The 56,658-nt window shown below is 68.1% G+C and carries 50 protein-coding genes, 1 tRNA gene and 2 pseudogenes (1 of these 53 cut by a window edge); 27 read left to right on the top strand and 26 right to left on the bottom strand.

Annotated features, from left to right (window positions below; translation table 11 throughout):
* The first annotated feature begins 81 nt into the window (after positions 1-81).
* Positions 82-1,287 carry a benzoate/H(+) symporter BenE family transporter gene (locus tag ACT86A_RS05895; RefSeq protein ID WP_445090967.1) on the top strand — a complete coding sequence of 402 codons (1,206 nt, stop codon included), beginning with the start codon at positions 82-84 and terminating at the stop codon, positions 1,285-1,287.
* 33 nt (positions 1,288-1,320) lie between these two features.
* On the opposite strand, the gene ACT86A_RS05890 is transcribed toward ACT86A_RS05895, so the two are convergent.
* On the bottom strand, positions 1,321-1,812 hold the full coding sequence (locus ACT86A_RS05890) for an Lrp/AsnC family transcriptional regulator (RefSeq protein WP_445090966.1): 492 nt from the start codon (positions 1,810-1,812) through the stop codon (positions 1,321-1,323).
* Between the two features lie 145 nt (positions 1,813-1,957).
* Here ACT86A_RS05890 and pdhA point away from each other — a divergent pair, with 145 nt between their 5' ends.
* From pdhA to ACT86A_RS05875, 3 genes are read left to right on the top strand one after another with little or no spacing between them, the layout of a single operon-like run.
* Positions 1,958-3,085 (top strand): pyruvate dehydrogenase (acetyl-transferring) E1 component subunit alpha, encoded by a 1,128-nt coding sequence (gene pdhA / locus ACT86A_RS05885; RefSeq protein ID WP_445090965.1) that lies wholly within the window; start codon positions 1,958-1,960, stop codon positions 3,083-3,085.
* Positions 3,082-4,065, top strand: a complete 984-nt coding sequence (locus ACT86A_RS05880; RefSeq protein WP_445090964.1) for an alpha-ketoacid dehydrogenase subunit beta — start codon at positions 3,082-3,084, stop codon at positions 4,063-4,065. The genes pdhA and ACT86A_RS05880 overlap by 4 nt, the downstream gene beginning before the upstream one ends.
* Positions 4,066-4,095: 30 nt before the next feature.
* A complete protein-coding gene (locus ACT86A_RS05875) occupies positions 4,096-5,613 on the top strand; it encodes a dihydrolipoamide acetyltransferase family protein (protein ID WP_445090963.1) in 1,518 nt (505 codons plus the stop codon).
* 206 nt (positions 5,614-5,819) lie between these two features.
* Here the strand turns inward: ACT86A_RS05875 and ACT86A_RS05870 are convergent, their stop codons facing one another.
* Positions 5,820-6,254, bottom strand: coding sequence for an acyl-CoA thioesterase (locus ACT86A_RS05870; RefSeq protein WP_445090962.1), 435 nt, complete (start codon positions 6,252-6,254; stop codon positions 5,820-5,822).
* Between the two features lie 287 nt (positions 6,255-6,541).
* Here ACT86A_RS05870 and ACT86A_RS05865 point away from each other — a divergent pair, with 287 nt between their 5' ends.
* Positions 6,542-7,942, top strand: a complete 1,401-nt coding sequence (locus ACT86A_RS05865; protein WP_445090961.1) for an MFS transporter — start codon at positions 6,542-6,544, stop codon at positions 7,940-7,942.
* Positions 7,943-8,068: 126 nt separating this feature from the next.
* On the opposite strand, the gene ACT86A_RS05860 is transcribed toward ACT86A_RS05865, so the two are convergent.
* From ACT86A_RS05860 to ACT86A_RS05850, 3 genes are read right to left on the bottom strand one after another with little or no spacing between them, the layout of a single operon-like run.
* A complete protein-coding gene (locus ACT86A_RS05860; RefSeq protein WP_445090985.1) occupies positions 8,069-9,502 on the bottom strand; it encodes an NAD(P)(+) transhydrogenase (Re/Si-specific) subunit beta in 1,434 nt (477 codons plus the stop codon).
* The gene (locus tag ACT86A_RS05855) at positions 9,502-9,819 is read right to left on the bottom strand and encodes an NAD(P) transhydrogenase subunit alpha part 2 (RefSeq protein WP_445090960.1); all 318 of its coding nucleotides are present in this window, start codon (positions 9,817-9,819) and stop codon (positions 9,502-9,504) included. The genes ACT86A_RS05860 and ACT86A_RS05855 overlap by 1 nt, the downstream gene beginning before the upstream one ends.
* Complete coding sequence (locus ACT86A_RS05850; protein WP_445090959.1) at positions 9,819-11,042, bottom strand: Re/Si-specific NAD(P)(+) transhydrogenase subunit alpha; 1,224 nt, start codon at positions 11,040-11,042, stop codon at positions 9,819-9,821. The genes ACT86A_RS05855 and ACT86A_RS05850 overlap by 1 nt, the downstream gene beginning before the upstream one ends.
* A 398-nt stretch (positions 11,043-11,440) precedes the next feature.
* Here ACT86A_RS05850 and ACT86A_RS05845 point away from each other — a divergent pair, with 398 nt between their 5' ends.
* Genes ACT86A_RS05845 through ACT86A_RS05835 form a run of 3 tightly spaced genes read left to right on the top strand, consistent with a single transcriptional unit; the run spans position 11,441 to position 13,395 of the window.
* Positions 11,441-11,902 carry an HIT family protein gene (locus ACT86A_RS05845; protein WP_445090958.1) on the top strand — a complete coding sequence of 154 codons (462 nt, stop codon included), beginning with the start codon at positions 11,441-11,443 and terminating at the stop codon, positions 11,900-11,902.
* Entirely contained in the window at positions 11,899-12,735 is an 837-nt protein-coding gene (locus ACT86A_RS05840; protein ID WP_445090957.1) for a maleylpyruvate isomerase family mycothiol-dependent enzyme, read from the top strand. The genes ACT86A_RS05845 and ACT86A_RS05840 overlap by 4 nt, the downstream gene beginning before the upstream one ends.
* A 6-nt stretch (positions 12,736-12,741) precedes the next feature.
* A complete protein-coding gene (locus ACT86A_RS05835) occupies positions 12,742-13,395 on the top strand; it encodes a Type 1 glutamine amidotransferase-like domain-containing protein (RefSeq protein WP_445090956.1) in 654 nt (217 codons plus the stop codon).
* A 57-nt stretch (positions 13,396-13,452) separates the two neighbouring features.
* Here ACT86A_RS05835 and ACT86A_RS05830 read toward each other — a convergent pair whose 3' ends face one another.
* A complete protein-coding gene (locus tag ACT86A_RS05830) occupies positions 13,453-13,962 on the bottom strand; it encodes a GtrA family protein (protein WP_445090955.1) in 510 nt (169 codons plus the stop codon).
* Between the two features lie 135 nt (positions 13,963-14,097).
* Here ACT86A_RS05830 and ACT86A_RS05825 point away from each other — a divergent pair, with 135 nt between their 5' ends.
* Entirely contained in the window at positions 14,098-15,456 is a 1,359-nt protein-coding gene (locus ACT86A_RS05825; protein ID WP_445090954.1) for an FAD-binding oxidoreductase, read from the top strand.
* Positions 15,457-15,502: 46 nt separating this feature from the next.
* Complete coding sequence (locus ACT86A_RS05820; RefSeq protein WP_445090953.1) at positions 15,503-15,787, top strand: GNAT family N-acetyltransferase; 285 nt, start codon at positions 15,503-15,505, stop codon at positions 15,785-15,787.
* A 144-nt stretch (positions 15,788-15,931) separates the two neighbouring features.
* Here the strand turns inward: ACT86A_RS05820 and ACT86A_RS05815 are convergent, their stop codons facing one another.
* The 4 genes from ACT86A_RS05815 to ACT86A_RS05800 all read right to left on the bottom strand — a co-directional run bounded on the left by ACT86A_RS05815 (position 15,932) and on the right by ACT86A_RS05800 (position 19,716).
* Positions 15,932-17,092, bottom strand: a complete 1,161-nt coding sequence (locus ACT86A_RS05815) for an acyl-CoA dehydrogenase (RefSeq protein ID WP_445090952.1) — start codon at positions 17,090-17,092, stop codon at positions 15,932-15,934.
* Between the two features lie 155 nt (positions 17,093-17,247).
* Entirely contained in the window at positions 17,248-17,934 is a 687-nt protein-coding gene (locus tag ACT86A_RS05810) for a TetR family transcriptional regulator (protein ID WP_445090951.1), read from the bottom strand.
* Positions 17,935-17,987: 53 nt separating this feature from the next.
* The gene (purE, locus tag ACT86A_RS05805; RefSeq protein WP_445090950.1) at positions 17,988-18,503 is read right to left on the bottom strand and encodes a 5-(carboxyamino)imidazole ribonucleotide mutase; all 516 of its coding nucleotides are present in this window, start codon (positions 18,501-18,503) and stop codon (positions 17,988-17,990) included.
* Positions 18,496-19,716, bottom strand: a complete 1,221-nt coding sequence (locus ACT86A_RS05800; RefSeq protein WP_445090949.1) for a 5-(carboxyamino)imidazole ribonucleotide synthase — start codon at positions 19,714-19,716, stop codon at positions 18,496-18,498. Before ACT86A_RS05800 ends, purE begins: the two co-directional genes overlap by 8 nt.
* 39 nt (positions 19,717-19,755) lie before the next feature.
* On the opposite strand from ACT86A_RS05800, the gene ACT86A_RS05795 reads away from it, so the two are divergent.
* The gene (locus ACT86A_RS05795; RefSeq protein ID WP_445090948.1) at positions 19,756-20,295 is read left to right on the top strand and encodes a GtrA family protein; all 540 of its coding nucleotides are present in this window, start codon (positions 19,756-19,758) and stop codon (positions 20,293-20,295) included.
* A 1-nt stretch (position 20,296) separates the two neighbouring features.
* On the opposite strand, the gene ACT86A_RS05790 is transcribed toward ACT86A_RS05795, so the two are convergent.
* Genes ACT86A_RS05790 through ACT86A_RS05780 form a run of 3 tightly spaced genes read right to left on the bottom strand, consistent with a single transcriptional unit; the run spans position 20,297 to position 22,846 of the window.
* Positions 20,297-21,604 (bottom strand): sensor histidine kinase, encoded by a 1,308-nt coding sequence (locus ACT86A_RS05790; RefSeq protein WP_445090947.1) that lies wholly within the window; start codon positions 21,602-21,604, stop codon positions 20,297-20,299.
* Position 21,605: 1 nt separating this feature from the next.
* Entirely contained in the window at positions 21,606-22,283 is a 678-nt protein-coding gene (locus ACT86A_RS05785; protein ID WP_445090946.1) for a response regulator transcription factor, read from the bottom strand.
* A gap of 17 nt (positions 22,284-22,300) precedes the next feature.
* Positions 22,301-22,846, bottom strand: a complete 546-nt coding sequence (locus ACT86A_RS05780; protein WP_445090945.1) for a PH domain-containing protein — start codon at positions 22,844-22,846, stop codon at positions 22,301-22,303.
* Positions 22,847-23,035: 189 nt separating this feature from the next.
* Between ACT86A_RS05780 and ACT86A_RS05775 the strand changes: the two genes are divergently transcribed.
* Positions 23,036-23,989, top strand: coding sequence for an acyl-ACP desaturase (locus tag ACT86A_RS05775; RefSeq protein WP_445090944.1), 954 nt, complete (start codon positions 23,036-23,038; stop codon positions 23,987-23,989).
* A 93-nt stretch (positions 23,990-24,082) separates the two neighbouring features.
* Here the strand turns inward: ACT86A_RS05775 and ACT86A_RS05770 are convergent, their stop codons facing one another.
* Positions 24,083-24,883 (bottom strand): biotin--[acetyl-CoA-carboxylase] ligase, encoded by an 801-nt coding sequence (locus ACT86A_RS05770; RefSeq protein WP_445090943.1) that lies wholly within the window; start codon positions 24,881-24,883, stop codon positions 24,083-24,085.
* 28 nt (positions 24,884-24,911) lie between these two features.
* On the bottom strand, positions 24,912-25,115 hold the full coding sequence (locus tag ACT86A_RS05765; protein ID WP_445090942.1) for a hypothetical protein: 204 nt from the start codon (positions 25,113-25,115) through the stop codon (positions 24,912-24,914).
* Positions 25,116-25,318: 203 nt separating this feature from the next.
* On the opposite strand from ACT86A_RS05765, the gene ACT86A_RS05760 reads away from it, so the two are divergent.
* The 3 genes from ACT86A_RS05760 to ACT86A_RS05750 all read left to right on the top strand — a co-directional run bounded on the left by ACT86A_RS05760 (position 25,319) and on the right by ACT86A_RS05750 (position 28,107).
* A complete protein-coding gene (locus ACT86A_RS05760) occupies positions 25,319-26,959 on the top strand; it encodes an acyl-CoA carboxylase subunit beta (protein WP_445090941.1) in 1,641 nt (546 codons plus the stop codon).
* Positions 26,960-27,142: 183 nt separating this feature from the next.
* Positions 27,143-27,478: an acyl-CoA carboxylase subunit epsilon gene (locus ACT86A_RS05755; RefSeq protein WP_445090940.1), complete on the top strand. Its 336-nt coding sequence runs from the start codon at positions 27,143-27,145 to the stop codon at positions 27,476-27,478.
* Positions 27,475-28,107 (top strand): nucleoside triphosphate pyrophosphatase, encoded by a 633-nt coding sequence (locus ACT86A_RS05750; RefSeq protein WP_445090939.1) that lies wholly within the window; start codon positions 27,475-27,477, stop codon positions 28,105-28,107. The genes ACT86A_RS05755 and ACT86A_RS05750 overlap by 4 nt, the downstream gene beginning before the upstream one ends.
* Here ACT86A_RS05750 and ACT86A_RS05745 read toward each other — a convergent pair.
* Positions 28,036-28,812, bottom strand: a complete 777-nt coding sequence (locus tag ACT86A_RS05745; protein WP_445090938.1) for a helix-turn-helix transcriptional regulator — start codon at positions 28,810-28,812, stop codon at positions 28,036-28,038. The two genes, ACT86A_RS05750 and ACT86A_RS05745, sit on opposite strands and share 72 nt — an antisense overlap.
* Before the next feature lie 171 nt (positions 28,813-28,983).
* Between ACT86A_RS05745 and ACT86A_RS05740 the strand changes: the two genes are divergently transcribed.
* The 5 genes from ACT86A_RS05740 to ACT86A_RS05720 all read left to right on the top strand — a co-directional run bounded on the left by ACT86A_RS05740 (position 28,984) and on the right by ACT86A_RS05720 (position 33,802).
* Entirely contained in the window at positions 28,984-29,934 is a 951-nt protein-coding gene (locus ACT86A_RS05740) for a sulfurtransferase (RefSeq protein WP_445090937.1), read from the top strand.
* Positions 29,935-30,090: 156 nt separating this feature from the next.
* On the top strand, positions 30,091-31,896 hold the full coding sequence (locus tag ACT86A_RS05735) for an acetyl/propionyl/methylcrotonyl-CoA carboxylase subunit alpha (RefSeq protein ID WP_445090936.1): 1,806 nt from the start codon (positions 30,091-30,093) through the stop codon (positions 31,894-31,896).
* 371 nt (positions 31,897-32,267) lie between these two features.
* A complete protein-coding gene (locus tag ACT86A_RS05730) occupies positions 32,268-33,206 on the top strand; it encodes a patatin-like phospholipase family protein (RefSeq protein ID WP_445090935.1) in 939 nt (312 codons plus the stop codon).
* 84 nt (positions 33,207-33,290) lie between these two features.
* The gene (locus ACT86A_RS05725) at positions 33,291-33,458 is read left to right on the top strand and encodes a hypothetical protein (RefSeq protein ID WP_445090934.1); all 168 of its coding nucleotides are present in this window, start codon (positions 33,291-33,293) and stop codon (positions 33,456-33,458) included.
* Entirely contained in the window at positions 33,458-33,802 is a 345-nt protein-coding gene (locus ACT86A_RS05720) for a hypothetical protein (RefSeq protein WP_445090933.1), read from the top strand. Before ACT86A_RS05725 ends, ACT86A_RS05720 begins: the two co-directional genes overlap by 1 nt.
* Before the next feature lie 112 nt (positions 33,803-33,914).
* Here ACT86A_RS05720 and ACT86A_RS05715 read toward each other — a convergent pair whose 3' ends face one another.
* From ACT86A_RS05715 to ACT86A_RS05705, 3 genes are all read right to left on the bottom strand, one after another.
* On the bottom strand, positions 33,915-35,138 hold the full coding sequence (locus ACT86A_RS05715; RefSeq protein WP_445090932.1) for a YVTN family beta-propeller repeat protein: 1,224 nt from the start codon (positions 35,136-35,138) through the stop codon (positions 33,915-33,917).
* A 126-nt stretch (positions 35,139-35,264) separates the two neighbouring features.
* Positions 35,265-36,599 (bottom strand): L-lysine 6-transaminase, encoded by a 1,335-nt coding sequence (lat, locus tag ACT86A_RS05710; protein WP_445090931.1) that lies wholly within the window; start codon positions 36,597-36,599, stop codon positions 35,265-35,267.
* A gap of 64 nt (positions 36,600-36,663) precedes the next feature.
* Entirely contained in the window at positions 36,664-37,116 is a 453-nt protein-coding gene (locus ACT86A_RS05705) for an Lrp/AsnC family transcriptional regulator (protein WP_445090930.1), read from the bottom strand.
* Positions 37,117-37,249: 133 nt separating this feature from the next.
* Between ACT86A_RS05705 and amaB the strand changes: the two genes are divergently transcribed.
* Both amaB and ACT86A_RS05695 read left to right on the top strand, forming a co-directional pair.
* Positions 37,250-38,782 (top strand): L-piperidine-6-carboxylate dehydrogenase, encoded by a 1,533-nt coding sequence (amaB, locus tag ACT86A_RS05700; RefSeq protein ID WP_445090929.1) that lies wholly within the window; start codon positions 37,250-37,252, stop codon positions 38,780-38,782.
* Between the two features lie 63 nt (positions 38,783-38,845).
* Positions 38,846-38,919: transfer RNA gene (locus ACT86A_RS05695), tRNA-Met, on the top strand.
* A 247-nt stretch (positions 38,920-39,166) separates the two neighbouring features.
* Here ACT86A_RS05695 and ACT86A_RS05690 read toward each other — a convergent pair.
* Positions 39,167-39,655, bottom strand: coding sequence for an Rv1443c family protein (locus tag ACT86A_RS05690; RefSeq protein WP_445090928.1), 489 nt, complete (start codon positions 39,653-39,655; stop codon positions 39,167-39,169).
* A 117-nt stretch (positions 39,656-39,772) separates the two neighbouring features.
* A complete protein-coding gene (locus ACT86A_RS05685; RefSeq protein WP_445090927.1) occupies positions 39,773-43,246 on the bottom strand; it encodes an indolepyruvate ferredoxin oxidoreductase family protein in 3,474 nt (1,157 codons plus the stop codon).
* Between the two features lie 260 nt (positions 43,247-43,506).
* Here ACT86A_RS05685 and ACT86A_RS05680 point away from each other — a divergent pair, with 260 nt between their 5' ends.
* Positions 43,507-43,989 (top strand): hypothetical protein, encoded by a 483-nt coding sequence (locus ACT86A_RS05680; RefSeq protein ID WP_445090926.1) that lies wholly within the window; start codon positions 43,507-43,509, stop codon positions 43,987-43,989.
* Positions 43,990-44,038: 49 nt separating this feature from the next.
* Here ACT86A_RS05680 and ACT86A_RS05675 read toward each other — a convergent pair whose 3' ends face one another.
* On the bottom strand, positions 44,039-44,584 hold the full coding sequence (locus tag ACT86A_RS05675; protein WP_445090925.1) for a histidine phosphatase family protein: 546 nt from the start codon (positions 44,582-44,584) through the stop codon (positions 44,039-44,041).
* Positions 44,585-44,685: 101 nt separating this feature from the next.
* On the opposite strand from ACT86A_RS05675, the pseudogene ACT86A_RS05670 reads away from it, so the two are divergent.
* The 3 genes and pseudogenes from ACT86A_RS05670 to ACT86A_RS05660 form a co-directional block, all read left to right on the top strand.
* Positions 44,686-48,312 (top strand): annotated as a pseudogene (locus tag ACT86A_RS05670) (ATP-dependent helicase); the annotation flags it as partial.
* A gap of 414 nt (positions 48,313-48,726) precedes the next feature.
* Positions 48,727-49,659: pseudogene (locus tag ACT86A_RS05665) on the top strand (Lhr family helicase); the annotation flags it as partial.
* A gap of 42 nt (positions 49,660-49,701) precedes the next feature.
* Complete coding sequence (locus ACT86A_RS05660; RefSeq protein ID WP_445090924.1) at positions 49,702-50,484, top strand: Fpg/Nei family DNA glycosylase; 783 nt, start codon at positions 49,702-49,704, stop codon at positions 50,482-50,484.
* 9 nt (positions 50,485-50,493) lie between these two features.
* On the opposite strand, the gene ACT86A_RS05655 is transcribed toward ACT86A_RS05660, so the two are convergent.
* A complete protein-coding gene (locus ACT86A_RS05655; RefSeq protein ID WP_445090923.1) occupies positions 50,494-52,227 on the bottom strand; it encodes a glycerol-3-phosphate dehydrogenase/oxidase in 1,734 nt (577 codons plus the stop codon).
* A gap of 284 nt (positions 52,228-52,511) precedes the next feature.
* Between ACT86A_RS05655 and glpK the strand changes: the two genes are divergently transcribed.
* On the top strand, positions 52,512-54,011 hold the full coding sequence (glpK, locus tag ACT86A_RS05650; RefSeq protein WP_445090922.1) for a glycerol kinase GlpK: 1,500 nt from the start codon (positions 52,512-52,514) through the stop codon (positions 54,009-54,011).
* Positions 54,012-54,035: 24 nt separating this feature from the next.
* Here the strand turns inward: glpK and ACT86A_RS05645 are convergent, their stop codons facing one another.
* The 3 genes from ACT86A_RS05645 to ACT86A_RS05635 all read right to left on the bottom strand — a co-directional run.
* The gene (locus tag ACT86A_RS05645) at positions 54,036-55,250 is read right to left on the bottom strand and encodes an aminotransferase-like domain-containing protein (protein ID WP_445090921.1); all 1,215 of its coding nucleotides are present in this window, start codon (positions 55,248-55,250) and stop codon (positions 54,036-54,038) included.
* A 98-nt stretch (positions 55,251-55,348) separates the two neighbouring features.
* Positions 55,349-56,368: a DUF8176 domain-containing protein gene (locus ACT86A_RS05640; protein ID WP_445090920.1), complete on the bottom strand. Its 1,020-nt coding sequence runs from the start codon at positions 56,366-56,368 to the stop codon at positions 55,349-55,351.
* 73 nt (positions 56,369-56,441) lie between these two features.
* On the bottom strand, positions 56,442-56,658 hold the final stretch of the coding sequence (locus ACT86A_RS05635) for a hypothetical protein (protein ID WP_445090919.1). 833 nt of this gene lie beyond the right edge of the window; 217 of the gene's 1,050 nt are visible here — the last part of the coding sequence; its start codon lies beyond the right edge, outside the window; the stop codon is at positions 56,442-56,444.

The following is a 56,658-nucleotide window of genomic DNA, read 5'->3' as shown; positions in this document are numbered from 1 at the left end:
GGAGGCCGGGTGGCGCGAGTCAGGCCAGTTTCCGGGCACTGGCCGGTGACACGACCCGATGACCAGGGCAGTATCCGGCCAATGTCCAACGTTTCCGCGGCCCCGGCCGGCACCGCGCGCGAACCCGGGCGTCCGAAGCCGGGGCTGGTGGCACCGCTCGGCGCGGGCGTGGTGACCGCGCTGGTGGGTTTCACCAGTTCGTTCGCCGTGGTGCTGAGCGGGCTGACCGCGGTCGGGGCGAGTGCCGCGCAAGCTGCGTCGGGCCTGCTCGCGCTCTGTGTCACGCAGGCGATCGGGATGATGCTGCTCAGTTACCGGTTTCGGATGCCCATCACGCTGGCGTGGTCGACGCCGGGCGCGGCGGTGCTGGCCGGCACCGGTGCCGTTGCGGGCGGGTGGCCCGCCGCGATCGGCGCTTTCGTGGTCGTGGGGGTGCTGATCGTGATCACCGGACTGTGGCAGCGGCTCGGCGCGTTGGTCGCCGCGATCCCGGTGGAGATCGCGCAGGCCATGCTGGCCGGAGTGCTGCTGCCGCTGTGCCTCGCTCCGGTGCGGGCGGTGCAGACCAGTCCGGCGGTGGTGGTTCCGGTGCTCGTCGTCTGGCTCGTGCTGCGACGATACGCCCAGCGCTGGGCCGTGCTCGCGGCCTTCGCCACAGCCGTGGCCGGCGCCGCGCTCAGCATCGTCGTCCAGCACAAGCCGCTCGACCTGACGGCCATGGTTCCCGCGCTGGAGCTGACCCTGCCGCACTGGAGTTGGCAGGCGCTGATCGGCGTCGCGATCCCGCTCTACATCGTGACCATGGCGTCGCAGAACATTCCCGGCATCGCGGTGCTGGCGTCGTTCGACTACCGAGTGCCGTGGCGCGCGGCGATGACCCTCACCGGCCTCGGCACCATCATCGGGGCGCCTGCGGGTGGCCACGCGATCAATCTCGCCGCGATCAGCGCCGCGCTCACGGCGGCGCCCGCCGCGCATCCGGACCCGAAGCGACGCTGGATCGCGGCGTTCACCGCCGGCGTGATGTACCTACTGCTGGCCCTGGGCTCGGCCGCTGTCGTCACGCTGGTCGCGGCCGCGCCGGCGGGCACGCTGGAAACCGTCGCGGGCCTGGCCCTGATCGCGACGCTGGCGGCGGCGCTCAGCGCGGCCCTGAGCTCCAGCGATCACCGCGAGGCCGGCGTCGTCACTTTCGTGATCGCGGCCTCCGGCGTCGGCTTCGCCGGAATCGGCGCGGCGTTCTGGGCACTGCTCGCCGGTCTGGTGGTGCGCAAAGTACTGCGTTGACCGACAGCGGCTGCCGCGACGGCACCCGCATGTTCAGGTCGAGTTGGCCAAGCGATCCAGCAGCGGCGCGGTGCGCGGTCCGACGAGCTCGCGCATCACCAGCGCCATATTGGTCCGCTCGACTCCGGGGATCTTGAGGATCTGTCCCGCGATGCGGTACAGGTCATCGGCGTCCTGCGCGACCACTCGCACGGTGAGGTCGGTGAGCCCGGTCATGCCGCACACTTCGGTCACCTCGGGCACCTCCGCGAGTTCGTCCACCACCGAATCCAGCCGGTGCTGGTCGACGACGACCGCGACGAACGCCGCGAGCGGATAGCCGAGCGCGCGTGGCTCGACGCGGCGCTCGAAGCTGCCGAGTACGCCGCCCGCCTCCCAGCGAGACAGCCGGGCCTGCACGGTGTTGCGGGACAGGCCGAGCCGGGTGGCCAGCTCGACACCCGTCGCCCTGGGATTGGCGACCAGCTCCAGCAACAACCTGGCGTCGGTGGCGTCCAACGTCACGCCGATGTTTTCTCTGGTCATACAACGCAGTATGACACCACCCGCGGGGTCGAAATTGAGCATTCTGCCCAATGGGCTGTCGAGCACTTGCGCAGTTCGTGTTCGAGTGGATGCTGTGAAATAGAGCACACAATTTCCGACATCGCGGTGGAGGAGGCGAGCACCGATGACGGGCAAGTCCGAGTATCCGGTCCACGAGTATCCGGTCCAATTGGTCCAGCCCGACGGTCGCCGTGTGCTCGATCCCGAGCATGCCGCGCTGGTCGCCGACGTCGGACCCGAGCAATTGCGCGGACTGTACGAGGACATGGCCGTCACACGCCGGATCGACACCGAGGCCACCGCCCTGCAACGCCAGGGCCAGCTCGGACTATGGGCGCCACTGCTCGGGCAGGAAGCCGCCCAAGTGGGTTCGGCGCACGCGCTGCATCCCGACGACTACGTGTTCTGCAGCTATCGGGAGACCGCTGTCGCCTATTGCCGCGCAGTGCCGCCCACCGATCTCACCCGGCTGTGGCGCGGCGCGGCCCACCACTGCTGGGACCCGCACGCGGTGAACATGACCAACCCGAACATCGTCGTCGGCTCCCAAGGCTTGCACGCCACCGGCTACGCCTTCGCCGCACACCTGGACGGCGCCGACATCGCCACCATCGCCTATTTCGGCGACGGTGCGAGCAGTCAGGGAGATATCGCCGAGGCATTGGGGTTCGCCGCGAGCTGGAGCGCGCCCGTGGTGTTCTTCTGCCAGAACAACCACTGGGCGATCAGCGAACCGGTGCGCGTACAGAGCACCACCCCGATCGCGCACCGCGCCTACGGCTACGGCATGCCGGGCACCCAGGTCGACGGCAACGATGTGCTGGCCGTGCTGGCCGTGACCAGGCGGGCGGTCACGCGGGCGCGCTCGGGCTGCGGCCCGTCGTTCATCGAAGCGCTCACCTATCGGATGGGTCCGCACACCACGGCGGACGACCCGACCCGCTATCGCTCGGCCGCGGAGACCGAGCAGTGGGCGCGGCGCGATCCGATCGACCGGATGCGCAGGCTGCTCGAGCGCGAAGACCTCTGGAGCGAAGCGTTCGCCCGGCGCGTCGCCGAGCGCTGCGCCGAGGTCGCCGAGGCGGTACGCAGCGCCACCATCGACATGCCCGACCCCGCGCCGACGGAGCTGTTCGACCACGTCTACACCGCCCCGCACCCGCTGATCACCGAAGAGAGCAGGGCGTACGCGGAGTATCTGACCGGCGATCCCGGCGCGTCCCCCGCACGAGGAGAAGGAGTCCCGCCATGATCACCACCTTCGCCGCCGCACTCAACACCGGCTTGCGCCGCGCGCTGGAGGACGACCCGAAGGTTCTGCTGATGGGCGAGGACATCGGCCGCCTCGGTGGGGTGTTCCGGGTGACCGACACATTGCAGAAAGACTTCGGCGACAATCGCGTCATCGATACGCCACTGGCCGAATCCGGCATCATCGGCACGGCTTTCGGCATGGCGCTGCGCGGCTATCGCCCGGTGTGCGAGATCCAGTTCGACGGCTTCGTCTACCCGGCGTTCGATCAGATCGTCTCGCACGTCGCGAAGATCAACTTCCGGACGCAGGGAAAGGTCAACGCGCCGCTCACGATTCGTATCCCATTCGGCGGCGGCATCGGTTCGGTGGAGCACCATTCGGAGTCCCCCGAAGTCTATTTCGCGCACACCGCCGGTCTGCGCGTAGTGACGCCGAGCAACCCCTCGGACGCGTATTCGATGATTCGCCAGGCAATCGCGCTGAACGACCCGGTGATCTTCTTCGAACCCAAGCGCAGGTACTGGGACAAGGCCGATATCGACTTCACCGCGCTCGATCGGGACAGCGGTCTGCCGCTGGATCGCGCCAGGATATGCACAACAGGTGCGGACGCGACCGTCGTCGCCTACGGCGGCACCGTGGCGACCGCGCTCGCGTCCGCGAAAATAGCCGCAACGGAGGGACACGGGCTCGAGGTGATCGACCTGCGCAGTCTGTCACCGATCGACTTCGACACCATCGAAGAGTCGGTCGCGAAGACCGGTAGGCTGGTTGTCACCCATGAGGCGCCGGTTTTCGCCGGGCTCGGCGCGGAGATCGCGGCGCGGATCACCGAGCGCTGTTTCTATCACCTCGAGGCGCCGGTGCTGCGTGTCGGCGGATTCGACATCCCCTATCCCCCGGCTAAGCTCGAAAAGCACCACCTGCCCAACCCCGACCGAATTCTCGCGGCGGTCGACCGCTCCCTCGCCGCCTGATCCCGGTTCGCCGTAGTGAGAGGTGCCCACATGGAAGACCATGCCCGCCAACCTCTTCCGGCGTCTGTGCTGGAATTCCGGCTCCCGGACCTCGGGGAAGGGCTGACCGACGCCGAGCTGGTGTCGTGGGCGGTGCAGGTCGGCGACACGGTGGAATTGAACCAGACCATCGCGGAGGTGGAGACCGCGAAAGCGGTGGTGTCGCTGCCGTCTCCGTTCGCCGGCCGGGTGGTCGCCTTGCTGGCGCGGCCAGGCGAAACGGTCGCGGTCGGGGCACCACTCATTCGCGTTGAGCACGAACAGGAAGCCGAGCCCCGAGACACCGCCGCACGGGCACCGGGACGCTCGGTTCTGGTGGGCTACGGCCCTGACGAGGAACCGACGTCCCGGCGGCGCAGGCCCGCTTGGCGGCAGGCACCGCAGATTCCGCATCCCGTCGCTACGGACGGCGCGGCCACCACCGCCGGGCACGAGACACCCGTCCAGGAAACCGAACGATCCGGTTCACCAGTCGGCGCGGCGACTACTACCGGCCCGGACATCCCCCGCCAGGAAACCGAACGACCCGGTCCAGCGGCAGACCGCGCCGAGCCGAATGCCGTGGTCCGGGAGCCCGGACTTTCCGATTCGGCGCTCGGCGCGCCGCGCGCCGCGGCGACCCCCGCCGCGCGAAAGCTCGCCCGCGAACTCGGCATCGACTTGTGGTTCGTCGCGGGATCCGGGCCGGGCGGCGCGGTCATTGTCGACGATGTGCGCGGCGCGGTGCCGGTCACCCAGCCACGTCCGGTCGAGCTCGCCGAGGCGCCAATGCCCGCAGTCGCCGATACCGCGGTGGTCCGCCCTGCCGTACGTGAGGTCCGCACCCCGATCAGCGGCGTCCGCAAGCGCACCGCCGCGGCGATGCTGCACAGCGCCCGCGCGATCCCGCAGGCCAGCACCTTCGTCACCGTCGACTGCACCGCCACGATGGAGCTGCTGGATCATCTGCGCAGCACGAAATCCTTTGCGGACCTGGCCCTGACACCGCTGGCGCTGGTCGCCAAGTCGGCGCTGGCCGCGCTGGCCGACTTCCCCGGCATGAACGCTTTCTGGGATGAGGCCGAGCAGGAGATCGTCACCAAACACTATGTGAACTTGGGCATCGCGGTGGCCACCGACCGCGGCCTGCTCGTGCCGAACATCAAGGAGGCGCAGACCCTGAGCCTGCGCGATCTCACCCGCGAGCTCAGCTGGCTGGTCGACACCGCCCGCGCCGGCAGCGCCACCCCCGCCGACCTGCGCGGCGGCACCTTCACCATCACCAACGTGGGCGTCTTCGGCGTTGACGCCGGGGTACCGCTGGTCAATCCCGGCGAGGCTGCGATCCTGTGTGTCGGCTCGATCCGCAAGCGGCCGTGGGTATTCCGCGACGAACTCGCGGTCCGCTGGGTGACCACGCTCGGCGTGAGCTTCGATCACCGGATGATCGATGGAGAACTGGCGGCTCGCTTCCTCGCCACCACCGCCGACCTGCTGGAAGATCCGCTGACGCTGCTGGGCCGCGTGTGATTGTCGTACGCGACGACGGTCGGCCTGGTGCGCGCCGATCACCGCATCGCCTCGACCACACCAGCGTCGCGGCGGCACCGTACCGATCCGGGCCGTCAGTCCGTGACCAGTGCCGTCGCGGCAGCGCGAGTGACGTCCGGGCTCTCCACCGGCTTTCGCATCCGCGCGTCCACATCGTCGCGGCGGCATCCTGCCGATCCGGGCCGTCAGTCCGTGGTCAGTGCCGTCGCGGCAGCGCGAATGACGTCCGGGATCTCCACCGCCTTTCGCGTCTGCGCGTCCACGTAGACGTGCACGAAGGTGCCGGTCGCGGCCAGATCCAGACCGTCGGCGGCCTCGCGGAAGATGGCCAGATCGTAGGTGATGCTGCGGCGGCCGAGCCGCGAGATGCGCAAGCCGACCTGCAATTGGTCGGGGAAGCTGAGCGAACCGAGATACTGGCAGGAGGTCTGCGCGACCACGCCGAGCGCGGGCAGCGTACGGATGTCGGTCCCAGTGGCGTGCATCAACCAGGCGTTGACCGCGGTGTCGAAGTACGAGTAGTACGTCACGTTGTTGACATGCCCGTAGTGGTCGTTGTCCGCCCACCGGGTGGGGACCGGCCAGAGCACCGGATACTGCTGCGTCACCTGGCCGACCATAGCTCAGTGACCGTTGCGCCTCGGCGGTGATCGCGCGGGGAGACACCGAAGTGACGCTCGAACGCGCCGCTCAGCCGGCCGGCGCCCCCTCGATGGCGGCCGGGTAAGCGGCGATCACGGCTGGAATGTGCCGCCGTGACGCGGCGTTGACTTTATGAGCAAGCTCGCCCGCGGACGCGGCGCGCAACGTCGAGCGCCACGCACGGAAGCACCGCCAGGTCAACGGCGCCCTGGATCCGGTCCGCGGGCGAGCTGGGCAGATCGAAGCATTTCTCGGTACCGTCGGCATGGTGTCGAGCCCGATGGTCGAGCGTCCGATCCGCATCGCACGCGCCGCGGTGTTCACGGTCTTCGCGTTGAACGGGTTCCTGTTCGCCATGTGGGTGGTGCACATCCCGGTCGTCATCGAGCGGACGGGGGTCGAGAAACCGACGCTGGGGATGTTCATCCTGCTGATGGCCGGCGCGGGCATCGCCGGTATGCGCCTGGCTGGTCCGCTGGCCGACCGTTTCGGCAGCAGAGCGCTGGTCGGCACGGCCGCGTGCGTCGCCTCGGTGGCGGTACTCGGGCCCGGCCTCGCCACCGGACCTGTCAGCCTGGCCCTCGCGCTGACCTGTTTCGGGTTCGGCAACGGCGCGCTGGACGTGTCGATGAATACCCAAGCGGTGCATGTGGAGCGGGCCTATCGGCGTCCGATCATGGCGGCGTTCCACGCCTTGTTCTCGGGCGGCGGCCTGCTCGGCTCGCTGGTGGGCGCCGCGACGTTGCGAGCGGGTTGGGATGTGCGCGTGACTCTGGCGTTGGCCGCGCTGGGCTGCGTCGCCCTGACCGTCACTGTGGTCCCACGGCTGCTGGGCGAGACGGCGCTCGACACCCGGACAGCAGAGCAGCCACCCCTTCCCGGCCCGGCCGCGCACCCGACCGAGGGCGGCGCCGCACTCCCGAACCAAGCCCTCGGCCGGCACGACACGACCACACTCGAGCTGGAGCGGGCCGTACTCGATGTCCGTCCCGAACACAACCCGCCACCGGTCGGGTCCCACACCGCGTCGGCCGTGCCACCGCTGGACGAGCCCGGCCGGCAAACGGCGGAAACCGCCCTCCGCACCGCCGGTGCCGACGGCCGCGATCACGGCCGAAAAGTTGTGGCGCTGGCCATGATCGCGTTCGCACTGCTGCTCGCCGAAGGCGTGGCCGCAGACTGGAGCACGTTGCAGATGCGCGAGCATCTCGGTGCCGACGAGGCGACAGCGGCGCTCGCATTCGGCGCCTTCTCCACCACGATGACGGTCGGACGCTTCGGCACCGACCGGGTCAGCCAGATGTTCGGCCGGGTGGCGGTGGTTCGCTACGGCGCGTTGATCGCGGCTATCGGATCGGCCGTGATCATCGTGTCGCCATGGATTCCGCTCTCGCTGCTGGGCTGGGCTATGGCCGGGCTCGGGCTTTCCGGCGGCATCCCGCAAATCTTCACCGCGGCAGGCAATCTGGGATCGGACACCGCTGCCACCGACATGTCCCGCGTATTCAGCGTCGGTTATCTGGGACTGCTCGCCGGACCCACGGTGATCGGCTGGCTCACCGCCGTCATCCCGCTGACGGCGGCCATGGTGGTGCCCCTGGTGGCCATGCTGCTGTGCTGCCGATACGCGAGCGTCGTGGCACCGACGCGAAACCCCCTGCGCTGAGCGTATTTCGATACCGAAAGAGCCCGACCGGCATCGCGCGAGACACCGTGTGGTCACCTTGAATGAGCGAGGAACGCCCCTGCGCCGATCGGTCGGCGCAGGGGCGTTCGGGGCGAGACCTCCGGCCTAGAGCGCCTTCAGTTCTTCGGTGACTGCTCCGACGGACTTCTTCGCGTCGCCGAACAGCATCGAGGTGTGGTCGGCGTAGAACAGCGGGTTGTCGATGCCGGCGAAGCCGGAGTTCATCGAGCGCTTGAGCACGATCACCGACCTGGCCTGGTCGACGTTGAGCACCGGCATGCCGTAGATCGGGCTGGCGGCGTCCTCGCGGGCGGCGGGGTTGGTGACGTCGTTGGCGCCGATCACCAACGCGACGTCGGTGCGGTTGAACTCGCCGTTGATCTCGTCCATTTCCTTGAGCGCGTCATAGGAGACCTCGGCCTCGGCCAGCAACACGTTCATATGGCCGGGCATCCGACCGGCGACCGGGTGGATGGCGTATTTGACCTCCACACCCTTCTTCTCCAGCAACTCGGCCATTTCCTTGACCGCATGCTGGGCCTGGGCGACGGCCATGCCGTATCCGGGGACCACGATCACCTGGTTGGCATAGGCCATCTGGATCGCGGCGTCGGCCGCGGAGGTGGCTTTGGCCTGCTTGTTCTCCCCAGCATCACCGCCGCCGACAGCCGCGCCGCCACCACCGAAACCGCCCGCGACGATGGCCGGAATGGACCGGTTCATCGCCTTGGCCATCAGGTTGGTCAGGATGGTGCCGGACGCGCCGACGATCATGCCCGCCACGATCATCGCGGTATTGTTCAACGCCAAACCCGCTGCCGCGGCCGACAATCCGGTCAGCGCATTGAGCAGCGAGATGACCACGGGCATGTCCGCGCCGCCGATCGGCAGCACGACCATCAAGCCGAGCACACCGGCCAGAACCAGCACCGCGATCATCCACAGCTGCGAGACCCCGGCACCGGTGGCGCCGATACCGATCACCACCGCCGAGGCGATCGCACCGAGCAGCAGCAGCAGGTTCAGCGGTTGCTGCAGTTTGCCGATCCCGATCGGACGCCCGGGCAGGATCTCCTGCAGCTTGCCGAACGCGATCAACGAACCCCAGAACGACACCGAACCGATGATCGCCGCGAACAGCGAACCGATCACGATGTGCACGGTGGGCTCCTCGTCGAAATGCGAGAAACCCTGGGAATTGATGAATTCCGACCACGCGATCAGCGCGACCGTGCCACCACCGACGCCGTTGAACGCCGCCACCAGCTGCGGCATCGCGGTCATCTTCGTGTATTTCGCCGGCGGCACGCCGAGCACGACACCGACCACCAGAGCGGCGATGATCAGAATCCAGTTACCGGTGTGCCGGATCGAGATGAGCGTCGCCCCGACCGCGATCGCCATGCCGACCGCGGCGATCAGATTGCCGCGCACCGCGGTCTTCGGGCCGGTCAAACCCATCAGGCCGTAGATGAAGAGCGCGAACGACAGGATGTAGAGGCCGTTGACCAGATAGGTCACATTGTCGAAGGTATGCATCACGCACCCGTCTTCTCGGCGGCAGCGGGCTTCTTGCTCTTGAACATGCCCAGCATGCGGTCGGTGACCACGAAGCCACCGATGACGTTCAAAGTTCCGAATACCACCGCCACGAACAGGATCATCTGCGTCAGGATCGACGGATCCGACACGTTGCCCAGCGTGACGAGCGCGCCGAGCACGACAATGCCGTGGATCGCGTTGGTGCCCGACATCAACGGCGTATGCAGTGTGTTCGGGACTTTGGAGATCACGGCGAAACCCACGAACCCGGACAGCACCAGGATCGCGATATTCGCCAACAGTTCGGTGTACATCAGCTCTCCACCTTCGCTTCGCCCTGCTCTGCCCCGGACTTCTCTGCCTCGTTCTGCTCTGCCTCGGCCGCGGCCGCCGTCTCGACCGATTCAGCTGATTCGGTCGTGGCGGTCGCCCCCCGGGTGACGCAGGAATCGGCGAGCACCTGATCACTGAAGTCCGGTGCGAGCTTGCCGTCGACCAGCATCAACTCCAGCAGCGCCGCGATGTTCTTGGCATACAGCTCGCTGGCGTGCTCGGGCATCGTGGCGGGCAGGTTCAACGGCGAGGCGATGGTCACCTCGTGCTTGACCACGGTCTGACCCGGCTCGGTCAGCTCACAGTTGCCGCCGGTCTCGCCGGCCAGGTCCACGATCACGCTGCCCGGCTTCATCCCCTGCACCGCCCCGGCGGTCACCAACCGCGGTGCGGGACGGCCGGGTACCAACGCGGTGGTGATCACCACGTCGAAGCCCTTGATCGCATCCTCGAGCCGTTGCTGCTGGATGGCCTTCTCCTCCTCGGTCAGCTCGCGCGCGTATCCGCCTTCACCCGCGGCATCGATACCCAGATCCAGCCACTGCGCACCCACCGAACGCACCTGATCGGCCACCTCCGGCCGCACGTCGTACCCGGTGGTGCGCCCACCGAGCCGCTTGGCGGTAGCCAGCGCCTGCAACCCGGCCACGCCGACGCCGAGCACCAGCACGGTCGCCGGTTTCACGGTGCCGGCCGCGGTGGTGAGCATCGGGAAGAAGCGCGTCGACTCCGAGGCGGCCAGCAGCACGGCCTTGTACCCGGACACGTTCGCTTGCGAGGACAGCGCGTCCATTACCTGTGCTCGGGAAATCCGCGGAATCGCCTCTACCGCGAAGGCCTGCACACCCGCGGCCCGCAACGCGCCGATCTGATTCTCGGCGTTGCGCGGCGCGAGGAACCCGATCAACGTCTGCCCCGACGACAGCTTCGCGACCTCGTCGTCACCGGGCGGGGCCACCTTCACGACCACATCCGCCGACCACGGATCTCCGATCGACGCACCCGCCTCCTCGTAGGCGCTGTCGGGAATCAGCGCGCCGAGTCCGGCACCGGACTCGACGACAACCTCCACACCCTGCTTGGTCAGGCTCGGAATGATCTTCGGCACCAATGCGACACGGCGCTCGCCGGCGGCGGATTCGCGGACGACTCCGACCCGCGCGCCGCGTGGCGATGGATCGCCTACGCTCTGCGTTGTCTCCACTTGTCAGACTTCCTTCTCGTACCGAGCTTCAGGCAACTGGTAGACGACCGAGCGATGTTACTCTTGAGTAAGTTCGCCCAGATCCTCGCAACTGTATCCGGCTCGCGCCGAGCGTAGCTGAGATGCCCGTCACACCTGCCGGTCGGATCGTGCCACTACGCCCGGAACAGCCGGCCGTCGCGGAGCGAGCCCCGACTGCCGAACCGTCTGCCCGTTTTCCCTATCGCAGTGTGATCGTGGTCGCACCAGGTGCATGCGGCAACCCGTACGGAGAAGTTCCCTCCATGCCCAGGGTTCGCGCACAGGTCAGAGCATCGGCTATCGGCGGAAAGTGACGTGCATCATGCTCGATCGGCGAGGGGTGTCCCACTCGGCCGGTACGCCGTAGGGTCCAGCGTGTGAACGACTGCGTATTCTGTCGCATCGCGGCAGGCGAGGCACCGGCGGCCAAGGTATACGAGGACGACACGCTGTGCGCGTTCCTCGACATCCGTCCGATCGCCCGCGGGCACACGCTCGTGATCCCCAAGCGGCACGCCGCCGAGCTGGCGGAACTCGATGCCGAACTCGGCGCGCAACTCTTCCGGGCCGGGCATCGGCTCGCGCTGGCCATCCGCCGCAGCAGTCTCGCCGCGGACGGCGCCAACCTGGTACTCAATGACGGCGCCGCCGCAAATCAGACGGTCCCGCACGTTCACCTGCACGTGGTCCCCCGTCAGCACCGTGACATGCTCCGGCTCGCCAAGGGTTTTCTGCTGCGGCGGCCCCACGATCCGGTCTCGACCGCCGCCGCCATACGCGAGGGCATCGCGGCAGTGGACGAGGCGGGCAAAAGCCCGGGAAAGCACGTCGACGGATGATCGAGACGCTGGACCGCTCCACGCAGATCGACCTGTTGTCGCAGCAATGGGACGCGATCGAAGCCCTGGTCGCCGCACTGGACGAGAATGGCTGGCGCACTTCCTCGGCGCTGCCGGGCTGGACCGTGTTCGACATCGTCGCCCACGTCATCGGTACCGAATCCATGCTGCTCGGCGACCAACCACCCCCGCATGACCCGACCAGAATCGAGACCGACGTACGCACGCTTGCCTATGTGCGCAACGAGACCGCGGTGTTCAACGAGATCTGGGTGGACCGGCTGCGTCCGCTGTCCGGCGCCCGGCTGCTCGAACTCTACCGCGACGTCATCTACCGCAGGCGCGTCGCGCTCGCGGCCATGGGCGAGGCCGAGTGGGCGGCGGAGACCGCGTCGCCGATCGGTCGGATCAGCTATGGCCGGTTCATGCGAGTGCGGTTATTCGACTGCTGGATGCACGAACTCGACATCGCCGACGCACTCGGCGTCCGGGTCGAGGAGGGCGGGCCGCGCGGCGAACTGGCGTTCATCGAGTTCGCGCGTAGTATCCCGCGCGTGGTTGCCAAGCGGGGCGAGGCGCCCGACGGCGCGTGCATCGCGTTCACCCTGACCGGTCCGCTGGCCAGGACACTGCGTATCCAGGTGGCGGACCGGGCGAGCTATGTGGACGCATTCGACCGATCCGCCTCGGTCGAGATCGGCATGGGCTCAGGGCTGTTCGTCCGTCTCGGCGGCGGCCGGACGAAAGCCGACGAACACCTCGATGAAATCACCATCGACGGCGATGCCGACCTCGGGCGACGCCTGGTTCGCCGGCTGGCCTTCACCATCTGACCCGCCGTGCGACTGTTCCTGTCCAGCTACCGTTTCGGGGCGCACCATGACCGGCTCGTCGCGCTGGCCGGCGCACCCGGCCCGGTCGCGGTCATCGGAAACGCTTGCGACGCTTGGCCCGACATCCGATCGGCCGCGGTCACTAGCGACCTGGCGCCGCTGCGCAAGCTCGGCTATGCGCCCGAGGAGATCGATCTGCGCGATTTCGTCGGCCGCAGCGCGGAACTCGAACGCCGCCTCGCCGAGTTTCCCCTCGTGTGGGTTCGCGGCGGAAACACCTTCGTGCTGCGAACCCAATTCGCTCGCAGTGGAGCGGATCTGGCCCTGACCCGGCTGCTTGCCGAAGACGCACTGGTCTACGCCGGCTACAGCGCGGGCGCCTGTGTACTCACACCGGACCTGCACGGCCTCGAGTCACTCGACGACCCCGCCGAGGTCGAGCCCGCCTGCGGCATCGAACCACGCTGGGACGGGCTGGGTTTGGTCGATCGCCCGATCGTGCCGCACATCGACTCCGCGACCGACCCTTCGGGCGAGTGCAACCGGCTCTCCGCTCGCTACCGGGCCGAAGGCGTCGACCACTGGGCGCTCACCGACGACGACGTGATCGTCGTCGACGGCGTGCGCGTCGAGGAGCTGATCAGCTCGGAAACGACCTGATCGGACCGAATCGCCGCGCTGCCGAGCAACCTTGCCCAGCGGCGCTACCGTGCGCGCTCAGGTCGGATCGGACGTCAGTTGCGGTTGCGGCTCGCTCACGCGGCGGAAGACCACCCAGCGCATCGCGCTGTACATGTAGACGGCCTCGCAGCCGCCGGCCAGCAGCCGGGACAGATGGTATTCCAGACCGAGCGCGGTCAGCCCGCTGCCGACGCCGAGGATGAACGCCAGATAGTTGATGACGACCACCACGACGTACACCGCGGCCTGCCTGCCGACCGGCGCGTGCGAATGGAAATTGAAAGTGCGGTTGAGCACGAAGCTGAGCCCGAACGCGCACACATACGCCACCGTCACCGACAGCCAGACCGGCAGACCCCACCAACCGTGGAAGAAAGTGAGCAGCGCCAGGTCGACGCCGAAGGTGAAGCTATTGATCAGCGCGAAGCCCAGGAAGGTCGCGGGGATCAGGCGATCGAGGCCGAACGGCAATCGGTGCACCACAGCCTCGCACCAGTGGGTGAACCGATCGGCGATGGTGTCGGCGGTCTCGGATAGCTCGTGCACGCGACCAGCGTGCCAGCGATAGGTGTCCGTCAGATGAGCGGCCGGAGACCAGCCGGTAGCTCGGCGGCTGCACCGGTTCCCGCGCACCAGCCGCCCGATCAGCCGAAATCGGGCACCAGAAGCTAGCGTGAAGGTGTGGACCTGGAAGACCTGATCAGCTGCCTGCCCAATGGGGCGGTGCTCACCGACGCCGACCTGCTCGCGAGCTACCAACAGGACTGGGCGCGTGACCCGGACGCGGGCACGGCGTTGGCCGTGGTTCGCGCCGTCAGCACCGAAGACGTCGCCGCAACGCTGCGGTGGGCCACCTCCCGCCGGGTCCCGGTGATTCCGCGCGGTGCGGGGTCCGGCCTGTCCGGTGGCGCGACAGCCGTCGACGGGGCCATCGTGCTGAGCACCGAGCGGATGCGCGCGATCACGGTCGATCCGGTGACGCGGACCGCGGTGGTGCAGCCCGGTCTGCTCAACGCCGAACTCAAGCGCGCGGTCGCCGAACACGGCCTGTGGTACCCACCTGATCCGTCGTCGTTCGAGATCTGCTCGATCGGCGGCAACGCCGCGACCAACGCCGGCGGGCTGTGCTGCGTGAAGTACGGTGTCACCAGCGATTACGTCCTCGGTATGGAAGTGGTGCTCGCCGACGGCACGATAGTGCGGCTCGGCGGTCCGCGGTTGAAGGACACCGCGGGATTGTCGCTGACCAAGCTGTTCGTCGGCAGCGAGGGCACGCTCGGGGTGATCACCGAGCTGACCTTGCGGCTGCTGCCCGCGCAACCGCCGCAGAGCACGATCGTCGCGAGCTTCGGCACGCTCACCGCGGCCACCGAGGCGATCTTGACGATCACCGGTGAACTGCGGCCGTCGATGCTCGAGTTCATGGACTCGGTGTCGATCAACGCCGTGGAGGACGAGTTGCGGATGGGCCTGGACCGTTCCGCGGCCGCGCTGTTGATAGCGCGATCGGACGCCCCCGGCGAATACGCCCGGCGCGAAGCCGAAATCATGTCGGCGGTCTGCGAGAAGGCAGGCGCGACAGAGGTTTTCCATACCGATGACCCCGAGGAAGGCGAAGCCTTCACCGCCGCACGACGTTTCGCGATTCACGCCATGGAGAAACTCGGTTCCTTGCTGCTCGAAGACGTCGGCGTACCGCTACCACGGCTCGGCGACCTGGTCACCGGCGTCGCCGCGATCGCCGAACGCCATGCGGTCACGGTGTCGGTGGTCGCGCACGCAGGCGATGGCAACACCCATCCGCTGATCGTGCACGATCCGTCCGACGCCGACCAGAGCGCCCGAGCGCACCGCGCCTTCGGCGAGATCATGGACCTGGCGATCGCGCTCGGCGGCACCATCACCGGTGAGCACGGCGTCGGCCGGTTGAAGAAGGCCTGGCTGCCCGACCAACTCGGCCCCGACGTCATGGCCCTGACCCGGCGCATCAAGGACGCACTCGACCCGAACGGCATCCTCAACCCCGGCACGATGCTGTAAACCCCGACGGAAACATTTCGCCACCGCCAAGGAGTTCTACCCGATCATGACGACCAGGCTCGAACACAACGTCACCGACACCCGTTTCGAGATCTACCTCGACGACACCCTCGCCGGCTACCTCGACTACGCCGAAAACACCGACACCAAGGTCCGCGACTTCCAGCACACCCTGACCTTCCCCGAATTCCGCGGCCACGGCATCGCCGCCCAGATCGTCGCCTACGCCCTGGACGACTCCCGCAAAGCCGGCTACTCCATCATCCCCACCTGCTGGTACGTCGAGAAGTACCTCGCCGAACACCGCGAATACGCCGACCTCCTCGCCTGACCGAACGGCCTGGCGACGGCCTGAGACGCCGGTTACCGATCGGGGTAGGGACAGGCCATCGATGACGGGTTCGGACGCCTGGACGGTCTGACGGCGGTCTGAGCGTAAATCCAGGCCGCCATCCGAACGCCGTGATCCTGAGAATTACCCCTTGAGCAGCGCGCGGGACATGACCAGGCGCTGGATCTGGTTGGTGCCCTCGTAGATCTGGGTGATCTTGGCGTCGCGCATCATGCGCTCCACCGGGAAGTCGGTGGTGTAGCCGGCGCCGCCGAAGAGCTGGACGGCGTTGGTGGTGACTTCCATGGCGACGTCGGAGGCGAAGCACTTGGCGGCGGCGGAGATGAAGCCGAGGTTCCGCTCGCCGCGCTCGGCGCGGGCGGCGGAGGTGTAGACCATGAGGCGGGCGGCCTCGATCTTCATCGCCATGTCGGCGAGCATGAACTGGGTGTTCTGGAAGTCGGCGATCGACTTGCCGAACTGCTTGCGGTCCTTGGTGTAGGCGATGGCCGCGTCCAGGGCGCCCTGGGCGAGGCCGACGGCCTGCGCGCCGATGGTCGGGCGGGTGTGGTCGAGGGTCTGCAGCGCGGTCTTGAAACCGGTACCCGGCTCGCCGACGATGCGGTCGCCCGGCACGCGGCAGTTCTCGAAGTACAGCTCCGCGGTGGGCGAGCCCTTGATGCCGAGCTTGTGCTCCAGCGGGCCGACCACGAAGCCTTCGTCGTCGGAGTGCACCAGGAAGGCCGAGATGCCGTTGGCGCCTTTGTCCGCGTCGGTGACCGCCATGACGGTGTACCAGGAGGACTTGCCGCCGTTGGTGATCCAGCACTTGGAGCCGTTGATGATCCAGTCGTCGCCGTCCCGCTTGGCCCGGGTGCGCATGCCGGCGGCGTCGGAGCCGGCCTCGCGCTCGGACAGCGCGTAGGAGGCCATCGCGCCGTTGACGATGTCGGGGAGCACCTTCTTCTTCAGCTCTTCGGAGCCGTTCAGGATCAGGCCCATGGTGCCGAGCTTGTTGACCGCGGGGATCAGCGACGACGAGCCGCAAACCCGGGCGACCTCTTCGATCACGATGCACGTGGCCACCGAGTCGGCGCCTTGACCGCCGTACACCTCGGGCACGTGGACGGCATTGAAGCCGGAGGCGTTGAGCGCGGTCAGCGCCTCTTGCGGGAACCGGGAGTCGCCGTCGACGCCCTTGGCGTGCGGAGCGATCTCCTTCTCCGCGAGCGCACGGATCGCCGCGCGCAGCTCGTCGTGGAAATCCTCGAGCTTGAACAGGCCGAAATCGGGGTTTCCCGCCATCGCGCGCACTCCTGGTCGTCTGATGATTGCTGGTGTCCGTCTGGCCAGCATTCGGCACTCAGTGCCACATAGTTGAGAGTATAGCCAAATCGCGGGGGATAAAAAGCGGTTTTATCGTGGCACTCAGTGTCAGATTGGTCGCATCCCGGGATGCGTCACAGGGTACCGAGCTTTCGCAGGAGCAGATCGGCGACCTGCCGGGGCGACGCGTCGCGGGGAAACACCGCGAGGACCAGTTCATCGGCGTTCGCCGTGCGCTCGGCACCGCGTGCGATCGCGGCCAATTCCGCCCGCAGATCCGCGGCGCCCGCCTCCGACTCACCGCGCACCATCCGGCGCAGCAGGTAATTGTGCGTCGCCGTCACAGCAGCGGCGAATTGCACCCGGGCCAGATCCGGGACCTCGGGCAGCCGCTCGCGCAGATACTCGGTGAACAATCGCTCGTAGCGGAACACCGTGACGATCTCCCGCTCACGCAGCGCGGACACTCTCCGCACCACCTGATACCGCCGCGCCGCGATCTCGCGCCACTGCGTGAATCGCTCGAACACCTGAACCGCCGCCGCGCACACCGCCTCCCACGGGTCCTCCCGCGACGCGGACAGGTACTCGGCCGCCTGCGCCAACTGCGACTCGTGATCGGCGAAGATCACATCCTCTTTCGACCGGAACTGCCGGAAGAACGTGCGCCGCGAGATCCCGGCCGCCTCCGCGATCTCGTCCACCGTCGTCGCCTCGTACCCCTTCTCGGCGAACAACCGCAACGCCTGATCCACCACGGTGAGCCGAAAGTTCGCGGTGTCGTCGCCGCCCCGTGGACGAGCGATATCGCCAGTAGTCACGGACTCACCGTAAGCCAGGGCCGTCTGCGCAGACTCCACATGGTGAAAGCAGCTCAGCCCAAGAGCTTGGTGCGCAGCGCGTCGTCCTTTTCCAAGACCATCTGTTCCAGCCCGGCCTGGAACCGTTCCATGCTGGTGCGCAGGGCCGGGTCGTACGCGCCGAGGATGCGGGCGGCCAGCAGGCCCGCGTTGCGGGCGCCGCCGATGGAGACGGTGGCGACGGGAACGCCCGCGGGCATCTGCACGATGGACAGCAGCGAGTCCATGCCGTCGAGGTACTTCAACGGGACCGGCACGCCGATCACCGGCAGCGGGGTGGCCGAGGCGACCATGCCGGGGAGGTGCGCCGCACCGCCCGCGCCCGCGATGATCACCTTCAGACCACGGCCCGCGGCCTCGCGCGCGTAGTCGAGCATCCGCTGCGGGGTGCGGTGCGCCGAGAAGACACCCACTTCGAAGCGAATCCCGAACTCCGCCAACGCTTCCGCCGCTGCCTCCATGGTGGGCCAGTCGGAGTCGCTGCCCATGATCAGGCCGACCGACGGGGTCACAGCCTCTGCTTCACTCATGCGAATCCCATCCGTCGGTCCATACCGCGTGCGACATCCAGTACGCCGCCCGCTCGGCCTTCTCCCGAACCTCGGCCACGTCGTCGCCGAGGATGTTGACATGCCCGATCTTGCGATCGGGACGCTCGCTCTTGCCGTACAAATGCACCTTCGCCTCGGGCATCCTGGCGAACAGGTGGTGTAGCCGCTCGTCCATCGACATGGCCGGGGCCTGTGCCGCGCCGAGAATGTTGGCCATCACCGTGACCGGCGCCAGCGCGGCGGTGTCGCCGAGGGGGTAGTCGAGCACGGCGCGCAGATGCTGCTCGAACTGGCCGGTGCGGGCGCCGTCCATGCCCCAATGCCCGGAATTGTGCGGTCGCATGGCCAGTTCGTTCACCACCAGCTCACCGCCGGCGGTCTCGAACAGCTCCACCGCCATCACACCGACGACATCGAGTTCTTCGGCGAGATTCAGCGCCATGGTCTCCGCGGCGGTGGCCGTATCCTCCGGCAGGTCGGCGGCGGGCGCGATCACCACCGCACACTGTCCGTTGCGCTGCACGGTCTCCACGACCGGCCAGGTCGCGGCCTGCCCGAACGGCGAACGCGCCACCATCGCCGACAGCTCCCGCTTCAGGTCGATCTTCGCCTCCGCGAGCAACTGGACGCCGTGTGCGAGCTGGTCGCGGGCGATCGCCTCGGCCCCGTCGGCGGAATCGGGCATCCACACCCCGCGACCGTCGTAACCGCCGCGCACCGCCTTCAGCACGATCCGCCAGTCGTGTTCCTGACCGAACCGTACCGCGTCGGCCGCCGAGGTCACCGGCGTGAACGCGGGCACCGGCAACCCGAGCTCGCTCAGCTTGGTGCGCATGGCCAGTTTGTCCTGCGCGTAGACCAGCGCGCTCGGCGGCGGCTGCACGTTGACACCCTCGGCGACCAGCGCTTCCAAATGCTCGGTCGGCACATGCTCATGGTCGAAGGTCAACGCGTGCGAGCCGACCGCGGCCTTACGCAGCGCAGTCAGATCGGTGTGGCTGCCCAGCACCACCTCCGGGCTGACCTGCGCGGCCGGGTCCTCGGGGTTCTCGGCGAGCACGCGCAGCCGCTGGCCCAGCGCGATCGCGGCCTGGTGGGTCATGCGCGCGAGCTGCCCACCGCCGATCATGGTGACAGTGGGCATAGCCGATGGGTCGAAGGAACGAGCACTCACATCGGAACATATTGTCATGTCCGGCGCGAATGATCGGGACCGGTACACTCCGGTCTTGTGTCATTCGTCGACGACGTGGTCAGCGTCCTGCCCAAGCCGCTGCAAGATGTCGCGTACCGGCATCGGGAATTGATCAAGTTCGCGATCGTCGGCGCGACCACGTTCATCATCGATAGCGGCATCTTCTACGTGCTGAAGTGGACGGTCCTGGCGGAGAAGCCGGTGACCGCCAAGATCATCTCGGGCGTCTTCGCCGTGATCGCCTCCTACATCCTCAATCGGGAATGGTCGTTCAAGAACCGGGGCGGTCGCGAGCGCCATCACGAAGCGCTGCTGTTCTTCGGCGTCAGCGGCGTCGGTGTCGTCCTCGCGTTCACGCCGCTGTGGATCTCCAGCTACGTCTTCGACCTGCGCCAGCCCAACGTCAGCTTCACGGTGGAGAACATCGCCGACTTCATCAGCGCCTTCATCATCGGCAATCTGCTGCAGATGGCTTTCCGGTTCTGGGCGATGCGCCGCTGGGTCTTCCCGGACGAAATGAGCGAACTCGAAGCAGAGTTCGTGGATCTCGTGGAAGAAGAACTCGGCCGCAGCTGAGTCACCGCGGCTCGGGCACCGCCGAGTTGGGCGGACGCACCTTCGACAACCCGAGGAATACCGCGAACAGCGCGGGCCTGCGCCGCTGCAATTCCAGCCGCCCGCCGTCCGCCTCGACCAGCGCCCGCGCCAGTGCCAGACCCACACCGGTCGAGCCGCCCGCGGAGAATCCCCGGTCGAAGATGTGCGGGGCGAGTTCGTCGCGCACACCGTGGCCCTCGTCGGCGACCTCGACACACACCAGTGGCTCGCGCTCGGCCCCCGGCCGCACCGAACGCACCGACACCGTGCAGGTCCCGCCGCCGTGCATGAGCGCGTTGTCCACGAGCACCGCGACCGCCTCGCGCAACCGCGAGCCCGTGATCGGGGCGCACAGCGATTCGTCACCGGTCAGCATCAGGGCCCGGCCCGACTCAGCGAACGGGTGGGTCCATTCGGCGACCACGCCGCGCAGTTCGTCCATCACCGGCACCGGATCGCGGTCGGCCGCGTCCTCGTCGCGGGACGCGCGCACCAGATCGTCGATCGCTTCGGTGAGCCGGTCCACCTGGGCCATCGCTTCCTCGGCCTCGTGCACCACCTCGGGATCGGCATGCGCGGACAGCTCGTCGAGGCGCAACCGCACGGCGGTCAGCCTGCTGCGCAACTGATGCGAGACATCGGCGACCAGGGCGTGTTCGCGCTGTAGCCGTCCGGCGATCTCGACGGTCGCGGAGTCGAGCACGTCGGAAACCCGATCCAGTTCGGCGATGCCGTGCCTGCGCGGATCGGGCCGGAAATCGCCCATCGCCAGCCGCGCGGCGCGCGCCGCGACATCGCGCAGTGGATCGGCCACCCGCCGGGCGGTGACCACCGCCACCGACACGGCCGCGCCCAGCGAGGCGAGCACCGCGAGCGCCACCACCGCCACCGCTTGGCGCTGCATGGCGTGCATCGGCGCGGAGGGCACCTCGAGGCGCAGTGACCCGGAGGTGCCCATCGACAGTGACTCGACCAGTGGGTCCGGGACTCGGTCCACCCCGATGTCGCGCCGCAAGGCGTTGTCCCGCGACGAGGGGTAGACGATGGTGAGCCGGCCGTGCTCGGGCACCAGCGGCGCCACCGACCGGACGTCCAGTTCGCCGACGACCATACCGCCGTCGTGCTCCTGCGCGATGATCTCCGCGGCGATCCGGTTCAGCCGGCTCTGCAGATCGTTGCGAGTGATGTCCTCCACCCACAGCCACGCCGTGTAGATCAGCGGCACACCGAGCACCACCGTGGTGAGCGTCAGCACAGTGAGCATCGAACGCAGAATCCGCCGGCGCATATCAGTCGGTGTTCAGCCGGAATCCGACACCGCGGACGGTGACGATGCGCCGTTCGGCCATCGGTCCCTCGTCGCCGATCTTGCGGCGCAGCCAGGACATGTGCATATCCAAGGTCTTGGAACCGCGCAGCTCGGCATCACCCCACACCTCACGCAAGATGATCTCCCGCGGCACCACCTGGCCCGCCCGATCGATCAGCACCTTGAGCAGCTCGTATTCCTTATTGGCCAAACCGATTTCGACCCCGTTGACCAGCACGCGCCGCGCCGCGGGCTCCAGCCGGATACCGCCGACCTCCACCGTGTCGTCGCCGATCCCGCTGCGCCGCAACAACGCGCGCACCCGGGCGAGCAGTTCGGCGAGCCGGAACGGCTTGCCGACGTAGTCGTCGGCGCCCGCGTCCAAGCCGACGACGAAGTCCACCTCGTCGGTGCGCGCGGTGAGCATCAGCACGGCCAGATCCGCGCCGCGGGCACGCACCTGGCGACACACCTCCAGCCCGTCCATCCCGGGCAGGCCGAGGTCGAGAATGAGCAGATCATGGCTGCCTTCCAGCGCCCGCTGCAATACGGCGGGACCGAAACTCTCGACAGTCACCGAATAACCCTCGCGGCCGAGCGCGCGCGACAGCGGAGCGGCGATGGCATCGTCGTCCTCGGCCAGCAGTACGGCGGTCATACGCCCAGGTTACGGGCTCACCGGACGCTACGGCGATCGTCCCAGCGCTCATCACGCCCGTGGTGCTGGCGTTCGACCTCGAACACCTGGTGATACAGCAGCGAATGCACCTGCTGGACGGACGGGATGTCGTCGTACTCCAACGGCTCCGAGGAGGACGACTCGATGATGAGCGTTCCGGTGCCGAGCAACCGATCGAACAGCCCGTGCCGGAACTGAACACTGGAGATGCGGCTCATCGGGATGTCGATACCGCTGTGGGTCAGCACGCCCTGGCGCACCAGCACCCTGCGGTCGGTGACGATGAAATGCGTCGACTTCCAAGTGATTACCGGTGCGACACAGCGCCAGAGGAGAATCGCCACGTACACCACGAGCACCGTGATCAGCAAGGCCGAGCGCGTGGTCCCCTCGGCTTTGCGCGAGATGAGTCCCGCCGCGAAACCGGCGAGCGCGGTGGCGACGATCAACGTCACGATCGGCCAGAAGAGCATCTTCCAATGCGGATGACGATGAAGCACCAGCTGTTCGTCGGGCGCCAGGACATCCTCCGGATAACCCATACCACGCACCCTACCGGGTGCGAATACCGGAAAGGCGCACACCGCAGCGCGTCATGCCGGACAATCGTCAGCCTGCGTGTGACGATTTCCTCCACGCAGTTGCTCTCCCGCTCGATCTGGCTCTGTCCCGAAGTGCACCGCACAACGCTGGGTTGCCCACATCGCCGAATTCCGACCGTGGAGGAATGCGTGACCAAGGACCTGACTTCGCTGGAGATCCTGACCGAACTCGAACCGGTGGCCGAACAGAATCTCAATCGACACCTGTCCATGGCCAAGGACTGGAATCCGCACGACTACGTGCCGTGGACGCAGGGCCGCAATTTCGCCGCACTGGGCGGCGTGGACTGGGATCCGGAGCAGTCGAAGCTGAGTGAGGTGGCCCGGGTCGCCATGATCACCAATCTGCTCACCGAGGACAACCTCCCGTCCTACCACCGCGAGATCGCGCAGAGCTTCTCCGAAGACGGCGCCTGGGGTAGCTGGGTGGACCGCTGGACCGCGGAGGAGAACCGCCACGGCATCGCGATGCGCGACTACCTGGTCGTCACCCGTGGCGTCGATCCGGTCGCCCTGGAAGAAGCCAGGATGATCCACATGGCCAACGGCGTTCAATCGCCGGAGGGCTGGGGCGGATTCCTGTCGAGCGTCGCCTACGTCACGTTTCAGGAGCTGGCGACCCGTGTGTCGCATCGCAATACGGGCAAGGCGTGTAATGACGCCGTCGCGGATCGGATGCTGCAACGCATCGCCGCGGACGAGAACCTGCACATGATCTTCTACCGCACCCTCTGCGGTGCGGCACTCGACCTGGTACCCGACCAGGCGATGCCCATGATCACCAGGATCGCGACGAATTTCCTGATGCCCGGCGCCGGGATGCCCAACTTCCGGCGCTACGGCGTATTGATGGCCAAACACGGCATCTACGACCTTCGCCAGCACCTCGAGGAGGTGCTCCAGCCGGTGCTCAAGCAGTGGAACATCTTCGACCGCTCCGATTTCGGGCCGCGCGGCGAGCAAGCCCGCGAGGAACTCGGCGCGTTCCTGGACAAGCTCGGCAAGAAAGTGATCCAGTTCGAGGAGCAGCGCGATCGCGCGCTCGCCCGCGATGCCGCCCGTGGCATCGCCCGACAGGTTTGACTCCCACCATGGGCCTGAACGAGAATTTCACGCCCCCAACCAGATCCGGCCGGAATACCGGAAGAGGCGCAAAGCCGCTTGCTATCTCGCTGGTCAAAGCTCCGCGCGCAGGTGGGTGACATCGGCCGCGGACACCGCCGCACCGCCGATGAGCAAGCGTCCGGAATCGTCGATGCCGTCGGCGACTCCGGTGAGCGTCCGGCCGCCGGGCAGTTCGGCACGAACCTGGGCGCCGATCGTCGCGCACCGCTCCCGGTAGGCGGCGGCCAGCCGGCCGGTCGCCCAGTCGTCGTCGCGCCAGGCGGTGAAACGTCGCGCGAACTCGGTCAGCAGCGAGCGCACGAGCTCCGTGCGATCGGTCTGTTCCGCCCCTGCCAGGACGAGCGAGGTGGCCTGCGGCACGGGCAGTTCCGCCTCGGTGAGGCTCACATTGAGACCGACTCCGATCACCACCGCAGGCGCTCCGGCGCCGGAGGCGACCTCGGCCAGGATGCCCGCGACTTTGCGGCCATCGATGAGCACATCGTTGGGCCATTTGAGCTCGGCGGCCACGCCCGCTGTGGTCCGCAGCGCGTCGACCACGGCCACCCCGGTCAGCAGGGACAACCAGCCGAGGGTGGCCGGGTCGATGCCGTCCAACCGCACCAACAGCGACATCGAGATCTGCGCCCGTGGTGGGCTGACCCAGGTCCGCGCGTGCCGGCCGCGTCCCTCCTGTTGAGCCTCCGCGAGAAGCACGGCATGGTCGGCACCCGGCTCGGCCGCGCGCGCGATCAGGTCCGTGTTCGTGGACCCGGTCGATTCCACGACGTCGATCTGCGAGTAGAACGACAGCTCGGGCGACTCGATGATGTTGCGCCGTAATTGCTCCGCGTCCAACGGTGGCCTCTGCATACCGGCAGGTTACCCGTCGGGCGACGAGCTACCCGGCCAGGTCGTAGTCGCCGAGGATCGGATCACGCACCGCGCCGCGGACGTCGCCGTCACCTTCCACCGACCCTTCATCGTCGGTGGTCTCGCTACAGCACTCGGGCTCCCCGTACTTCGGCTCGTTCTCGACGGTCTGCCGGTAGGTCCACGCGGCCGCGGCGGCGTATTCGGCGACTGTTCTGCTCCAACCCCACATGTCGGGCTCCTCCCCGAGCTCGAAATCACCAGGCTCACAGGTTATCGGGACATCGCCCCACAGCGACACTCGTTTTCCGCCTGACCGACCCGCGAACGACCAGGAACTTCGGTTCGGAAACCTGATCTAGCTGCGGTTTTCTACTCGCTGGTAGTGCGGACTCGGTTAGAGGCAAGCATTGCCACTGGTTACACTCCGGAGCCATGACGAGTGTCCAGCAGCAGCCCGCGTCAGGTCCCGCGGACTCCCCCGATATCCACACCACCGCCGGGAAGCTGGCTGACCTGCGGAATCGGCTGGAAGAGGCCCAGCACCCGATGGGTGCGGCCGCGGTCGACAAGGTGCACGCGAAGGGCAAGATGACCGCCCGCGAGCGCATCCTCGCCCTGCTGGACGAGGGGTCCTTCGTCGAACTCGACGCGCTGGCCCGCCACCGCAGCGTGAACTTCGGCTTGGAGCACAACCGTCCGCTCGGCGACGGCGTGGTGACCGGCTACGGCACCATCGACGGCCGCGACGTGTGCATCTTCAGCCAGGACGTGACGGTGTTCGGCGGCAGTCTGGGCGAGGTCTACGGCGAGAAGATCGTCAAGGTGATGGACCTGGCGCTGAAGACCGGCCGCCCGCTGATCGGCATCAACGAGGGCGCGGGCGCCCGCATCCAGGAGGGGGTGGTCTCGCTCGGCCTCTACGGCGAGATCTTCCACCGCAATATCCAGGCCTCCGGCGTGATCCCGCAGATCTCGCTGATCATGGGCCCGGCCGCGGGCGGTCACGTGTACTCCCCGGCGCTGACCGACTTCGTGGTGATGGTCGACGGCACCAGCCAGATGTTCGTCACCGGGCCGGACGTGATCAAGACGGTCACCGGCGAGGACGTCACCATGGAGGACCTGGGCGGCGCGCACACGCACATGGTGAAGTCCGGCGTGGCGCATTACGTCGCCTCGGGCGAACAGGACGCACTGGATTACGTCAAGGATCTGCTGTCCTACCTGCCGAGCAACAACCGCGCCGCCGCGCCGCAGTTCCCGGCCACCGACCCGATCACCGGCGCGATCGAGGACTCGCTCACCGACGAGGATCTCGAGCTGGACACGATCATCCCGGATTCGCCGAACCAGCCCTACGACATGCACGAGGTCATCCGCCGTCTGCTCGACGACGACGAATTCCTCGAGGTGCAGGCCGAGCGCGCGATGAACATCATCGTCGGTTTCGGCCGGATCGACGGCCGCAGCGTCGGCATCGTGGCCAACCAGCCCACCCAGTTCGCGGGCTGCCTGGACATCGACGCTTCAGAGAAGGCCGCGCGGTTCGTGCGCACCTGCGACGCGTTCAACATCCCGATCATCACCCTGGTCGACGTTCCCGGCTTCCTGCCCGGCACGGGCCAGGAGTACAACGGCATCATCCGGCGCGGCGCGAAGCTCCTCTACGCCTACGGCGAGGCCACTGTGGGCAAAATCACGATCATCACCCGCAAGGCCTACGGCGGCGCCTACGACGTGATGGGTTCCAAGCACATGGGCGCCGACGTGAACCTCGCCTGGCCGACCGCGCAGATCGCCGTCATGGGCGCTTCCGGCGCCGTCGGATTCGTCTACCGCAAGCAGCTGCAGCAGGCCGCCAAGGACGGCGCGGATGTCGATGCGCTGCGGCTCGAGCTGCAGAACGAGTACGAGGACACCCTCGTGAACCCCTACGTCGCGGCCGAGCGCGGCTACGTCGACGCGGTCATCCCGCCGTCGCACACCCGTGGTCAGATCGTGTCCGCGCTGCGACTGCTCGAGCGCAAGATGGTGACCCTTCCGCCGAAGAAGCACGGCAACATTCCGCTGTGATCGGGCGATACCCTCGGTAGGCCGCGCATGCGGGTTGCCGAGACGGCATCAGTGAATTCGAGGATGATTGTTTCATCCGTGAACAGTCGGAAAATGGGAACAGCCCGATCAGGAGATCGTCCCGATCGAAGCCGGTCCCGATCGAGGCGAATCCCGATCGACGCGAAGAGAGGACCCGGCACCGTGACGACCGTGGCAGAAGAAGATGTGTTGAGCGCCGTCGAACTGGATCTCGCGGTCGACCCGCTCGCGGACGAGGTCGGTGCGGCCGCCGACCCGGACGCCGCCTCGCCATCTGCCGAAGCCACCGCCGAGCCGTTCTTCCGTGTCGTGAAGGGCTCGCCCACCGACGAGGAACTCGCCGCGCTGGTATGCGTGCTGTCCGCCATCGCGAGCGAGGCCGAACCCGCGGGCCAGTCCGGTCCGCCGGACATGTGGGGGCGCCCGGCGCTCACGCACCGTGGCCCATCACCGTTCTCGCCGTACGCCTTCGCGCAGCTGCCCCACCTGCGCGGGTGACTCATCTGATTCTCGCTTCGGCGTCCCCTGCCCGCCGGGCGGTCCTCCGTACCGCGGGCATCGACCCGATCGTCCGCGTGTCCGCCGTGGACGAGGACGCGATCGCCGCCGCCCTCCCCGCGGACACGCCACCCCAGGTGGTCGTGGTGGAACTCGCGCGGGCCAAAGCGGCCGCCGTGGCGGCCGACATTCCCGAGTTCGCCGCCGACAGTGTTGTGGTGGCGTGTGATTCGATGCTGCTCGTCGACGGCGAGCTCCAGGGCAAACCACACACCCCCGAGATCGCCCGCGCCCGCTGGGGCGCCATGGCCGGCCGCAGCGCCGACCTCGTGACCGGCCACTGCGTCCTGCGGCTACAGGATGGTCAGGTCACCGCCGAAGCGGTCGACTGCAGCAGCACCACCGTGCATTTCGCCAAGCCGGAGCCGGATGAGCTGGACGCCTACATCGCCACCGGCGAGCCACTCGAGGTGGCGGGCGCGTTCACCCTCGACGGACTCGGCGGCTGGTTCGTCGACCGCATCGACGGCGACCCTTCCAGCGTCATCGGGATCGGGCTACCACTGCTGCGCCGACTGCTTGGCGACGTTGGGATCAGCGTTACGCAGCTGTGGGGCCACACGGCCTGACGGCGTGGTAAACGCCTCCGCGTCACCGCCAGGGGGAACCGTGGCCGCGCCCTGGGTTTTTTCGCGTGCCGCGCTGATCAACTCCAGTCGTGCCACGCACAACTCGGGTTCGACGAACGGATGCAACCTGACATCCATCTCGTCGCATGCGCCGCCCCGGGCGAGCACCTTTTCGAGCAGACCCAGGTGTACACCACAGACCACCTCGGAGTGCGTCCGCGCGAGTTCGCGTAGCGGACATGCCGTCAACCGGATCAGCACCTTGTCGCCGGTCTCCGAGGACGGGTCGCGTTCCGGCGCGAAGCCCAGCTCCGACATCAGCATCATGGTGACGTCCTTGGCGTCTTCCAGCGATTGGACCCGATGCTCACCGATGTCGAGCTTGGCCCCCCAGGCGCGGCCCGCCGCGATGGCGGCTTCCGATCTGTGCCGCGGATCGGCCCCCAGCTGGTCGGCCAGCACCTGCGCCAAGTCCTGGTAGCCGACCGATCGCTGTACCGCGCTGTAGCCGATCCGCGGACGCCCGCGACCCCGCGGCGGCTGCTGGAATTGCCGGACGAGGGATTCCCTGGTGAGCACGTCCAGATGGAACCGGACCGTGGTGACGTGCTGCCCGGTGATCTTGGCCAGTTCCTGGGCGTCGAGCGGTTCGTCGGCGCCACGCAGGATCGCGAGCAGTCGCCGCCGCGGCCAAGAATCGGACATAGCTCACCCCTCCTCGCGGGAGACTTTATCGGATCCAGGTGCCATTTATTCGCCCCTCATCCGATTTGTGATCTGAAACGAGAGCCACTGTCGTCTCACACCTACGATCACTGTGAGACCTTTCAATCGCTGCCACCACCGCCCTACCCACGTGTTCGAAGGACCCATACCGTGCCCCTCGCCCCGGATCCTCATCCCTCGTTCGATTCCTTCGCACACTCTCACCGACTAGTAACCACCGAGTGGCTGTCGGCAAACATAGGCGCCAAGGGACTCACAATCATCGAGGCCGACGAGGACACGCTGCTCTATGACATCGGGCACGTTCCGGGCGCCACCAAACTGGATTGGCGACGCGATCTGAACGATCCGGTCACGCGCGACTATATCGACGGAAACCGTTTCACCGAGCTGATGCGCGCCAAAGGCGTGAAACGTGATGACACTGTGGTGATCTACGGGGATCAGGGCAACGCGCAGGCGGCCCACACGGCGTGGGTATTCACCCTGTTCGGACATGAGGATGTGCGGTTGCTCGACGGTGGGCGCGCGGCGTGGATCGCCGAGGCACGCGACACGACCTTCACCCGCGCCTCCTGCGCGCCCAGCGATTATCCGAGCACGCGCCGCGACGACGGCAGCGCCCGCGCCTTCCGCGAGGACGTGCTGGCCCATCTGGGCAGACCCTTGGTCGACGTGCGGTTACCCGACGAGTACCGCGGCGCGCTCAGCCCGAAGCCGGACGATCCGCAAGACGTGGCGCTGCGCGGCGGCCACATTCCCACCGCGTCGAACATCCCGTGGACCGCGGCGCTCACCTCCGACGGGCGGTTCCGCTCGCGCGCTGAACTCGACGAGGTGTATCGCGCGTTGCCGGGCCGGGACGACCTGATCGTCTACAGCCGCGTCGGCGTCCGATCCAGCCACACCTGGTTCGTGCTGACCTACCTGCTCGGCTACGACCGCGTTCGCAACTACGACGGCTCGTGGACCGAGTGGGGAAACTCGGTGCGGATGCCGATCGCCAAGGGGGATGAACCCGGCGACATTCCCGCGAGCGCCGTGCGCGGCGCACCCGCAGGGCGGGGTACGGTCCCTGCGATGGACCGCATACCGTTGTGATCCTCGACCTACTATGCAGTAGGGCTGGCCGAGTTCGGCGTCTGTTGGCAGACTGCCTACACTCGCCCGAGACGTAAGTTGTCGATGACGGGAGCGGAGCCTGCGCAGCGGCCACATCCCCGGCGAAGCGACCAGAGAATGCATACAGGAGGCTCAGTGCCCAGCCATGCCAGCGCACGGATCACGAAGGTACTCGTAGCTAACCGAGGCGAGATCGCCGTGCGCGTGATCCGGGCAGCCAAGGACGCCGGTATCGGGAGCGTCGCGGTGTACGCCGAGCCGGACGCCGACGCGCCGTTCGTCCAGCTCGCCGACGAGGCCTTCGCCCTGGGTGGCCAGACCTCGGCCGAGTCCTACCTGGTGTTCGACAAAATTCTCGACGCCGCGGCCAAGTCCGGCGCCGACGCCATTCATCCGGGCTACGGCTTCCTCTCCGAAAATGCCGACTTCGCCCAAGCGGTCATCGACGCCGGGCTGATCTGGATCGGCCCTTCCCCGCAGTCGATCCGCGACCTGGGCGACAAGGTCACCGCGCGCCACATCGCCGAGCGCGCGAACGCGCCGATGGCGGCGGGCACCAAGGACCCGGTGAAGGACGCGAACGAGGTCATCGAGTTCGCCGAGAAGTACGGCGTTCCGGTCGCGATCAAGGCGGCCTTCGGCGGCGGCGGCCGTGGCATGAAGGTCGCGCACTCCATCGAGGAGATCCCCGAGCTGTTCGAGTCGGCCACCCGCGAGGCGACCGCCGCCTTCGGTCGTGGCGAATGCTTCGTCGAGCAGTACCTGGACAAGGCCCGGCACGTCGAGGCGCAGGTGCTCGCCGACCAGCACGGCAACGTCGTGGTCGCCGGCACGCGCGACTGCTCGCTGCAGCGGCGCTTCCAGAAGCTCGTCGAGGAGGCCCCCGCGCCATTCCTGTCCGACGAGGTGCGCGCGAAGATCCACGCCTCGGCCAAGGCCATCTGCAAGGAAGCCAACTACTACGGCGCCGGCACCGTGGAATACCTGGTGCAGGGCGATACGGTCTCCTTCCTCGAAGTGAACACCCGCCTGCAGGTGGAGCATCCGGTCACCGAGGAGACCGCGGGCATCGACCTCGTGCGCCAGCAATTCCGGATCGCCAACGGCGAGGAGCTGGAAATCACCGAAGACCCCGCCCCGCGCGGCCACGCCTTCGAGTTCCGCATCAACGGCGAGGACGCCGGTCGCGGCTTCCTGCCTGCGCCCGGCCCGGTCACTGTCTACCGGGAACCCTCCGGCCCCGGTGTCCGGGTCGACTCCGGTGTGGTGCAGGGCAGTGTGATCGGCGGACAGTTCGACTCGATGCTGGCCAAGCTGATCGTCACCGGCGAGAATCGCACCCAGGCACTGGAGCGGGCGCGGCGCGCGCTGGCCGAATTCGAGGTCGACGGCCTGGCCACCGTCATCCCGTTCCACCGGGCGATCGTCGAGGACCCGGCATTCGTGGGTGACGGCGAGACGTTCGACGTCTACACCAAGTGGATCGAAACCGAGTGGGTCAACACCGTCGAGCCGTTCGCGGCCGCCGGCGCGGCGGCCGATGAAGACGAGGACCTGCCGCGGCGCAAGGTCGTCGTCGAGGTCGGCGGGCGCCGCGTCGAGGTGTCGCTGCCGGGTAACTTCACCGTCGGCGCCGGAGCCGGTGGGGCGGCGGGCAACGGTGCCGGTGTGATCCGCAAGAAGCCCAAGCCGCGCAAGCGTGGCAGCGCAAGTGGCGGTGCCGCGTCGGGCGACGCGGTCACCGCCCCGATGCAGGGCACCGTGGTCAAGGTCGCCGTCGAGGAGGGCCAGTCGGTCGAGGCGGGCGATCTGATCGTGGTGCTGGAGGCCATGAAGATGGAAAACCCGGTCAACGCCCACAAGGCGGGCGTGGTCACCGGCCTGTCCGTCGAGGCGGGCGCGGCGATCACACAGGGCACGATACTCGCGGAAATCAAGTAGATACCTGGCGAAGACCGTCTCGGAGCGGGCTCGGACAACGACGTCCGCGCCCGCTCCGTTTGTTTCGGTGGTCCCGCCGTGGTCACGAGGCTCTCATCCAACCGCACACATACGCCGGAGTAGGCGACGTGCCGTGTCAGCGGCAGTCCAGAGCGGTACTGCCACTTCTCCGGCCTGCTGCCGGCATCGCTCGCTCGGCGGCCGTGTCCCGGCGCAGGCAGCAGCTCGATCCGCGACGTTCACCGGCTTGTTGCGCTGGCTTTCCTTTCCCGATTCCCTCCTCGTGTGGCACCGGGTCGGCGACGGTCACACGCGGGTGAACACCACTTTTTCGACCTGAGGTTCCCGCCACGGTGTCGTATCGTGATGCGGTGACCAGCTCGTCAAGCGTCTCCCCCGTCGCGGAGCTGATCCGCGCTCGCCATGCCACGTCCACCCGCGCCGACGGGCATCGGCTCGTGCTCGTCATCGAGGGTGGCGGCAGCCGAGGCGCGTACTCCAGCGGCATGGTGTCCGCACTGGAGGAACTCGGACTCACGGCGGTGTTCGACGCGGTGTACGGCACGTCGGCGGGCGCGATCAACGGAGCCTGGCTGTTGTCGGGGCGCGCGATCCGCGGAATGCGTTCCTGGACCGACCCGGTGATCATGCGCCGCGCCGTCGACCCGGCCCGGCTCCTGCGCGGGCGGCCCGCGTTCGATCTGCGCTACCTCGTGCACCAGGTGTACGACGGCATCGAGCCGATGGATTTCGAGGCGATTCTGGCGAACTCCACCACGTTCCATCCGATCGCTACGGATATCCGCACCGGTCAGGCGGTCGATCTGCATCCGCACATCACCGACAAGGGCACGCTCATGCGTGCGCTGCGAGCGTCGGCAGGCCTGCCCATCCTGGCCGGCCCGCCGGTCAGGATGGGCGGCGGCGCCTTCTTCGACGGCGGACTCACCGAAACAGTGCCGATCCGCACCGCTGTGCGAGCCGGCGCAACGCGTGCCCTGGTTCTGCGCACCCGACGCGTCGACGAGAGACGTCCGCCCGCCTCACGACTGCACCAGCTCGTGGGGGGCAGCTATTTGCGTGCGGTGGCGCCCGGCGCCTACCGTGCCTGGCTCGAACGCCCGCATCAGCAGGACATCGAGGACAAAGCGCTGGCCGATCTCGGCGATTCGGTCCTGCAGATCCACCCTCCGCCCGGCTCCCCCGATGTCGACAGCGCCGCCCGCGATACAACGCTGCTGTCCGCCGCGCTGCAGATCGGCCGCCATGCCGTTCTCGATGCCCTCGCCACGACCATCCCGGCGGTATAGCGGCTGTCGGTGCGGACGCTGCCGCGTTTGCTCGCACCTTGCGGCCCTCGACGGTTGGCTCCGCCCAGCAGCTAGCCTTTCCTCATGAACGAGCTACCCACCGCCCAACCAGCCCACATGGGCGCGGACGGCGCCGAGGTGACGCCGCCGAATTCCGATCAGATCGTGGCAGGGCGGCTCGACATCGCGCAGCGCCACACGCTCGGCAGCGCGCGGTTCGGTAGTCGGCGCGACGCCGCGGGTGGGTGCTGATGGAACCGATCGAGATCAACGCGGGTGCCTGGTATCTACGTGCCCTGCGGGCGGATGACCGCATAGATGACCGCCCCGCGCTGGCCGAGTGCGGCATCACCGACCCGGACTATGTGGCCGAGCGCAGCGCCGGCTGGACCGCGGAGACCCATTTCTCCTGGGCGGTCTGCGAACCGACTACCGCCGAGCTGGTAGCCGAGATCGGGGTGACGCCGGCGGGCGACGGCACCGCCGCCATCAACGGGTGGGCACGCCCCGGCTACCAGCGGGCCTTGGACGCCGGGCTCACATCCGTCCGGCGCTTCGTCGAGGGCGGTTTGGGCCTGCGACCGGTCACCTCCTGACGACCGACGAGCCCAGTGGGCCGTGGTCGATCCTCCGCCTGAACCGCAGCCTCCCGCCTGCGCGCTGTCGCGGGCGCTGCTGCGGCCGCCGCGCCCGCGGACGCCCGTCGATTCAGCGCATGACTCCGGTGTGTCCAATGCAATAGCGTCCCGGTTGCGGCCAGATGGTCAGCCCGTGCGGTCCTTTGCCGACCGGGATGCGCGCCAAGAGGGTCCAGTTGACGATGTCGATGGCGTACACCTCGCCGTGGTGGCGGCCGGACGCCCAGAAGACGCGCCCGTCGGCGGAGATATTGCCCATATCGGGGCTGCCGCCGCCGGGTACGAACCACTTGTGCACCAGCGCGTTCGCCGCGAAATCCCACACCGAGATGCTGCCTTCGTGCCGGTTGGTGATGAGCATCTGCCTGGAGTCGCGAGTGATGTAGAGCCCGTGCGCTCCCTTGCCGGTCGGCACGAAACCGGTGTTCGCGAACGTGTGCGCGTCGATGGTGTAGACGCCGTCGGCGACCATGTCGGCGACGAAGAAGGTATGCCCGTCCGGCGACAGCTTCACATCCTGCGGCATGCCCGAACGGCCGCCCGGTAGATCGACCATCGTGACGATCCTGCGCTCGGCGACGTCGAAAACCATCATCCGGCCGATGAATTCGCAGGACGCCAGGCCGAACCGGCCGTCAGCGGTGAAATCGATGTGATCGACGCCGGTGCAGTCGGGCACCGGCAGGGTGTGGACCTTCGCCCAGGTCTGCGGATCGTAGAAGTCCAGCGACTTGTCCGCCTCGGCGACGACGACGGCGTACTTGCCGTCCGGCGTGTAGTACATGTTGTACGGGTCGCGCACTGGCCAGGGCTCCCCCGGCTTGCCCGTGCGCGGATCGATCGGCAAAAGGCTGCCCGCGCCCAGCGGCAAGTCGTTGGTGACGTACAGCGTCTGCAGGTCATAGGACGGGACGACGTGCTGCGGCTCCCGGCCGCCCGCGCTGAAGGTGTCGATCACCTGGAAGGTGTCCGGATCGATCACCGAGACCGTGTTCGACTCGCTGTTGGGCACGTAGACCAGCGGCCGTTGGTCGGTCACGCCCGGGCTCAGTGCGCGGTTGGCCGCGTACACGTCCGTTGGCGAGAGCGGTGGCGGCATGCCGGACAGCAGGTCGGTCATGTGCGGCGGAAACGCGTTGGGGGGCGGTGCGGCTACGGCCGTCGCGCTCACCTGTCCCGCCTCCGTGGCCACTGTGCCCGCGTCGCCGGCGGCGCAACCGGTCACGGCGGACAGCAGGACGAGGGAAGCCATGAGGTGCGGCGCGCGGCGGCGGAACATGCGCTGCCGGTTCACGCGCCGCACCTCCTCACACAGTGGTGAAGACGAGAGCACATGGCGCGAATCCTAGGAGGTGATGTAGGACTTCGCACCCGATGCCGAGGACACCGCCGTGGCGCCCGCGCCATCCTTTCGCGTGAGCTATTCGAGACTGGTCAGGATTCGCTCCAGAGCCTCGACAGCCTCATCCAACTCGGCGCTCGTGACCGTCAGCGGGGGACGGAAGCGGATACCCCGATCGCCGGTGCCGAGGATCAGGACGTGCTCGCGTTCACGCAGCGCGGTGAGCACCTCGTCCCGCAACCGCGCCGAAGACAGCGTGATCGCACACATCAGTCCCCGCCCGCGCGCCTCGCCGGCGTCGGCGTGCCGGGCGGCCACGCCCGCCAGCCGGTCGAGCAGGTGCGTGCCCAGCGGCCGCGACCGTTCGATGAGTTCGTCGCGCTCGATCACCTCCAGGATGCGCCGGGTCCGCACCATGTCGGCGAGGTTGCCGCCCCAGGTGGAGTTGAGCCGGGAGCTGACCGCGAAGACATTGTCGGGCACCTCGTCCACGCGCCCGCCCGCCATGACGCCGCATACCTGGGTCCGCTTTCCGAAAGCGACGATGTCCGGTGCCAGCCCGAGTTGCTGGTAGGCCCAGGGGGTTCCGGTCATACCGACGCCGGTCTGCACCTCGTCCAGGACGAACAGCGCGTCGTTGTCGTGACACAGCTGCTGCACGGCTTGCAGGAACTGCGGTCGCAGGTGCCGGTCGCCGCCTTCGCCCTGGATCGGCTCGGCGATGAAACATGCTATGTCGTCGGGGTTTTCCGCGAAGGCCTGCCGCGCCTGGGTCAGCGCGCAGGTCTCCGCTTCCTCGACATCGAAGGCGTCGGTCAGGTAAGGCGCCTTGATTCGGGGCCAGGCGAACTTGGGGAACCGCGCCGTCTTCACCGGATCGGTATTGGTGAGCGACATGGTGTAGCCGGTGCGGCCGTGGAACGCGCCGGTCAGGTGCAGCACCTTGGTGCCGAGTTCCGCTGCGCGGCCGTGGGATTCGTTGTGTCTGCTCTTCCAATCGAACGCGATCTTGAGGGCGTTCTCCACCGCGAGGCCGCCGCCGTCGATGAAGAACAGGTGCGGCAGGTGTGGATCGCCGAGGACCCGGACGAACGTCTCGACGAAGCGGGCCATCGCCACGGTGTAGATGTCGGAGTTGCTCGGCTTGTTCAGTGCCGCGGCGAGGAGCTCGGCACGGAACTGTTCGTCGGCGGCGAGGGCGGGATGGTTCATGCCCAGCGCGTTGGAGGCGAAGAAACCGAACATGTCGAGGTAGGCGGTGCCGTCGCGTTCGTCGACGAGACGGCAGCCGCGGGACTGCTCGAGGTCGAGCACCAGGTCGAAGCCGTCGGCCAGGATGCTCGCCGACAAGATCTCGTGTACCCGGGCGGCGGGGGTGACCGCCGGGCGGGTGCGTTCCAGTTCGATGGTCACGCCATGAGGGTACGTAAAAATTTACGTAAGCTCTACATCGAAACGGATTAATTCCGAGGTATCCCTATCTGTCATAGAATGTCTGAAGGATGATGGTGCTTCGGGTGCGCACGTTGGCGGTCGCTCTGATCTCCTGGAGCAACTGCTCGAGATGCCGCGGGGATGCCACCCGGACCAGCAGGATGTAGCTCTCTTCTCCCGCCACCGAGTGACACGCCTCGATGCCGGGGATGTGCTGGAGCACCGCGGGCGCATCATCGGGTTGCGACGGGTCGAGAGGAGTGATCGCGACGAATGCCGACAGCAACTGGCCGAGCGCTTCCGGATCGACGTGCGCGGCGTACCCGCGGATCACCCCGCGCGCCTCTAACCGACGGACCCGCGATTGCACCGCGGACACCGACAGACTCGCCTTTTCGGCCAGATTCGACAGGGTGGCCCGTCCATCGGCCATCAGTTCACGAATCAGCAGGCGATCGATGTCATCGAGTACGGGTCTTGCCGGTGTATCCGCCATCAGCGAAGGCTAACCCAGGCAGCCGACCTCGTGCTCGGAACCCGACCCTCCATCCTCCCGCGATGTGGGACACACGCCCCGCTCTGCGGACCGAGATGCCGCGACGCGGCCGAAAGGTACGGCGGAACAACAGATGACTGATGTACTCGGCGCCAAGACCACTACCCAGGAACTCGCCGCGAGAGCGACCGCGCTGCTGCACGCACTCGGTGCGCGACTGCCGGAACCCGGCTCGCTGCCCGCGCGCACCCCGATCACGGGCGGCCAACTGCTGACCCTGCGGCCCAGCTCCCCGGGCGACGTCGATGCCGCGATCGGCCGGGCCGCCACCGCCTTCCAGGCATGGCGTAGCGTCCCGGCGCCGGTCCGGGCCGCGCTTGTGCGCCGACTGGCGCAGCTGCTCATCGCGCACAAGAGCGATCTGGCCGAGCTGGTCACGCTGGAGGCGGGCAAGATCCCCGCCGAGGCAGCGGGCGAAGTGCAGGAAATGATCGACATCTGCGAGTTCGCCATCGGTCTTTCCCGGCAGTTGTACGGACAGACGATGCCTTCCGAGCGACCGGGCCACCGTTTGATGGAGACCTGGCATCCACTGGGCGTGGTCGGGGTGGTCTCGGCGTTCAACTTTCCCGTCGCGGTATGGGCGTGGAACACGGCGATCGCGCTGATCTGCGGGGACACCGTGGTGTGGAAGCCGTCGGAGACGACACCACTGACCGCCGTGGCCTGCCATGCGTTGCTGCGGCGCGCGGCGAGCGAGGTCGGCGCGGATCCGGAAGTGCATCAATTGATCCAGGGCGCGAGCGACATCGGGTCCCGCCTGGTCGGGGACGAACGGGTAGCGCTCGTGAGCGCCACGGGTTCGGTGCGGATGGGGCGGCTCGTCGCGCCGCGGGTCGCCGAGCGACTCGGGCGCTGCCTGCTGGAGTTGGGTGGCAACAACGGCGCGGTCGTCACCGCCTCCGCCGATCTCGAACTCGCGGTGCGGGCGATCGTGTTCGCGGCAGCGGGCACGGCCGGGCAGCGCTGCACCACCCTGCGGCGACTGATCGTGCATCGCGAGGTGGTCGCCCCGCTGGTGGAGCGGCTCGAACGGGCGTATCGACAGCTGCCCGTCGGCAATCCGTTCGACGACGGGGTGCTGGTCGGTCCGCTGATCGACGGCCGGGCTTATGCCGGTATGCGCGCCGCGCTGGATCAGGCGGTGGCCGACGGCGGCGAATTGCTCTGCGGCGGTGATCGAGTCGAGGTCCTCGGCGACGATGCCTACTATGCGCGACCCGCCATCGTGCGCATGCCTGCCCAGACCGCGGTGGTGCGCGCGGAAACCTTCGCGCCGATCCTGTACGTCCTCACGTACGACGACTTCGACCACGCGATCACGCTGCACAACGAAGTACCGCAGGGCCTTTCGTCCGCCATCTTCACCACCGACCAGCGCGAGGCCGAACGCTTCCTCGCCGCGGACGGGTCCGACTGCGGGATCGCCAACGTCAACATCGGCACCTCCGGCGCCGAGATCGGTGGTGCGTTCGGCGGCGAGAAGCAGACCGGCGGCGGACGCGAATCCGGTTCCGACTCCTGGAAGGCGTACATGCGCCGGGCCACCAACACGATCAACTACTCCACCGAACTCCCGCTCGCCCAGGGCATCGAATTCGGCTGAACACCCCCGCCCACCAGCGGATTCGGTAGTACACGCAAATGTGTGTAAGGTTGTACCTACCGACGCGGGGTGGAGCAGCTCGGTAGCTCGCTGGGCTCATAACCCAGAGGTCGCAGGTTCAAATCCTGTCCCCGCTACTAGAAAACGGCCCGGAACACTCCGGGCCGTTTTCCATTCCCCACGCACCCCACCGCCCGCGGCGTGGCATCCCCGAGCCCCGGCCGCACGGGCAACTCGTGCACCCGCCGCGCACCGTCGAAGACCACGACAGTCCACACCACGGTGTCCTCGTGACAACGCCCCGGGCCGGAGCGTCCGCCGATGCTCTGACCCGGGCATTTCCTGCCGAGTGATCGGATCCCGATCAGCCCTCGGCGGGCTCACCTACGCGCCGAAGGTTTCCTGTAGCCGCCGATGGCGATGACGGAACAGGAATGCCAGTCCCGCGCGCAACATCCCGCTCCAACCGGGAATCAGACCCATCGGCGCACGCGGAACGAAAGTCACCGCGTCGATTACCTCGGTCCGGTCACCGATCGAGCGAAGCGTGCGCTCATGTGTCCACTCCCGTATCGACATCATCGTCGACTCCTCCCGGAACCGGTGCCCGGCGTCGATCTCCGCGAGGGTCATTCTGGAGAAGTCCATCGGCAGTACCCCGAACAGCAGGAAGAAACCGCGCCCCAGGTTCGTCCCGGGTGCGATGTCCCCGACGGCGCGACCACGCAGTCCCCTCGGAACGGTCATGCGCAGGTAGGGCCGCAGTTCGGCATTGATACCCGTCGCCGACGTGACCGCCGCCCACACCTGTTCGATCGGCGCGTCCACCACACTGACCACGTCGATCCGCTGCGCCGCCGGTTCGAAGTTCATGTCACCACCTTCATTGCCAAGGGACCTGATCGGGTTTCGGCCGTCATTCTCGCGCCACCAGCAACCGCATCGGCCCGTGGTGGGATCGGCAACGTGACAGGCTACCCATCCAGGCGGCTAGCAGCGTGGTGGCTCGATACCGAGCGCGCGCAGACGCTCGGCGTAGACCGCTATGTTGGCGAGTTTGATGTCCTCGTAGCCGCGCACGATGTCGGCCAGGCCCGCCGCCGCCACGGCGCGGTCGTAGTTCGCCGCGTCCAGGGTGGTGGCGAGGGTGGTCACCATTTCGAGGTAGTGGTCACGCAAGGCTCGCTCGACGCGACGCACGTGCGCGTAACCGAACGGATCCAACTTGGTGCCACGCAGTCTCTTGCCCTTGGCCAGCACCCGCAGGGCGAAGTGGGCGCGTGGACCGAAGCCGATCTTCGTCGCGCGGCCCATGGCGCGCAGGATCGGCGGGTGCAGCCGGTAGGTCAGGTTCGCGCCGCCGGGCAGCTGCGCCGCGGCGTCGTGCAGGAAGTCCGGATCGGTGAGCCTGCGCGCCACCTCGTACTCGTCCTTGTACGCGGTGAACTGGTACAGGCCGCGCGCCACCTGCTCGCTGAACTCGGTACGGTCGCCGACCCGGCTCTGCGCTTGCCAGACCCTTTGCACAGCGTGCACATATGCGCGGGCGAGCGCGACGCTCTGGAATCCGATCAACTCTTCGGCACGCAGCTCGACCAGCCGCCTTGTTTCCCCCACCGCGGTCAGGCCATCGAAAAGATCTGCGGGAATACGCATTTCAGATTTCGGTGGGCGTTGCAGGGTGGTCGCCGCGGCGAACTCATCCGGCCGCGCCACCGCGACGCGACCCCAGCGGAACGCGGCGATGTTCGCGCCCACCCCGACGCCGTTGATCTCGATCGCCTCCTCGATCGCCACTGCGGGCAGCCGTAGGGCACCGACCTGGTAGGCGGCGCCGACCAGCAGGAAGTTCGCGGCGGCGGTGTTGCCGAACAGGGCTTGGGCCGCGGCCAGCGCGTCGAAGGAGTGCACCGAGCGCGATACCTGCGCCAAGCGGTCCAGAAGCAGCCGCTGCTGCGGATAGGGCACCGACTTGTCATAGATCATGTCGCCGGTCGGTGTCCTGCTGGTCGACGCCACGGCGAGCGTGGTCGTCCGCGAGCCATAGCCGAGGTTCTTGTTGTCGGTGGCGGTGAGCAGGTCGAACGCGACGATGCAGTCGGCGGAGGCGGGCGCGAGCCGGTTGGCCGGTTCCAGCGCGCCGAGCGCGAACCGCAGGTGCGAGACCACCGGCCCCGCCTTCTGGCTCAATCCGATCTGGTCCAGGCTCGCGACCTCGTATCCGGCGCGCATCGCCGCGGTGGCCAGCACCTGGTTGACGGTCACGATGCCGGTTCCGCCGATACCCGCCAGCAGGACATTCTGCGTCGACGTCGGCGCAGCGCAACGCAGGTCCGGCACTCGCGGCGGCTGCGGGCACCGAACGCCGTCGCGCTTGTTCGCCGTCGCCGGGTCGGGCAGCTCGACCGTGACGAACGCGGGGCAGTCGCCGTTGAGGCAGCTGTAGTCGGTGTTGCAGGAGGTCTGATCGATTCGGGTCTTGCGGCCGAATTCGGTGTCCACCGGCTGGACCGAGAGGCAGTTGCTCTGCACGCCGCAGTCGCCGCAGCCCTCACACACCGCTTCGTTGATGATCACCCTGGTGCGGCGCACCGGCAGCGTGCCGCGTTTGCGCTGCCGCCGGGCGTCGGCGGCACAATGCTGGTCGTAGATGAGCACCGTGACACCGCGCACCTCGCGCAGGACGCGCTGCGCTTCGTCGAGCCGGTCCCGATGCCAGAGCAGCGTGCCGGGGGCCAGATCGCGCTTGCGGTAGCGCTCGGGCTCGTCGGCGCAGACGATGATCCGCCGCACGCCCTCGGTGGTGAGTTTGTGGGTGAGCTTCGGCACGGTGACCGCGCCCTCGGCGTGTTGCGCGCCGGTCATCGCGACGACGTCGTTGTGCAGCAGCTTGAACGTGATGTTCACGCCCGCGGCGACGCACGCCTGCACGGCGAGCTGGCCGGAATGGAAGTAGGTGCCGTCGCCGATGTTCTGGAACAGATGCGGTACGTCGGTGAAGGGTGCCTGTCCGATCCATTGCGCGCCTTCGCCGCCCATCTGAGTCAGCCCGGTGACCGCGCTGTCGGCGCGGCCCGACATGGTCACCAGGGTGTGACAGCCGATGCCGCCGCCCGCGAGCGAGCCTTCGGGTATCGCGGTCGAGCGGTTGTGTGGGCAACCGCTACAGAAGTAGGCAGCGCGCTTGGCAGGCAGGATCGCCAGTGACAATGCTTGCGGCAGTGGACGTTTCAGTTCTACGTAGCCATCGAGTACCCGGCGAAGGGGCGCGGCGATGCGGCCGGAGGTGAGTTCGCCATCCTGAGCGAACAAGGGGCGGCCCGACGGGTCACGTTTGCCGATTATTTCGGGAGCGCCGGGGGTGCCGTACAGAATCTCCCGGATCTGGGTTTCGACGAATGCGCTCTTGTCCTCGACCACGATCAGCCGGGTGAGCCCAGCGGAGAACTCCCGAACCCGCTCGGGTGCAATGGGATACGGCATTCCGATGCGCAACAGTCGAATGCCCGCCGCGCGCAGCGCGTCGTCGTCCGCGCCGAGGTCGAGCAGCGCTTGCCGGACCGCGTCGAACGTCGTTCCGGCGGCGGCGATCCCCACCGTGGCGCGAGTGGGATTCACCTCGATCACATCCAACCCGTTGCGCGTGCTGTACGCACGCACCAGTTCCCAGCGCGGACCATAGAGATCGGCTTCCGCGAGCAAGCTGTCCGCCGGGGCGGCCATCGGGCGCTGCCGATAGCGGAATGGCCGTCCCTCCCATTCGATCTCGGGCACCACGAGGTCGATCTCGCCGACCGAACCGTCGACGGTCCAGGCGCCGTCGGCGACATCGGCGACGATCTCGAGCGCGACGAGGCATCCCGAGGCACGCGACAGGGCGACACCGTGTAGGCCCATGGTGATGATTTCGCGGGCGTTGCGGGGGAACAGCACCGGGATGTTCATCGCCGCGAGCGAGCGCGCGCTCGCGGCGGGCACGGTGGACGACTTGGACGCCGGATCGTCGCCGACCAGCAACAGCACGCCGCCGCGCGGGTTGGCGCCGTACATATTGGCGTGGCGCAACGCGTCGGTCGCCCGGTCCAGCCCTGGGCCCTTGCCGTACCAGACCCCGACGACGCCGTCGTGCGTGGCAGTACCCGCAGGCAGGTCGGCCTGGCTGCCCCACACCGAGGTCGCGGCCAGCTCCTCGTTCAATCCGGGAACGAACGCGATGTCATGCGCGGCGCGGACATCGGGCATCCCGGCCAGCATCTTGTCGACGCCGGCCAGCGGACTGCCCTGGTATCCGGACACGAACGTGCCGACCCGCCGGCCGGCCCGCAGATCGCGCACGTGCTGCTCGACCAGCTGCCGGGCGATGGCCTGGACACCGGTGAGGACAACCGGCCCCGCGCCCACGCGGTACCGGTCGGCAAGGTCGTAGGGAGCCGCGATCAGGTCGCGGTCAGCGAGCTCGGTCATCCGGATCCACCCGTCCGCTCGGCGCCGATCGCGCGTTGAGCATCTAGTTTCGATATCTTGTATCTATAGATCCAAACGCACAACTATCAGGATCAATACTGATCAATCTGCACAATACTGGATGCTTCCGATGGGCACCGCCTGCGCACCCTGCGAGGTAAATGTGACGACGCCCACAAGGCGTCTCACGACTCTGCCCGCGCCGCGCCGCACCGCGTTTGCTCCGCGGCGCCGGTCCGCACCTGTGTGAAGGTGGAGAGATGGGTGTGTGCAGCAGTGGCATGGTGGTCGTCGCGGCCGCCGCGCTGTGGGCGTTGACCGCGTGCGGGCACCCGGCGCCGGACGTCGGTTCGGGCGTAATCTCCGCACGGGACCCGACCGCGGCGGCGGGGACGCGGGCCGGCCCCGGTCCACGCAGCTACGTGGGCGGCACGATGATCGTCATCCCACCTGCGGCGGATCTGGAACCGAGTGCGGCGCTGCCCTTCTCCGAGTACGACGTCGAGGACGGCACGGACCGGCTCGCGATCCACATCCCCGGACCGATCGGCTGCCCGAGTATCGGATTCACCGCGCGGGCCGAGGAATCCGCCGAGCGGGTCAGCGTGCGGCTGATCCGCGGCCTGCATCGCGGCATGCCGCCATGCCAGGCCGCCCGCCCGGAGCAGAAGCGCGAGTACGGCGTCGTCCTGGTCGAGCTGGCCCACCCACTGGACGATCGGACCGTACTCAGTCTCGCCTGAGCCGCTGCGCACGTGCCGATCCCGCTGCAGGCACCAGGCGCGGCCGACATCAGGCGGTGAAGTGCAGCGTCCATTCGCCGCGATAGTGCAGGCGGGTGACGCTGCCCGGCGGAATATCGATGCGCCAGAACGATTTCGGCGGGGCGTCCAGCGTCACCAGCAGCGCGGCCCGGATCACCGCCGGGTGCGTGACCGCGATGGTGGGCACGGCCTGCCCGGCGATCTCGGCCATCCAGAGTCTGGTCCGCTCGATCACGTCCACCACGGACTCGCCGCCGTGCCCGCGGAACTCGGGATCGGTCAGCCACGCGTACAACTCGTCCTGCGGCACCGACATGAGTGCCCCGCCGCGCCAGGCGCCCGCGTCCAGGTCGCGCAACCGGCTGTCCTGCTTGCCCGGCAAGCCGAGCAACGCGGCGGTCTCCACGGTCCGGCGTTCCGGTCCGGTGAATACACGCTCGGCGGTCAGCGGTGCGCATCCCGACACCGCGCGCCGACCCGCCTCGGTCAGCGATTCGTCGACCGGAAAACGTGCCTTGCGCATCGCCTCGGTCATCCCATGGCTGACCAGGTCGAGTCTGAGCACCTTTTGCACCTGTCGAAGCGTACGGCGCGGCAGCTCACAGCCGTAGTTCGATGGTTACCGCACGCGACGGCACGGGCGTGCTTGTCGGTGGCGCGGTGCACACTGATGCCATGGCCCCGTTCTCCCGCGCGACCCAGGAGTGGTTCGACGGCGCGTTCCCCGCGCCGACATCCGCTCAGCTCGGCGCGTGGCAGGCGATCGCGGCGGGCGAGCACACCCTTGTCGTCGCGCCGACCGGGTCCGGGAAGACGCTGTCCGCGTTTCTCTGGGCGATCGACCAGCTGGCTACCCGGGAGCGGACCGCCGAGCGGACCGGCACCGCCGTGCTGTACGTGTCGCCGCTGAAGGCGCTCGCGGTGGACGTGGAGCGCAATCTGCGGGCGCCGCTGGTCGGCATCAGGCAGACCGCCGGACGACTCGGCGTCGCGCCGCCGGAGATCACCGTCGGGGTCCGTTCGGGTGACACCAGCGCCGCCGATCGGCGCTCCATGCTGCGCACCCCGCCGGACATCCTGATCACCACGCCGGAATCGCTGTTCCTGATGCTCACCTCGGCCGCGCGGGACACGTTGCGGGAAGTCGGCACGGTGATCGTGGACGAGGTGCACGCGATCGCCGGCTCCAAACGCGGCGCGCATCTGGCGCTGTCACTCGCCCGGCTCGACCTGCTGACAGCTCGGCCCGCCCAGCGCATCGGCCTGTCCGCCACCGTCCGGCCCCCGGCGGAGGTCGGACGGTTCCTGGTCGGCAATGCGCCGATCACCCTGGTTTCGCCGCCTGCGCCGAAGACATTCGATCTGTCGGTGCGCGTACCCGTCGCGGACATGACCGAGCCGGGCGACTCCGACCAGCCGGGGTCGATCTGGCCACACGTGGACGAGGCGATCGTCGATCTCGTCGTGGCGCACCGGTCCTCGATCGTGTTCGCCAACTCCCGCAGGCTGGCCGAGCGCCTCACCGCCAGGTTGAACGAGGCCTACGCGGCACGGCTCGGCGAGCCGGTGGCGACCGACCACAAACCGCCCGCCCAGCTCGGGGCGTCCACCGAGGTCATCCACGGCGCGGGCCCGCTGCTGGCGCGGGCGCACCACGGCTCGGTCAGCAAGGAGCAACGAGCGCTGATCGAAGACGATCTCAAAAGCGGGCGGCTGCGCTGCGTTGTCGCGACCAGCAGTCTGGAACTCGGCATCGACATGGGCGCGGTCGAGCTGGTCGTGCAGGTAGCGGCACCGCCCTCGGTAGCCAGCGGGTTGCAGCGGATCGGGCGGGCCGGCCACCAAGTCGGCGAGATCTCCCGCGGCGTGATCTTCCCGAAGCACCGCACCGACGTCATCCACTGCGCGGTGGCGGCGCAGCGGATGACCGCGGGGCAGATCGAGGCGATCCAGATCCCGGCGCACCCGCTGGACATTCTCGCGCAGCAGACCGTCGCCGCCTGCGCACTCGACCCGATCGACGTCGACGCCTGGTTCGACGTCGTGCGCGGCACGGGGAGTTACGCCGCGCTGCCGCGCTCGGCCTACGAATCGGTCCTGGATCTGCTCTCCGGGCGCTATCCCTCCGACGAGTTCGCCGAACTGCGGCCCCGGCTGGTGTGGGACCGCGACGCCGGAACCCTGACCGGACGGCCCGGCGCGCAACGCCTGGCCGTGACCTCCGGCGGCGCCATCCCCGACCGCGGCTTGTTCGCGGTGTACATGGTGGGCGAGAAAGCCTCGCGCGTCGGTGAACTCGATGAGGAGATGGTCTACGAGTCACGCGTCGGTGACGTGTTCGCGCTCGGGGCGACGAGCTGGCGGATCGAGGAGATCACCTTCGATCGGGTGCTGGTCACGCCCGCGTTCGGACAGCCGGGCCGGTTGCCGTTCTGGCACGGCGATGGGCTCGGGCGGCCCGCGGAGCTCGGTGCGGCGCTCGGTGGATTCGTCCGGACGGTCGGCCAACTGCTCGCGTCCGAATCAGAGCGCACCGGCGCAACGCGCAAGGCGCAGCGGCGAAAGTCCGGCGCTGCGGCGGCGCACGACGGCATCGCACCCGTACTGCGCTCGGCCGGCCTCGACGACAACGCGTCCGCGAACCTGCGCACGCTGCTGGACGACCAGCGCGCCGCGACCGGTCAGCTGCCCACCGACCGCACGCTGGTGGTGGAGCGCTTCCGCGACGAACTCGGCGACTGGCGCCTGGTCCTGCACTCGCCCTACGGATTGCCGGTGCACGCGCCCTGGGCGCTGGCCATCGGGGCGCGGTTGCGCGAACGATTCGGTGTGGACACCGCGCCGAACGCCTCCGACGACGGCATCGTGGTGCGGCTGCCCGACACGACCGACGACCCGCCCGGCGCGGAGCTGTTCGTGTTCGAGGCCGACGAGATCGACGACATCGTCACCGAACAGGTGGGCGGCTCGGCGCTGTTCGCCTCCCGGTTCCGCGAGTGTGCGGCACGCGCCCTGCTGCTGCCCCGCCGCGACCCCGGCAAACGCGCCCCGCTGTGGCAGCAGCGACAGCGCTCGGCCCAGCTGCTCGACGTGGCGCGCAAATTCCCCGAGTTCCCGATCCTTTTGGAGACGGTGCGGGAATGCCTGCGTGACGTCTACGATCTGCCGTCGCTGCGCCAGTTGCTGGGCCGGGTGGCGCGCCGCCAGGTGCGACTGGTCGAAGTGGAGACCGCGACGCCGTCACCGTTCGCGAACGCTCTGCTGTTCGACTACATCGGCCAATTCATGTACGACGGCGACAGTCCGCTGGCCGAGCGCCGCGCCGCCGCGCTCTCGCTGGATTCGGGCCTGCTCGCCGAGTTGCTCGGTCGGGTCGAGCTGCGCGAACTGCTCGATGCCGCGGTCATCGACCAGACCGAGCGAGAACTACAGCGGCTCACCCCGGAGCGGCTCGCGCGGGACGCCGAAGGCTTGGCGGACCTGCTGCGACTGCTCGGGCCGCTCACCGCCGCAGAGGCTGCCGAGCGCTGCGAGGAGAACCCCGCGGAATGGTTCGCGAGCCTGGTGGCCGCGCGGCGGGCCCTGGAGGTTTCGTTCGCGGGCCGAAGCTGGTGGGTGGCGGTGGAAGACGCGGCCCGCCTGCGTGACGCATTGGGGGTTCCGCTGCCGATCGGAACGCCCGCGGCGTTCATCGAGCCGGTCGCCGATCCGCTCGGTGACCTGGTCGGCCGCTACGCCCGCACGCATGGGCCGTTCGGCACCGAGGCGGTCGCGACCCGGTTCGGGCTCGGCAGCGCCGTCGCAGCTTCCGCGTTGCACCGGCTTGTCACCGAAAAGCGCGTGGTGGAAGGCGAATTCACCCCCGGCGCCGCCGGTGCGGAATGGTGTGACGCGCAAGTACTTCGCCGTGTGCGCCGCCGTTCGCTCGCCGCCGCGCGACACGAGGTCGAGCCGGTCTCGACCGCGGCGTTCGGCCGCTTCCTGCCGTCCTGGCAGCACATCGGCACCGGCGAACTGCGCGGCGTCGACGGTGTCGCGGCCGTCGTGGAACAACTTGCGGGCGTGCCTATTCCGGCGTCGGCCTGGGAATCACTGATCCTGCCCGCACGGGTCCCGGACTACCACCCCGCGCTGCTCGATGAACTGATGGCGACCGGCGAGGTGATCTGGTCCGGGCATGGCGCGATCACCGCCAAAGACGGCTGGGTCGCCCTGCACCTGGCCGAGCAAGCCGCGTGCACACTCGCACCGCCGGATGATATCGATCTCTCGGACGTTCAGCTCCGTCTGCTCACAGCCTTGGGTGCCACGTTCGTGCCGTGGACACCGCTCGCCGCCGATGGCCCGGTAGATCGGCAGCCGGTGCCGCTGGGCGATTCCGATCCGTCGGCCGGTACCACCCGCGCGCAGGAGGATTCGATCGGTAGGCGTTCGGGCGGGCGGAAAACACCGATAGCCGGGGATCCACCGACCGGAGTATCCGGTACCCCGGCAGATCGGGAACCCGTGCCGCTGGACGAACCGGATCCATCGCCGATCAATGGCACGCGCACGGCGGCCCGCTCCGCCGGACGGGAAATCCAGGTAGACGGCGATACACCGGCCGAAAGCGCGGCGGCGCAGCACGACGGTCGCGGGCGAGGGTCAGGTACCGGATTCGGAATCAATACCGGGGCAGCACAACTCGACGGACCCCAACGACTGATGCCGGTCCCGCAGGGCGGCGGCGCGTTTTTCTTCCGGCAGTTGTCGGATGCCACCGGCCTGCTCGACGACACCGCGGTGGTCGCGGCCTTGTGGGAATTGGTGTGGGCGGGATTGGTTTCCGGTGACACGTTCGTCCCGGTACGGGCACTGCTCTCGGGAACGACGCGAACCACCACCGCCCATCGCACACCTCGGCGCGCTCCGCGCGGCCGCGCCTACTTTCCCAGGCCGAGCATGCCGACGCGTTCCGGTCCTGCTTCGGTCGCCGGACGGTGGTCGCTGTTGCCGGAGCGCGTCTCGGACAACACCGTCCGCGCGCACGCGACCGCTGACCTGCTCCTGGAACGGTACGGTGTACTGACCAGGGGATCGGTGCAGAACGAGGGCGTGCCCGGCGGGTTCGCGCTGATGTATCGGGTGTTGACCGAATTCGAGGACCGTGGACGTTGTCGCCGCGGATATTTCGTGGACTCGCTCGGCGGCGCTCAGTTCTCCACCACCGATATCGTGGACCGGCTCCGCGCGTTCGACGCCGAGCGCGCCCGCCCGGACTCCAGCCAGCCGACCGGCACGGTGCTGGCACTGGCCGCCTGCGATCCCGCCAACCCGTACGGTGCCGCACTGGCCTGGCCGAAGAGCGACGTCGAGAGCGGGCATCGGCCCGGGCGCAAGGCCGGGGCGCTGGTCGTGCTCATGGACGGGGAACTGGTCCTCTACCTGGAACGAGGCGGCAAAACCCTGCTGACTTTCACCGAAGACCCCACCGCCCGGCGCGGCGCCGCGCAGGCCCTGGCCGATCTGGTCCGGCATCGTCGGGTGGATGCGCTGGTCATCGACCGCGTCAACGGAGACACCGTGCACGGCAACACCTTCGCCGGATTCCTCACCGAGGCGGGCTTCGCCACCACCCCGCGCGGCCTGCGCCTGCGGAGCCGCCCGTGAGAACGAATACCCGCACCGCCGTCATCGAGCCGGGGCCGTCCTATGCCCGAAGGTGACACCGTATTTCTGACCGCCAAACGACTTCGATCCGCGTTGGCGGGAAAAGAGCTGACGCGCAGCGATTTTCGGGTTCCACGATATGCCACGCTCGATCTGCGCGGGCAGGTGGTCGAGAGCGTCGGCAGCTACGGCAAGCACCTGTTCATCCGGACGCCGACCCTGAGTGTGCACACGCACCTGAAGATGGACGGCAGCTGGCACGTGTTCCACTTCGGACAGCGCTGGACCAAGCCCCGGGTCGCCGCTCGGGTCGTGCTGAGCACCGACGACGTGGAAGCCGTCGGATTCTCGCTGGGTACCGTCGACGTGGTGCGGGTGGGCGACGAACACCGGATCATCGACCATCTCGGCCCTGATCTGCTCGGTCCGAATTGGGATGCGGCGGAAGCGGTCCGGCGACTGGAGCGGTACCCCGGCCAGCCGATCGGCGTGGCCCTGCTCGACCAGCGCAACCTCGCGGGCATCGGCAACATCTATCGCAGCGAGGTCTGTTTCCTGCGCCGCGTCCATCCGGCCACCCGGGTCGGCGACGTTGCGGATCTGCTCGCCCTGGTCAACGAGGCACACCGCATCCTGACCGAAGCGGTGGACAAACCCCTACGACGTCCGCTGGCCTACGGCCGCACCCACCGCCCGTGCCAACGCTGCGGCGCACCGCTCAGGGGCGACCTGCTCGACTACACCGCACCCCAGTACGACCGTGTGGTCCAGCGAGAACGCGGCATCTATTTCTGCCCGCACTGCCAGCCCGTCCCGCCGATATAGCGACGAGGATCACCCCTCGGACGGCACCGGTTCCAGGATTTCCGGGCGGGGTTCGGGGGCCGCGATCCGCAGCGCGTCGGCAGCGGCGTCGTCGGGTTGGGTCTGCGAGTGGACTTCCGCCTCGACGCGCGCCTGATAATTCCGGACTTCCCGGTCGATCTCCTCCTCGTCCCAGCCCAGGATCGGCGCGACCAGCTCGGCCACCTGCTCGGCGCAGTTGGCGCCGCGGTGCGAATACTCGATCGAAATCCGGGTCCGACGGGCCAGGATGTCGTCCAGGTGCAGCGCGCCCTCGGCCGCGGCCGCGTAGACCGCCTCCACCTGCAAATAGGATGGCGCGTCCGTAATCGGTTGCAGCAGTTCCGGTTTACCCTCGGCCAAGGCCAGGACCTCATAGATCAGCGAGCCATAGCGATCCAGGAGGTGCTTGATCCGGTAGGGGTGCACGCCGTACGTCTCGGCCAGCTGCACCGTCTGGTTGACCAGCGCGAAATAACCGTCCGCGCCGAGCAGCGGCACCTTCGCGGTGATCGACGGGGAGACGCGGGCCGGAATATCCTGCGCCGCTTCGTCCACCGCGTCGCAGGCCATCACGCGGTAGGTGGTGTATTTGCCGCCCGCGATGCCGACCAAGCCGGGCGCGACCCGGGCCACGGCGTGCTCCCGCGACAGTTTCGAGGTCTCGTCGCTCTCCCCCGCCAGCAACGGGCGCAGCCCCGCGTACACGCCGTCGATGTCATCGGGTGTCAACGGTGTGACCAGCACCTGGTTCACCCGTTCCAGCAGGTAGTCGATATCGGCCTTGGTGGCGGCCGGGTGCGCGAGGTCCAGGTTCCAGTCGGTGTCGGTCGTGCCGATGATCCAGTGCGTGCCCCACGGGATGACGAACAGCACCGAGGTCGCGGTGCGCAGGATGATCGCGGTGTCGCTGACGATCCGATCGCGCGGCACCACGATGTGCACGCCTTTGGACGCCCGGACATGGAATCGGCCACGCTGATGCGACAGTGCCTGCACTTCGTCGGTCCACACGCCGGTCGCGTTGACCACCACATGTCCGCGGACCTCTCCGGTGCACCCGTCCTCGGTGTCGCGGACCTTGACGCCGACGACCCGGTCGGCCTCGCGCAGGAATCCGACCACCTGGGTGGACGTGCGGATCACCGCGCCGTAGTGCGCGGCCGTGCGGGCCAGCATCATGGTGTGGCGCGCGTCGTCGACGACGGTGTCGTAGTAGCTGACACCGCCGATCAGCGAGTCGCGCCGCAAACCCGGCGCCAGCCGCAACGCGCCCGCACGGCTCAGATGCCGTTGACCGGGAACGGATTTCGCGCCGCCCATGGTGTCGTAGAGGAGCAACCCGGCGGCCACATACGGACGCTCCCAAGCCCGGCGGGTCAGCGGATAGAGAAAGCGCAGCGGCTTGACCAGATGCGGGGCCAGGGTCGACAGCGAAAGCTCGCGTTCCCGCAGCGCCTCGCGAACCAATCCGAACTCCAGCTGTTCCAGATACCGCAGTCCGCCGTGGAACATCTTCGACGACCGACTGGAGGTACCCGATCCGAGATCGCGAGCCTCGACCAGCGCGACCTGCAAACCCCTGGTCGCCGCGTCCAAGGCGATGCCCGCCCCCACCACGCCGCCGCCGACGACGACGACGTCGTAATGATCCTTGGCGAAGCGCTCCCAAGCCGTCGTGCGCTGCTCCGGGCCGAGGAACTGCGAATCCGGTTTCTTGGCCATGCTCGACTCCTCCCGCCGATACGGATCTGTCCGACCGAGCGTTCACCACCAGGCTAGGCGAACCCGCTGGGTTTGTTTCGCAGCACCTGCGGAGCTGCGTGTTCACCGCCCCTCGAAGACCGCGAACGAACGATGCTCGCCTCGCTTCGATCCACAAGGTAGTCGGGCCGGGGCTCGCGGCAGTGGTAGCCGCCCTGCTCGGCCTTGCCGCGCTCGATGCGTCCGGGCCGAACGAGCCGCCGCAAGCCGGCAAAATCGAGCACAGCTTTTAGTACCCTGCACCAATGCGTTCCTTTGTGGCCGCCATCGACCAGGGCACCACCTCGAGTCGGTGCATCGTCTTCGATCGGCAGGGGCGCGTCGTCGGCGTCGCGCAGCGCGAACACGAGCAGATCTTCCCGCAACCGGGCTGGGTCGAGCACGACCCCGAGAGCATCTGGCGCAATACCGAAGCCGTACTCGCCGACGTCCTGGCGCAGACCGGGCTCGGCAGCGCCGACATCGCCGCAGTCGGCGTGACCAATCAGCGCGAGACCACCGTGGTGTGGGATCGCGCGACCGGCGAGCCGGTGCACAACGCCATCGTGTGGCAGGACACCCGTACCGATCGCCTGTGCGCCGAGTTGGGCGGCGAGGCGGGGCCGACCCGGTACCAGGACCGCACCGGCCTCCCGCTGTCCACGTACTTCGCCGGCCCGAAACTGCGCTGGATCCTCGACAACGTGACCGGCGTGCGGGAACGCGCGGAGGCCGGCGAGCTGTGTTTCGGCACCGTCGACAGCTGGGTGCTGTGGAACCTCACCGGCGAGCACATCACCGACGTGACCAATGCCTCCCGCACCATGCTGCTGGATCTGCGCTCGCTGCAGTGGGATTCGCGGATCTGCGCGGAGTTCGGCGTGCCGGAGCCGATGCTGCCACGGATCGTGAGCTCATCCGAGGTGTACGCGCCGATCCGCTCAGGGCCGCTGGCCGGGGTACCGGTGGCGGGCATCCTCGGCGACCAGCAGGCCGCCACCTTCGGCCAGGCGTGCCTGTCGCCCGGCGAGGCCAAGAACACCTACGGCACCGGCAATTTCATGCTGCTGAACACCGGAACCACGCCGGTGTTCAGCAAGCACGGCCTGCTCACCACCGTGTGCTACCGCCTCGGCGAAGCCGACCCGGTGTACGCGCTGGAAGGTTCCATCGCGGTCACCGGCTCGCTGGTGCAGTGGTTGCGGGACAACCTCGGCATCATCTCCACCGCCGCCGAGATCGAGCCGCTGGCCCGCAGCGTCGCCGACAACGGCGGCGCCTATATCGTGCCCGCCTTCTCCGGACTGTTCGCTCCGCGCTGGCGGCCGGACGCGCGCGGCGTCATCGCCGGGCTCACCCGTTTCGTGACCAAAGCGCACCTGGCGCGGGCGGTGCTGGAAGCCGCCGCCTTCCAGACCCGCGAGGTGGTCGACGCCATGCGCGCCGACGCCGAGTCCCACCAGCTCGGCTTGGAGCTGACCACACTGAAGGTAGACGGCGGCATGGTCGGCAACGACCTGCTCATGCAGTTCCAGTCCGACATCCTCGACGTACCCGTGGTGCGTCCGGTGGTCAACGAGACCACCGCGCTCGGCGCGGCGTACGCGGCCGGGCTGGCCGTCGGTTATTGGTCGGGAACCGACGACATCCGGGCCAACTGGGCCGCCGACAAGACATGGCACCCGACCATGTCGCCGCAGCAGCGCGACGAACACTTCGCCGCCTGGAACAAGGCCGTCGAACGCACCTACGGGTGGGTGGATTAGCCGGTATTCACCCACCGCTCGCGGTCATTCGGACCGGGCGAAACCTGCTGCGGCGGTTGCCTGATCACCCACCGCGTGGGTCAAGCGGTCGACCGCCTCCTGCAGCATTCCGGCGTCGGATGTCGTGAAACACAAGCGCATCGAGTTGCGGTAGCCGCCGTCAACGGCGAATGCCGAACCGGGCACATAAGCGACACCGCGCTCGATGGCGCGCGGCAGCAACTCGACAGTATCGGTAGTGTCGGCGAAGTCGACCCAGACGAACATTCCGCCGGACGCATCTGTGCTCACCACCCGGTCACCAAGGCGACTACGCAGCGCGCCGACCAGCGCCTGGGCACGTTCGCCGTAGATGCGCCGTACCTCGTCCACATGAGCGGTGAGCCAGTCACCGTCGTCGAGCAGGTCGGTGACGATCTGCTGGGTCAGCGCTGAACCGCATAGATCCGCACTCTGTTTGAGCAACTCCACTCCCCGGCGCACCGCGCTCGGCGCCACCATCCAGCCTGCTCGCAGCGTCGGAGCCAGAATCTTCGACGCACTGGACAGCCGGATTACATTGGCCGAGTAGGATGCCACCGGCGACGGCGATGGTTGATCGAACCACAGCTCGCCATACGGGTCGTCCTCGATCACCCAGAAGCCGTGGCGCTCAGCGAGTTCAGCGAGCGCGCGGCGGCGATCCGGGCTCATGGTGACCCCGCGCGGATTGTGGAAGTTGCTCACCGTGTGGACCAGCGCGGGCCGCTCGCCACGGTCGAGTAATTCGGCCAGCACGTCGGTCCGCATACCATCCGCGTCCAGCGGAACCGCCGCGATCCGCGCGCCTGCCGCGCGGAACACCTGCAGCGCACCGACATACGCCGGATTCTCGACCACCACCAACGCACCCGGATCCAGCAGCACCTCCCCCAGCAGCGACAACGCCTGCTGCGAGCCGTGCGTGACGAGGACCTCCTCGACGTGCACGGCGCGACCCAACCGCGCCGACTCTCGCGCCGCCAACACCTCACGCAGCGGCCCCCACCCGGCCGACTCGGTGTACTGCAGCCGCGAGCGGTCGGTGAGCGCCGATTCGGCCGCCAGCGCGATCCGGTCACGCGGCATGAGCTGCTCATCGGGCAGGCCGCCCGCCAGGCTGATGATGTCACTGCGGGCGGTCAGCTTCAGCAGGTCACGGATCGCCGAGCTCTGCAGGCCGTCGAGGCGGCGGGCCAGCGGCGGGGTGGTCGGCGACATGGAAACCTCCGAAGGAACGCCACGGTAGACGACCGCTCCACTATCACATATCGCCACCCAGAATATGAAACAGAAATCTCACAATATGAGAAACCGACTCAGCGGTCGAAAATTGTGGAGATCAGGTGACGGTCCTCCTGCTGCACCGTGGCAATCGTCTGGCGATACACCGTTGTGACGCCGTTGGGGCGACGCTCGGTGAGGTCGACGTTGAACAGGTCGGGGCCTACCGACTCGATCCGGAGGCAATAGGCCGTGCCTGGTGGGATCTCACGGTCGATGGCCGGCTGCATGACTTGGGGTTGCTGAATGTTCGTTTGTGGCGTCACGAACGTATGCGCGCGGGCGGCACTGCGTTCGGCATAGTAGGCATGCTCGAAACCGAGAATCGCCCGGATCCCGCTGCTCGTGTCGCCCGGACTGTTGCCGATAGTGACGTTGCCCTCAGTTTTCGCTTGACAGTCCAGCACTGGCGCACTCGGGCCCGGAGCCGCTGTGGGGTCCCCACCGTCGTCGCCGCCGCGGGAGATCCCGATGATGGTCACCGTCAGCGCGATCAGCACGACGACCGCCGCGATCGAGCCCACCACGACCCAGCGCCGCGAGGAGCCAGAGCTCTCCGCGGGCGACGGTGTCGCGGGGACGCGCGGTGCCAACCGCATGGCGATCGGGTCCTTAGCCCAGGACAGGTCGGACTCCGACGTCGGGGGTGGCTTGGGCACGCCACCCTCTGCGGTCGGCTGGCTCCACCACGAGTCCCGCTCACCGCCGGTGGATTGCGGCCGCGCGGGCTCCGCGGCCGGCCGCTCCGGCGCGGCCGGTTGTTCGGCGTAAACGGTGGCGTCCGGCGCGCGGAACTGCTGCGACGGCGCCGTCGGCGCCGCCTCACCCGCAGGCCGCCAGATGAGTTCGGGGTGGTCGGTGGGCTGCTGCGGCACCTGCCAGCTCGGGCCGGTGTCGGCACCCATCGGTGGACCGAATTCCGAAACGGGCGGCCCGAAGTCGGAAACCGGCGGACCGAATTCCTCCAGCGGCGGACCGAATTCTCCCAGCGGCGGACCGAAATCCGACCCCGGCCGGCCGGAATCGTCCTCCCTCGCATCACCCTCGGAGGTCACACCCACTCCTTTCCCAGGACACACGAGTGGGGCGGTCGCGAACGACCGCCCCACCCGTCGAGATCAGCTCGTGTCAGTACTGGAGTGAACCGCCCCACTGGGCAGTGACACCAGCCACTTCGACGGTCTGCGCAGCGGAATCGCCCGACTGAATCGGAAGCTTAACCTGTGCGGCGGCTTCGAGTGCGGCCGCGCCGCCCGGCTGCTCCCGGATCCAGTTCTCCACCGCCGCCTTGGCCAGGTTCAGCTGAGTGGTATCGATCACCGCGGTGGTGTTGTTGTCGGCCAAG

This window comes from Nocardia glycosmidis (assembly GCF_052545115.1).
The sequence above is the reverse complement of the archived record's forward strand: the minus strand, read 5'-3'. Positions and strand labels throughout refer to the sequence as shown.

What these genes read in the sequence shown, in the direction of transcription:
- ACT86A_RS05725 (WP_445090934.1), top strand. Translation starts at nt 33,291, where the DNA reads ATGAACGAGCTACCCACCGCCCAACCAGCCCACATGGGCGCGGACGGC.
- ACT86A_RS05840 (WP_445090957.1), top strand. Translation starts at nt 11,899, where the DNA reads ATGATCGAGACGCTGGACCGCTCCACGCAGATCGACCTGTTGTCGCAG.
- ACT86A_RS05880 (WP_445090964.1), top strand. Translation starts at nt 3,082, where the DNA reads ATGATCACCACCTTCGCCGCCGCACTCAACACCGGCTTGCGCCGCGCG.
- ACT86A_RS05705 (WP_445090930.1), bottom strand. Translation starts at nt 37,116, where the DNA reads ATGGCGGATACACCGGCAAGACCCGTACTCGATGACATCGATCGCCTG.
- ACT86A_RS05865 (WP_445090961.1), top strand. Translation starts at nt 6,542, where the DNA reads ATGGTGTCGAGCCCGATGGTCGAGCGTCCGATCCGCATCGCACGCGCC.
- ACT86A_RS05765 (WP_445090942.1), bottom strand. Translation starts at nt 25,115, where the DNA reads ATGTGGGGTTGGAGCAGAACAGTCGCCGAATACGCCGCCGCGGCCGCG.
- ACT86A_RS05645 (WP_445090921.1), bottom strand. Translation starts at nt 55,250, where the DNA reads ATGTCGCCGACCACCCCGCCGCTGGCCCGCCGCCTCGACGGCCTGCAG.
- ACT86A_RS05815 (WP_445090952.1), bottom strand. Translation starts at nt 17,092, where the DNA reads ATGGCGGGAAACCCCGATTTCGGCCTGTTCAAGCTCGAGGATTTCCAC.
- ACT86A_RS05690 (WP_445090928.1), bottom strand. Translation starts at nt 39,655, where the DNA reads ATGAACTTCGAACCGGCGGCGCAGCGGATCGACGTGGTCAGTGTGGTG.
- pdhA (WP_445090965.1), top strand. Translation starts at nt 1,958, where the DNA reads ATGACGGGCAAGTCCGAGTATCCGGTCCACGAGTATCCGGTCCAATTG.
- ACT86A_RS05855 (WP_445090960.1), bottom strand. Translation starts at nt 9,819, where the DNA reads ATGTACACCGAACTGTTGGCGAATATCGCGATCCTGGTGCTGTCCGGG.
- ACT86A_RS05685 (WP_445090927.1), bottom strand. Translation starts at nt 43,246, where the DNA reads ATGACCGAGCTCGCTGACCGCGACCTGATCGCGGCTCCCTACGACCTT.
- ACT86A_RS05860 (WP_445090985.1), bottom strand. Translation starts at nt 9,502, where the DNA reads ATGCATACCTTCGACAATGTGACCTATCTGGTCAACGGCCTCTACATC.
- ACT86A_RS05745 (WP_445090938.1), bottom strand. Translation starts at nt 28,812, where the DNA reads ATGTCCGATTCTTGGCCGCGGCGGCGACTGCTCGCGATCCTGCGTGGC.
- glpK (WP_445090922.1), top strand. Translation starts at nt 52,512, where the DNA reads ATGCGTTCCTTTGTGGCCGCCATCGACCAGGGCACCACCTCGAGTCGG.
- amaB (WP_445090929.1), top strand. Translation starts at nt 37,250, where the DNA reads ATGACTGATGTACTCGGCGCCAAGACCACTACCCAGGAACTCGCCGCG.
- ACT86A_RS05820 (WP_445090953.1), top strand. Translation starts at nt 15,503, where the DNA reads ATGACGACCAGGCTCGAACACAACGTCACCGACACCCGTTTCGAGATC.
- ACT86A_RS05800 (WP_445090949.1), bottom strand. Translation starts at nt 19,716, where the DNA reads ATGACAATATGTTCCGATGTGAGTGCTCGTTCCTTCGACCCATCGGCT.
- ACT86A_RS05660 (WP_445090924.1), top strand. Translation starts at nt 49,702, where the DNA reads ATGCCCGAAGGTGACACCGTATTTCTGACCGCCAAACGACTTCGATCC.
- ACT86A_RS05785 (WP_445090946.1), bottom strand. Translation starts at nt 22,283, where the DNA reads ATGACCGCCGTACTGCTGGCCGAGGACGACGATGCCATCGCCGCTCCG.
- ACT86A_RS05655 (WP_445090923.1), bottom strand. Translation starts at nt 52,227, where the DNA reads ATGGCCAAGAAACCGGATTCGCAGTTCCTCGGCCCGGAGCAGCGCACG.
- ACT86A_RS05720 (WP_445090933.1), top strand. Translation starts at nt 33,458, where the DNA reads ATGGAACCGATCGAGATCAACGCGGGTGCCTGGTATCTACGTGCCCTG.
- ACT86A_RS05875 (WP_445090963.1), top strand. Translation starts at nt 4,096, where the DNA reads ATGGAAGACCATGCCCGCCAACCTCTTCCGGCGTCTGTGCTGGAATTC.
- ACT86A_RS05870 (WP_445090962.1), bottom strand. Translation starts at nt 6,254, where the DNA reads ATGGTCGGCCAGGTGACGCAGCAGTATCCGGTGCTCTGGCCGGTCCCC.
- ACT86A_RS05895 (WP_445090967.1), top strand. Translation starts at nt 82, where the DNA reads ATGTCCAACGTTTCCGCGGCCCCGGCCGGCACCGCGCGCGAACCCGGG.
- purE (WP_445090950.1), bottom strand. Translation starts at nt 18,503, where the DNA reads ATGAGTGAAGCAGAGGCTGTGACCCCGTCGGTCGGCCTGATCATGGGC.
- ACT86A_RS05680 (WP_445090926.1), top strand. Translation starts at nt 43,507, where the DNA reads ATGGGTGTGTGCAGCAGTGGCATGGTGGTCGTCGCGGCCGCCGCGCTG.
- ACT86A_RS05780 (WP_445090945.1), bottom strand. Translation starts at nt 22,846, where the DNA reads ATGGGTTATCCGGAGGATGTCCTGGCGCCCGACGAACAGCTGGTGCTT.
- ACT86A_RS05760 (WP_445090941.1), top strand. Translation starts at nt 25,319, where the DNA reads ATGACGAGTGTCCAGCAGCAGCCCGCGTCAGGTCCCGCGGACTCCCCC.
- ACT86A_RS05790 (WP_445090947.1), bottom strand. Translation starts at nt 21,604, where the DNA reads ATGCGCCGGCGGATTCTGCGTTCGATGCTCACTGTGCTGACGCTCACC.
- ACT86A_RS05890 (WP_445090966.1), bottom strand. Translation starts at nt 1,812, where the DNA reads ATGACCAGAGAAAACATCGGCGTGACGTTGGACGCCACCGACGCCAGG.
- ACT86A_RS05770 (WP_445090943.1), bottom strand. Translation starts at nt 24,883, where the DNA reads ATGCAGAGGCCACCGTTGGACGCGGAGCAATTACGGCGCAACATCATC.